At 54.9% G+C, this 57,671-nt stretch carries 48 protein-coding genes and 3 tRNA genes (2 of these 51 running past the window's edge); 28 read left to right on the top strand and 23 right to left on the bottom strand.

Annotated elements, in window-relative coordinates; genetic code table 11:
- From WBY09_RS12835 to WBY09_RS12825, 3 genes are all read right to left on the bottom strand, one after another.
- A protein-coding gene (locus WBY09_RS12835) for an alpha/beta hydrolase (protein ID WP_336232921.1) crosses the window boundary here: on the bottom strand, positions 1-423 show its beginning. It extends 519 nt beyond the left edge of the window; the window shows 423 of its 942 coding nt (coding positions 1-423); its start codon is at positions 421-423; its stop codon lies off the left edge, out of view.
- Positions 424-439: 16 nt separating this feature from the next.
- A complete protein-coding gene (locus WBY09_RS12830) occupies positions 440-1,735 on the bottom strand; it encodes an alpha/beta hydrolase (RefSeq protein WP_197147268.1) in 1,296 nt (431 codons plus the stop codon).
- A gap of 152 nt (positions 1,736-1,887) precedes the next feature.
- Complete coding sequence (locus tag WBY09_RS12825; protein WP_063088127.1) at positions 1,888-2,292, bottom strand: OsmC family protein; 405 nt, start codon at positions 2,290-2,292, stop codon at positions 1,888-1,890.
- 199 nt (positions 2,293-2,491) lie between these two features.
- Between WBY09_RS12825 and WBY09_RS12820 the strand changes: the two genes are divergently transcribed.
- Entirely contained in the window at positions 2,492-2,824 is a 333-nt protein-coding gene (locus WBY09_RS12820) for a hypothetical protein (protein ID WP_008890686.1), read from the top strand.
- 181 nt (positions 2,825-3,005) lie between these two features.
- Positions 3,006-4,661 carry a diguanylate cyclase domain-containing protein gene (locus WBY09_RS12815; RefSeq protein ID WP_252724100.1) on the top strand — a complete coding sequence of 552 codons (1,656 nt, stop codon included), beginning with the start codon at positions 3,006-3,008 and terminating at the stop codon, positions 4,659-4,661.
- Positions 4,662-4,703: 42 nt separating this feature from the next.
- Here WBY09_RS12815 and WBY09_RS12810 read toward each other — a convergent pair whose 3' ends face one another.
- The 3 genes from WBY09_RS12810 to WBY09_RS12800 form a co-directional block, all read right to left on the bottom strand.
- Positions 4,704-6,467, bottom strand: coding sequence for a tetratricopeptide repeat-containing sulfotransferase family protein (locus WBY09_RS12810; protein ID WP_286792314.1), 1,764 nt, complete (start codon positions 6,465-6,467; stop codon positions 4,704-4,706).
- A 145-nt stretch (positions 6,468-6,612) separates the two neighbouring features.
- The gene (glnA, locus tag WBY09_RS12805; RefSeq protein ID WP_008890688.1) at positions 6,613-8,022 is read right to left on the bottom strand and encodes a type I glutamate--ammonia ligase; all 1,410 of its coding nucleotides are present in this window, start codon (positions 8,020-8,022) and stop codon (positions 6,613-6,615) included.
- A 62-nt stretch (positions 8,023-8,084) separates the two neighbouring features.
- A complete protein-coding gene (locus WBY09_RS12800) occupies positions 8,085-8,423 on the bottom strand; it encodes a P-II family nitrogen regulator (protein ID WP_007091888.1) in 339 nt (112 codons plus the stop codon).
- Positions 8,424-8,827: 404 nt separating this feature from the next.
- On the opposite strand from WBY09_RS12800, the gene WBY09_RS12795 reads away from it, so the two are divergent.
- Positions 8,828-10,000: an aminotransferase gene (locus WBY09_RS12795; protein WP_063088117.1), complete on the top strand. Its 1,173-nt coding sequence runs from the start codon at positions 8,828-8,830 to the stop codon at positions 9,998-10,000.
- Positions 10,001-10,086: 86 nt separating this feature from the next.
- On the opposite strand, the gene WBY09_RS12790 is transcribed toward WBY09_RS12795, so the two are convergent.
- Complete coding sequence (locus WBY09_RS12790) at positions 10,087-10,437, bottom strand: rhodanese-like domain-containing protein (RefSeq protein ID WP_197147271.1); 351 nt, start codon at positions 10,435-10,437, stop codon at positions 10,087-10,089.
- Positions 10,438-10,573: 136 nt separating this feature from the next.
- Here WBY09_RS12790 and WBY09_RS12785 point away from each other — a divergent pair, with 136 nt between their 5' ends.
- The gene (locus WBY09_RS12785; RefSeq protein ID WP_197147272.1) at positions 10,574-11,443 is read left to right on the top strand and encodes a LysR family transcriptional regulator; all 870 of its coding nucleotides are present in this window, start codon (positions 10,574-10,576) and stop codon (positions 11,441-11,443) included.
- A 63-nt stretch (positions 11,444-11,506) separates the two neighbouring features.
- Here WBY09_RS12785 and WBY09_RS12780 read toward each other — a convergent pair whose 3' ends face one another.
- A complete protein-coding gene (locus WBY09_RS12780; protein WP_197147273.1) occupies positions 11,507-12,508 on the bottom strand; it encodes a Gfo/Idh/MocA family protein in 1,002 nt (333 codons plus the stop codon).
- Positions 12,509-13,102: 594 nt separating this feature from the next.
- Here WBY09_RS12780 and WBY09_RS12775 point away from each other — a divergent pair.
- The 3 genes from WBY09_RS12775 (at position 13,103) to WBY09_RS12765 (ending at position 16,671) form a co-directional block, all read left to right on the top strand.
- Positions 13,103-13,179 (top strand) — tRNA-His (locus WBY09_RS12775).
- A gap of 134 nt (positions 13,180-13,313) precedes the next feature.
- On the top strand, positions 13,314-15,494 hold the full coding sequence (locus WBY09_RS12770; RefSeq protein WP_336232913.1) for an O-linked N-acetylglucosamine transferase family protein: 2,181 nt from the start codon (positions 13,314-13,316) through the stop codon (positions 15,492-15,494).
- A gap of 97 nt (positions 15,495-15,591) precedes the next feature.
- Positions 15,592-16,671, top strand: a complete 1,080-nt coding sequence (locus tag WBY09_RS12765; RefSeq protein ID WP_336232911.1) for a serine hydrolase domain-containing protein — start codon at positions 15,592-15,594, stop codon at positions 16,669-16,671.
- Positions 16,672-16,911: 240 nt separating this feature from the next.
- Here the strand turns inward: WBY09_RS12765 and WBY09_RS12760 are convergent, their stop codons facing one another.
- Entirely contained in the window at positions 16,912-17,634 is a 723-nt protein-coding gene (locus WBY09_RS12760; RefSeq protein ID WP_336232909.1) for a hypothetical protein, read from the bottom strand.
- 279 nt (positions 17,635-17,913) lie between these two features.
- On the opposite strand from WBY09_RS12760, the gene pyrC reads away from it, so the two are divergent.
- Entirely contained in the window at positions 17,914-18,957 is a 1,044-nt protein-coding gene (pyrC, locus tag WBY09_RS12755) for a dihydroorotase (RefSeq protein WP_336232908.1), read from the top strand.
- Between the two features lie 181 nt (positions 18,958-19,138).
- On the opposite strand, the gene WBY09_RS12750 is transcribed toward pyrC, so the two are convergent.
- Positions 19,139-20,026 carry a putative metalloprotease CJM1_0395 family protein gene (locus WBY09_RS12750; RefSeq protein ID WP_336232907.1) on the bottom strand — a complete coding sequence of 296 codons (888 nt, stop codon included), beginning with the start codon at positions 20,024-20,026 and terminating at the stop codon, positions 19,139-19,141.
- 133 nt (positions 20,027-20,159) lie between these two features.
- On the opposite strand from WBY09_RS12750, the gene WBY09_RS12745 reads away from it, so the two are divergent.
- Positions 20,160-21,038: a DUF547 domain-containing protein gene (locus WBY09_RS12745; RefSeq protein ID WP_286792330.1), complete on the top strand. Its 879-nt coding sequence runs from the start codon at positions 20,160-20,162 to the stop codon at positions 21,036-21,038.
- 24 nt (positions 21,039-21,062) lie between these two features.
- On the opposite strand, the gene WBY09_RS12740 is transcribed toward WBY09_RS12745, so the two are convergent.
- Positions 21,063-21,281, bottom strand: coding sequence for a hypothetical protein (locus tag WBY09_RS12740; protein WP_336232905.1), 219 nt, complete (start codon positions 21,279-21,281; stop codon positions 21,063-21,065).
- A gap of 308 nt (positions 21,282-21,589) precedes the next feature.
- Here WBY09_RS12740 and WBY09_RS12735 point away from each other — a divergent pair, with 308 nt between their 5' ends.
- From WBY09_RS12735 to WBY09_RS12690, 10 genes are all read left to right on the top strand, one after another.
- Positions 21,590-22,561 carry a DMT family transporter gene (locus WBY09_RS12735; protein WP_286792332.1) on the top strand — a complete coding sequence of 324 codons (972 nt, stop codon included), beginning with the start codon at positions 21,590-21,592 and terminating at the stop codon, positions 22,559-22,561.
- 203 nt (positions 22,562-22,764) lie between these two features.
- Entirely contained in the window at positions 22,765-25,575 is a 2,811-nt protein-coding gene (gyrA, locus tag WBY09_RS12730; RefSeq protein WP_063088089.1) for a DNA gyrase subunit A, read from the top strand.
- Positions 25,576-25,586: 11 nt separating this feature from the next.
- Positions 25,587-26,114, top strand: coding sequence for a pantetheine-phosphate adenylyltransferase (gene coaD / locus WBY09_RS12725; RefSeq protein ID WP_008890703.1), 528 nt, complete (start codon positions 25,587-25,589; stop codon positions 26,112-26,114).
- A gap of 62 nt (positions 26,115-26,176) precedes the next feature.
- A complete protein-coding gene (locus WBY09_RS12720) occupies positions 26,177-26,680 on the top strand; it encodes a peptidylprolyl isomerase (protein ID WP_063088087.1) in 504 nt (167 codons plus the stop codon).
- A gap of 152 nt (positions 26,681-26,832) precedes the next feature.
- Positions 26,833-26,908 (top strand) — tRNA-Lys (locus WBY09_RS12715).
- A gap of 257 nt (positions 26,909-27,165) precedes the next feature.
- A tRNA-Lys gene (locus tag WBY09_RS12710) sits at positions 27,166-27,241 on the top strand.
- A gap of 270 nt (positions 27,242-27,511) precedes the next feature.
- Complete coding sequence (locus WBY09_RS12705) at positions 27,512-28,393, top strand: MotA/TolQ/ExbB proton channel family protein (protein WP_197147279.1); 882 nt, start codon at positions 27,512-27,514, stop codon at positions 28,391-28,393.
- Positions 28,394-28,416: 23 nt separating this feature from the next.
- Positions 28,417-28,806, top strand: a complete 390-nt coding sequence (locus WBY09_RS12700) for an ExbD/TolR family protein (protein ID WP_008892303.1) — start codon at positions 28,417-28,419, stop codon at positions 28,804-28,806.
- The gene (locus WBY09_RS12695) at positions 28,803-29,210 is read left to right on the top strand and encodes an ExbD/TolR family protein (RefSeq protein ID WP_008892304.1); all 408 of its coding nucleotides are present in this window, start codon (positions 28,803-28,805) and stop codon (positions 29,208-29,210) included. Before WBY09_RS12700 ends, WBY09_RS12695 begins: the two co-directional genes overlap by 4 nt.
- Position 29,211: 1 nt before the next feature.
- The gene (locus tag WBY09_RS12690) at positions 29,212-30,174 is read left to right on the top strand and encodes an energy transducer TonB (RefSeq protein ID WP_197147281.1); all 963 of its coding nucleotides are present in this window, start codon (positions 29,212-29,214) and stop codon (positions 30,172-30,174) included.
- A 53-nt stretch (positions 30,175-30,227) separates the two neighbouring features.
- Here the strand turns inward: WBY09_RS12690 and WBY09_RS12685 are convergent, their stop codons facing one another.
- From WBY09_RS12685 to WBY09_RS12675, 3 genes are all read right to left on the bottom strand, one after another.
- The gene (locus tag WBY09_RS12685) at positions 30,228-30,530 is read right to left on the bottom strand and encodes a DUF2218 domain-containing protein (RefSeq protein ID WP_064790820.1); all 303 of its coding nucleotides are present in this window, start codon (positions 30,528-30,530) and stop codon (positions 30,228-30,230) included.
- Positions 30,531-30,570: 40 nt separating this feature from the next.
- Positions 30,571-31,716 (bottom strand): ABC transporter substrate-binding protein, encoded by a 1,146-nt coding sequence (locus WBY09_RS12680; RefSeq protein WP_336232897.1) that lies wholly within the window; start codon positions 31,714-31,716, stop codon positions 30,571-30,573.
- 103 nt (positions 31,717-31,819) lie between these two features.
- Entirely contained in the window at positions 31,820-33,832 is a 2,013-nt protein-coding gene (locus WBY09_RS12675; RefSeq protein ID WP_336232896.1) for a TonB-dependent receptor domain-containing protein, read from the bottom strand.
- A gap of 340 nt (positions 33,833-34,172) precedes the next feature.
- Between WBY09_RS12675 and WBY09_RS12670 the strand changes: the two genes are divergently transcribed.
- A complete protein-coding gene (locus WBY09_RS12670) occupies positions 34,173-35,042 on the top strand; it encodes a helix-turn-helix transcriptional regulator (protein ID WP_336232894.1) in 870 nt (289 codons plus the stop codon).
- Between the two features lie 47 nt (positions 35,043-35,089).
- Here WBY09_RS12670 and WBY09_RS12665 read toward each other — a convergent pair whose 3' ends face one another.
- Positions 35,090-36,412, bottom strand: coding sequence for a globin-coupled sensor protein (locus WBY09_RS12665; protein ID WP_336232892.1), 1,323 nt, complete (start codon positions 36,410-36,412; stop codon positions 35,090-35,092).
- A 241-nt stretch (positions 36,413-36,653) separates the two neighbouring features.
- Between WBY09_RS12665 and WBY09_RS12660 the strand changes: the two genes are divergently transcribed.
- The 3 genes from WBY09_RS12660 (at position 36,654) to WBY09_RS12650 (ending at position 40,038) form a co-directional block, all read left to right on the top strand.
- Complete coding sequence (locus tag WBY09_RS12660) at positions 36,654-37,154, top strand: hypothetical protein (protein WP_120226305.1); 501 nt, start codon at positions 36,654-36,656, stop codon at positions 37,152-37,154.
- Between the two features lie 167 nt (positions 37,155-37,321).
- The gene (locus tag WBY09_RS12655) at positions 37,322-38,413 is read left to right on the top strand and encodes a TRAP transporter substrate-binding protein (RefSeq protein WP_336232889.1); all 1,092 of its coding nucleotides are present in this window, start codon (positions 37,322-37,324) and stop codon (positions 38,411-38,413) included.
- A gap of 524 nt (positions 38,414-38,937) precedes the next feature.
- Positions 38,938-40,038 carry a TRAP transporter substrate-binding protein gene (locus WBY09_RS12650; protein WP_336232888.1) on the top strand — a complete coding sequence of 367 codons (1,101 nt, stop codon included), beginning with the start codon at positions 38,938-38,940 and terminating at the stop codon, positions 40,036-40,038.
- Between the two features lie 84 nt (positions 40,039-40,122).
- Here the strand turns inward: WBY09_RS12650 and WBY09_RS12645 are convergent, their stop codons facing one another.
- On the bottom strand, positions 40,123-40,515 hold the full coding sequence (locus WBY09_RS12645; protein ID WP_336232887.1) for a hypothetical protein: 393 nt from the start codon (positions 40,513-40,515) through the stop codon (positions 40,123-40,125).
- Between the two features lie 138 nt (positions 40,516-40,653).
- Between WBY09_RS12645 and WBY09_RS12640 the strand changes: the two genes are divergently transcribed.
- Complete coding sequence (locus WBY09_RS12640; RefSeq protein WP_336232885.1) at positions 40,654-44,598, top strand: hybrid sensor histidine kinase/response regulator; 3,945 nt, start codon at positions 40,654-40,656, stop codon at positions 44,596-44,598.
- 9 nt (positions 44,599-44,607) lie between these two features.
- On the opposite strand, the gene WBY09_RS12635 is transcribed toward WBY09_RS12640, so the two are convergent.
- The 5 genes from WBY09_RS12635 to WBY09_RS12615 form a co-directional block, all read right to left on the bottom strand.
- Positions 44,608-45,222, bottom strand: a complete 615-nt coding sequence (locus WBY09_RS12635; RefSeq protein ID WP_336232883.1) for a LysE family translocator — start codon at positions 45,220-45,222, stop codon at positions 44,608-44,610.
- Between the two features lie 90 nt (positions 45,223-45,312).
- A complete protein-coding gene (locus tag WBY09_RS12630) occupies positions 45,313-46,146 on the bottom strand; it encodes an AraC family transcriptional regulator (RefSeq protein ID WP_336232881.1) in 834 nt (277 codons plus the stop codon).
- A 56-nt stretch (positions 46,147-46,202) separates the two neighbouring features.
- Complete coding sequence (locus tag WBY09_RS12625) at positions 46,203-46,982, bottom strand: outer membrane protein (protein ID WP_336232879.1); 780 nt, start codon at positions 46,980-46,982, stop codon at positions 46,203-46,205.
- A 159-nt stretch (positions 46,983-47,141) separates the two neighbouring features.
- The gene (locus WBY09_RS12620; RefSeq protein ID WP_336232877.1) at positions 47,142-48,281 is read right to left on the bottom strand and encodes an AI-2E family transporter; all 1,140 of its coding nucleotides are present in this window, start codon (positions 48,279-48,281) and stop codon (positions 47,142-47,144) included.
- Between the two features lie 156 nt (positions 48,282-48,437).
- Entirely contained in the window at positions 48,438-49,172 is a 735-nt protein-coding gene (locus tag WBY09_RS12615; protein WP_443082661.1) for a YdhR family protein, read from the bottom strand.
- On the opposite strand from WBY09_RS12615, the gene WBY09_RS12610 reads away from it, so the two are divergent.
- Positions 49,072-49,299: a hypothetical protein gene (locus WBY09_RS12610; RefSeq protein ID WP_336232874.1), complete on the top strand. Its 228-nt coding sequence runs from the start codon at positions 49,072-49,074 to the stop codon at positions 49,297-49,299. The two genes, WBY09_RS12615 and WBY09_RS12610, sit on opposite strands and share 101 nt — an antisense overlap.
- 66 nt (positions 49,300-49,365) lie before the next feature.
- The gene (locus tag WBY09_RS12605) at positions 49,366-49,950 is read left to right on the top strand and encodes a TetR/AcrR family transcriptional regulator (RefSeq protein ID WP_336232872.1); all 585 of its coding nucleotides are present in this window, start codon (positions 49,366-49,368) and stop codon (positions 49,948-49,950) included.
- 44 nt (positions 49,951-49,994) lie between these two features.
- Here WBY09_RS12605 and WBY09_RS12600 read toward each other — a convergent pair whose 3' ends face one another.
- Positions 49,995-50,666, bottom strand: coding sequence for a response regulator (locus tag WBY09_RS12600; protein ID WP_064782527.1), 672 nt, complete (start codon positions 50,664-50,666; stop codon positions 49,995-49,997).
- A gap of 432 nt (positions 50,667-51,098) precedes the next feature.
- Here WBY09_RS12600 and pepN point away from each other — a divergent pair, with 432 nt between their 5' ends.
- Positions 51,099-53,738: an aminopeptidase N gene (gene pepN / locus WBY09_RS12595; protein WP_336232870.1), complete on the top strand. Its 2,640-nt coding sequence runs from the start codon at positions 51,099-51,101 to the stop codon at positions 53,736-53,738.
- A gap of 83 nt (positions 53,739-53,821) precedes the next feature.
- Here pepN and WBY09_RS12590 read toward each other — a convergent pair whose 3' ends face one another.
- Entirely contained in the window at positions 53,822-56,023 is a 2,202-nt protein-coding gene (locus WBY09_RS12590) for a methyl-accepting chemotaxis protein (RefSeq protein ID WP_336232868.1), read from the bottom strand.
- A 752-nt stretch (positions 56,024-56,775) separates the two neighbouring features.
- Here WBY09_RS12590 and WBY09_RS12585 point away from each other — a divergent pair.
- Positions 56,776-57,671: the 5' portion of an SPOR domain-containing protein gene (locus tag WBY09_RS12585; RefSeq protein ID WP_336232867.1), read on the top strand. The gene runs 157 nt beyond the window's last position; 896 of the gene's 1,053 nt are visible here — the first part of the coding sequence; the start codon lies at positions 56,776-56,778; the stop codon falls past the right edge of the window.

The raw sequence follows: 57,671 nt of genomic DNA, 5'->3' as shown, positions 1-57,671 counted from the left end.
CAGTCCAAAAAATGGCGCGACCATCACCACGCTTTCCCACAGATCCGGTTGATCGAGCATCATCGCCATCGCAACCAGCCCGCCGGTCGAGTGCGTTATCAGAAGCGGGCAGGAAATCCCGTAGACGTTTTTGACATGGTCAATAACATGGCGTGTATCGGCGATATATTGCGCAACATCATGGACATACCCCATGACCGGATCATTCGTTGCGCGGGACGAGCCACCGTGGCCGCGAAAATCAAAAGTTACACAGCCAAAACCACGTTCGGCAAGCTCGTCCGCCGTTTCCTGATAGCGTTCAATATACTCCCCGCGCCCCTGCAGGATCAGGACATGCTGGCGCGCGTTTTCGGGCGTCTGAACACCAAAGCGCAGATGTATCCCGTCCGGTGTTTGGAAAATGTCGGTCGCAAAAGTCATGGGGCGGCTTCAGTTCCTAGTCCTGTTCGGTGATTGCCTTTGCGATAAAGGCGGCCATTTTGTCCATCATACCCGGGAAATCGGGATTGAATGTGCCACGGCGCATTGTGCCGGGGGGCGCGTCGTCAAAAAGATTGCGTTCACCATACAGAACATCGGTGCCGGACTGGCAGTTTGAGCGGGCAGTTTCGACATCATAATGCCCGCAATCGGGGACCGCGCCATCAAGGCCATAAATGGGGTCCTTGGGGCTCATGGTAATTGCGGTGTGGGCATGGTTGAGTGTGCGCATCTCGTCGTCTTCCGAGCGGACAATTTCAATGTCGTCACAATTTGCGCTGCTAGTCGGCGGGTCAATTTTGCCTTGATACCAGATCAGGTGTTTTTGCGGGCTTTTAACCTTGTTGCAGAAGAAGTCACGCATCAGGTCGGGGTTGATGGTCTGATCGTCCGAACTGACAACGCCGAAAACCGGCACATCGAAATCGGCCAACTTTCCATGGCCAAAGGGCTTGGTCAGCAAATAAAACTCCGCTGCTGCGTTCATGGCCATCGAACCATATTTGCCCGGATCATTATTCCCGCCCTGACCGACCCAGTCTTTGACATATCGGACATAGGGGGTAAGCCAGGCCTGTTCGCTTTTGGCGGCAAGACCGGGCGACAGCATAATAAGCGCACTGACCAAATCACTGTTTGCCTGTTGTTCGCTATAGACTCGCCCAATCAAGGCGGCCCCGGTCGAAAAGCCCATCGGGATGATGTGATCGATCTCATCCCCAAAGCTGTTCATGCCGAAACGAACGGTTTCAAGCCAGTCTTCATATTCGACATCAAGCAAGTCACCCGGCACCGTGCCATGCCCCGGAAGAAGAACACCGTGAAACGTTGCACAGGGAAAACGTTGGCGCAGATTATCACGGATGTCACTTAACCAATAAGGGCTGTCGGTCAGGCCATGTACCATCAGGAAGCCAACACCATTTCCCTGCGTCCGGTCGGTTTCGTCGGTGGTGCAGGTGTTGCTCACCGGTCCAAGTGCGAAAGGTGCACGCATATCGACAACCTGATCAAGGGTATGAATGCCAAACGGTTTTTCTTCATGCGCAAATCGCGTCGCGGCAAGGACGTCGCGGAGTTGCTGGCGTGTGGAGCGGACATAATCTTCAAACGGCAGTCCTTCAGCGGGCGGAGCAATTGCGGCACCGGATGGTGAAAGCGGGTCGGCTGACTTTGCGCAGGCACCTGTCGTCAAAAGTCCCAGCAGGGCAAGGGATGCCAAACCAGTCTGAAATATGCGGGACGTACCCATGATGATTGCTCCGTTCGGTTCCCGGGATTGGACGTGGTTTTTCTATTTTTGTCAGAAGATGTTAACGCGGGAAGTCGCATGGTGCGAGAAACAAAAAAGCGATCTGGGAACAGATCGCTTTTTCATCAATATCGCCGCTATGAGTAACCGGATTATTCCACCAGTTCCCAGCTGTGGGTGACCTCTGCGGCCTTTGACAGCATGATCGATGCCGAGCAGTATTTTTCTGCCGAAAGTTCGACGGCGCGGCCGACCTTTGTTTCATTAAGGTTTTCACCCTTTACCTTGAAGTGCAGGTGGATTTTGGTGAAGACTTTCGGGTCGGTTTCTGCGCGTTCGGCCTTAACGTCTGTTTCAACATCAAGGACGTTTTCACGACCCTTTTTGAGGATATGAACAACGTCAATCGACGAACAGCCACCGATACCAAGCAGAAGCATCTCCATCGGGCTCGGGCCAAATCCGTTATCCCTGTCGCCATCCATGACGACACCATGTCCGGTACCACTCATTCCGGTGAAGGTCAGGTTTTCAAGCCACTTTACACGCGCTTCCATCTTCGCATTCCCATATGTGAACAATTGTTATCTTAACCTCTAGCCCGCCTTGCGCTTACCTGCAAGGTGCGATCATGGAAAGTCTGCCGGGCTGTGGTCGGAAATGCGACCATGAGTGGTAAGTTGTTATAGGAGTTTTTACTTTCCGGATGGATACTGGTGTAATTATTCAGATCCCTATGGTGCAGGAGTATCAGTCATGACAGAGGATCCGACGCGCAGCAAAAGCCGTTTCATGATGGGCATGGAGCATGTCCTGCGTGAGATCAATCACGAAATCATCAGCCCGGCCATTCCGGATATGTCGGTTGAAAATGCCGTGCCGCTGATGATCACCGTTGCACGGCTTCGGGCGGATTATCTGAAATTTGCCTTTCATCTTTGCGATGATCGCGCAGAGGAACACCCGACGGTGGACGAGTTGGCAAAGCTCAAGCATCTGAGAGAGAGCTTTCAGGAAATGCTGGCCGTCGCCAAGGAACTCGAACACTGCATTGATCGCGGTTACATCGATCTTCCGGCGAAAAAATAACGATATTCTGACCTGCACCCGTGTTTGATGTCCTGCTATTCAAAAAAATAATGACTTATTCTCCAGTATATGCAATGGGTTGCGCATATAAATACACAAGGCCGTCTTAAAAGGTCTGATCTGGGACATCACATAAAACACGAATAAAGGGAGAGCGCTGTTTTGCAGCGCGCCGGGTGTCTTGTCAGTCAGTGCGGATGTTGTGGCAACTGCGGCGTTGTCACGCGACAGTCTTATTTTTCTGGATCCGGACGGCCTTACCGTCGTCTATGTCAACGCGGCTGCGGAAAAGCAGCTTGGCGATGCAAAATCTGTTTTGCGTAAAGGCACAGAGGTCAAACAGCTTCTGGCCTATCTTGCCAAAAACGGTGAATTTACCGATGGCGACGCGGTAGCAGCAGTTCGCAACGCCCTTGCATCGATTTCGTCGGGCAAACATGCCGAACTTCCGGCCTTTCGTCTGGGCAAAACGCCGTTTAACTGGCATTGCGATGTCGGACCGTCCGGAACATTCGCGCTGGTGTTACGTGATGCCGGGCGGGCCCAGGAACTTGCCAAGGCACTGTCAGAACACAAGACGTTCATTCAGCACCTGATCGATGTTTTGCCAACCCCGGTTTATCTCAAAAACCGCGAAGGGGTTCTGACTCGTTGCAACGGCGCCTTTGCCGAACTGTTTGGTACGGATGTCGAAACGGCAATTGGCAAGAGAATGGCGGATTTCGCGCCCAAATCACTTGCCAAAACCGTCGGTGAACTCGAAGCCCCATTACGCGATGCCGAGGGGCAGGTACGTGACGAGATTACCTTTGCGATTGATGACAAGGAATGCACGGCCCTGTTTGCCGCCGCCACCCTCAGGGGCCCAAGTGGCGCGATTGCGGGCACCATCGGGTCATTGATTGACGTGACCAGCCTTAAGAAGGCGCAGGCCGAGGTCGCCGAGGCATCCCAGCGTCTGACCGGGCTGCTTGAAAGTGCACCGATCGGGGTCGGGATTTCCAACCGGGAAAGCGGCGTTTTCAAATTCTTCAACAGCACATTTTCCAAAATGCTCGGAATTGAAGACGAAAGCAAAGCAACGGATTCCATTCTTCTTTCCGAACGTTATCGCGAGAAGTCGCTTGAGGATATGGATGCGCTGGGCGAACTTCAGGACGTCGAGATCCGGTTGCGCCGATCTGATATGCCCGAGGCACGCTGGCTTAAAACATCGATCGAACCGCTTTCGTTCCAGGGGGAGGAAAGCGTGCTTTGGTGGACCAGCGACATCACCAAGCAAAAGCATGCCGCGCGCGAATTGCAGAACAAGGCCAATAATGATGAGCTGACCGGGTTGGCTAACCGTGCGCGCTTCATGCAGAAACTTGATCAGTGTGAAACCGTATTGCGCGGAACCGATACGCCCGCCGCGATCTTTATCCTTGATCTTGATGGTTTCAAACAGCTGAACGACACACAAGGTCATGCCGCCGGGGACTGGGTACTTGTTGAAACCGGCAAACGCCTGAAACGTGCAGCCCGCCGTGCAGAGGAGGTGGCACGCCTTGGTGGGGACGAGTTTACCTTGCTGTTCTTGAACAAGGGCGCTGAGAAGGAAATGGCGGAGGCCGCCGAAGCCATTCTTGCCGAAATGAGCCGTCCATTTGTCTGGGAAGGACATGATTGCGATATTTCCGCCTCGATCGGCTTGGCTGTGTTCGATGGCGGCAATTGCGATATGAGCGAGCAACTCCGCCGGGCCGACAAGGCAATGTATGAAGCCAAGGCGGCAGGCAAAGCGCAGTATCGCCTCTATACCCCGGATATGGAACCCGATCTGCATACTGACGACTGAGCCGACGGGAATTCTTTTCCACGAAGTATCAGCGCGCTTGGTTCAATCGGGTTTAATGCCCAGGGCTTTCAAGAGCGGTTTGATATAGGGTGCATACGGTTTCCAGCGTTCAACACTGGTCTGATAAAGGCCCTGTCGGACCTGTGCCGCACTCGCAGTCCGGACCGAGCGCTCTGTCTTGTGGAAATCCAGCATCGCGTCATCCCAAGGCAGGCCGAGAAAGTCGATCAGCCTGCGGGCTTCGGGTTCGATATTGGTGACCAGATCTTCGTAATTGATCTCGATAAATCGATCCTTTGGCAGGACGGCGCGCCAATGCGCCATCAGGTCCTCATAGGCGCGATAAAACTCGCCAAGTTCTGTCTGGTTGCAGGTATAGACCTGCAAATTGGCAAACCGCTTGGAATAGCAAGACAGACACGTATCGACCGGATTGCGGCGACAATGAATGATCTTGGCACCCGGCACGGAAGCCAGTATCAACCCAACCCAGGAAAAGTTCCCCAGCATCTTGTCGATGATCAGCTTTGTCGCCGGGGTCGGCGGATACATCGCGTTGACTTCTTCGCGATAGGATTTCGCGAGTTCCGCGAGCAGCGCAGAATTGCCGATTTTGTCATGGTCTTCCGGCTGACTGGGGAAAAGCGTGCCAAACAGGCGATCCTTGAATTTCGGGAATGTCCGCAACTCACCCGTCGCCAATGTTTCTGGATGACTGCCAAGAATTTGTTCGGTCAGCGTGCTGCCACAGCGCGGCATACCAACGATAAAGGTATGAGCTGGACCGTTGTCGTCGTGTTGCGGCAGGTCTTTGAATAACTCAGCCGGAAAATAATCGGCAATCGCGCGCACCCGCCCGCAGGCAATTTTTGAATCATAGGCCTTTTGCGTCGGTGTATTTTCGGCGAAGTCCTGACGGCGCAGCGCATTGGCGGCATCAAGATGGTGGATAGCCTGCTTTGGGTCTTTGCTGTCGATATAGGCCTTGCCAAGTGCAAAGCCGATCATCTCCCGATCAACCTTTTGCAGCACGAAGTCAGCATCGTTGAGGATATCGACCATCATCTTGATTTCGGGACTGTCGGGCTCGAACTTCATGACATCGGCCAGATCATGCCAAGCACGCCCTGATTTAGGGTTTTGGGCGATGACTTTCCGGAAGCATTCCTGCGCACCTTCCAGATCGCCCATGTGACGTTTTGCTTCACCAAGTTGTAGCAGATTGCTCGTTCGGCGTTCCGGATCATCCGGGCCGATCTCTTCTGCGCGGGCAAGGTATTCAAGTGCTTCTTTTTCGCGCCCGACCTTAAGCAGTGCTGCCCCAAGATTGTTCAATGCCTGCCAGTTATCGGGGCTGAAGCTGACGGCCTTTTCAAGGATTGTGATGCCTTGGGTGATGTGTTCGCTCTGAATAAGGTAAACGCCAAGGTCGCTGTAGGTCTGCCCATGTGTCGGGAATTTCCGGATCGCGGCAAACAGGATTTGCTGAACGAGATCATACCGGCCTGCACTGGCAAAAATGCCGGCAAGTTCACGGAAATAGTCAATTTTACTGTCAGGCAGATTGCAGGCGGATTGCAGTAACTGTGCGGCTTCGTTCAGATTGCCCGTTGCGCGATGGATCTGAGCCATCATCATCAAGGCGGGACCGTAGCCTGGCGCGGTTGACATCGCCTGCTGCGCGCGTGCCTTGGCATCTGCGGCGTTGCCTGATGCAAGGGCGCTTTGCGCGGCTTGGATCAGTTTGTCAGCCTTTTGACGGTTGCGCTTTTCGGCGAAACTCGATGGTGATGCTGGCTTGGTCATGAAGCTGATTTAATCCCGATGCGAAAGGTGAGGTCAAGCTTAGCGGCAAAGGGGTAAGCAAACTGTTAGGGCTGGACGGTGAAACGAAAAACGCCCGGCCGATTGGCCGGGCGTTTCGCGTAAGCATTGTCTTCCGGATGGAAGATTAACCGCTGTAGTACATGTCGAATTCGACCGGGTGCGGAGCCTGTTCGAAGCGAACGACTTCTTCCATTTTCAGGGCGATGTATGCGTCGATCAGGTCGTCGGTCATCACATCGCCTTTTTTCAGGAATTCGCGGTCTGCGTCGAGGCTGTCGAGAGCTTCGTGCAGCGAACGGCAAACGGTCGGAACTTCTTTGAGCTCTTCCGGCGGAAGGTCATAGAGGTTTTTGTCCATTGCTTCGCCTGGGTGGATCTTGTTCTCGATACCGTCAAGGCCAGCCATCAGCATTGCAGAGAATGCGAGATACGGGTTGGCAAGGGCATCCGGGAAGCGGATCTCAACGCGTTTGCCTTTCGGAGACGCGGTGTACGGGATACGGCAGGAAGCAGAACGGTTACGGGCAGAATATGCCAGCAGAACCGGTGCTTCGAAGCCCGGGACCAGACGCTTGTAAGAGTTGGTCGTCGGGTTGGTGAAAGCGTTCAGAGCTTTGGCGTGCTTGATGATACCGCCGATGTAGTACAGAGCGGTTTCAGAAAGGTCAGCATAGCCATTGCCAGCAAACAGCGGCTTGCCTTCGTGCCAGATCGACTGGTGGGTGTGCATGCCCGAACCGTTGTCACCGAAGATCGGTTTCGGCATGAAGGTTGCGGTTTTGCCATACTGGTGTGCAACCATGTGGATGCAGTATTTGTAAACCTGAACCGCGTCAGCATGTTCGATCAGGGTGCCGAATGCGATACCCAGTTCGTGCTGCGACGGAGCAACTTCGTGGTGGTGCTTTTCGCAACGCACGCCCATTTCGTTGATGTAGTTGACCATTTCGGCACGGATGTCGTTTGCCGAGTCAACCGGCGGTACCGGGAAGTAACCACCCTTCGGACCCGGACGGTGGCCGCGGTTGCCGCCTTCGAATTCGGTGCCGGTGTTGTACGGACCTTCTTCGGAGTCAAGCGCATAGGCCATGCTCTCCTGCGAGGTGCTCCAACGAACGTCGTCGAACATGAAGAATTCCGGCTCTGCGCCGAAATATGCGGTGTCGCCGATACCAGCGGATTTCATGTATGCCAGTGCGCGTTTCGCGGTCGAACGCGGGCAACGCTCGTAACCCTGGCCGGTGGCCGGTTCGATAACGTCACAAACAAGGATCAGGGTCGGCTGCGCGGTGAACGGATCAACAACGGCGGTCGACGGATCCGGCATCAGGATCATGTCGGATTCGTTGATTTCTTTCCAACCGGAAATCGAGGAACCGTCGAACATGATGCCGTCAACAAAGACGTCTTCGTCGATGGTGCAGATATCCTGTGCGGTGTGCTGCCATTTACCTTTGGTGTCGGTAAAGCGCAGATCGACAAACTGGATGCCTTTTTCTTTGATCAGATTAAGTACAGAAGCAGCGTCAGACATGATGCAACCCTTTAAAACTCATAAACAGTTACCGTATGGTGTTCAACGAAAGGCGTGACCGATCAGATCGCGTCGTTACCCCGTTCACCAGTACGAATACGGATCGCGTCCTCAAGTGAGGAAACGAAAATTTTACCGTCGCCGATACGCCCGGTATGAGCGGCTTGCTGGATTGCCTCAATCGCACGCTCTACCAGCGTGTCCTCGACGACGATTTCCAGCTTTACCTTCGGCAGAAAGTCCACAACGTACTCGGCGCCGCGATACAGCTCCGTATGACCTTTCTGACGTCCGAAACCTTTGGCTTCGGTGACGGTAATCCCTTTGAGACCAATCTCTTGAAGGGCCTCTTTTACCTCGTCAAGCTTGAACGGCTTGATGATGGCTTCAATTTTTTTCATTAGCGCCCTCTGCTTTTTGGCGAGAGTTGCGTTGAACTCTGTAAAGCGTAATGCTTCGCCCGCTGACTATTGCACGGACCATGCCAGTTTTCACCGGCAACGGCATTCTAAGGATTCTCTGTGCGAAAACCCAGCAAAACCCATGAAATTTTTAAGATTTTCTGGTTTGCTGGTGACTGTGTTTTAGGCAAGATGTTCAAAAAATATGCAAACACCCTGTTTGAAGGGCAGGCAGGCCGCATCAAACCTCTCCGGGCTTGCCATTCCGGGGCCATCATGCGACAGGATTTGCTATGCAAGGGTGTGGTCGGGCACAAAAATTATACCTGATGATCGGGACTCGACTGACCATGATACGCCGGGGGCCACCATCCGGTGAACGACCATAATATAAAGGACGCCTCATGACCGAATTCGTCGGCAATCCGCTTTTCGCTTCGGGCGGGATCACGATCTTCGAAGTGATGAACGAACTGGCCCAGAAACATAAGGCCATTAATCTGGGGCAAGGCGCGCCAGATGAAGACGGCCCGGCCGATATTCGCGAAGCCGCCGCCAAAGCAACGATGGAGCTGTCCAACCAGTATCCGCCGCTGGCAGGTGTGCCCGAACTGCTTCAGGCCGTTGCCGATCACAATAAACGGTTTTATGGCATCGAGGTTGATCCGAAAAAAGAAGTGCTGGTGTCGGTTGGTGCGACCGAGGGGTTGGCCGACGTGATCCTTGGCCTGGTCGCGCCCGGCGATGAAGTCATCCTGATCGAACCACTTTATGACAGCTACCTTCCGATGGTGAAGCTGGCGGGCGGCATTCCCAAACTGGTGCGCGTCACCCCGCCGCACTGGGAATTGCCACGCGAAGAACTGGCGGCGGCCTTTTCGGAAAAAACCAAGCTGATCCTGCTGAATTCGCCGCAGAACCCGTGCTCGAAGGTTTATGGCGATGACGAGCTGCAATTCATTGCCGATCTGTGCATCAAGCATGATGTGATTGCACTCTGTGACGAGGTTTATGAGCATCTGGTCTTTGACGGGCGCAAGCACAAACCGTTGATGACGTTCCCGGGTATGCATGAGCGCACCGTGCGGATCGGATCGGCTGGCAAGACCTTCTCGCTGACCGGCTGGAAGATTGGCTATATCACGGCTTGTGCAAAGCTGATGGAGCCGATCAAGAAGGCGCATCAGTTCCTTGTCTTTACCGTCGCACCCGATCTGCAACATGGTGTCGCCTATGGGCTTAACAAGGATGATGCCTATTTCGAAAACTTCACCGCCGAAATGCAGGCCAAGCGCGACTATCTGATGAAGGGACTTAAGGAGGTCGGATTTGACGTCCTTGATTCGCAAGGCACTTATTTCATCACCTGCGATTTCCGTCCTCTTGGCTATGATTGCGATGATGTCGAGTTCTGCCAGATCATGATCAAGGAAGCCGGCGTGGTCGCCATCCCGGTATCGGCCTTCTATCAGGGCGAAGACGGTGGCGTGCGCAACTTTGTGCGGTTCTGCTTCTGCAAGGACGAAGCCAAAATGGCCGAGGCGATTGCGCGGATGAAAAAGGCGTTTGCCAAGTAAGCCGTGGGCGCAAAACAAGGCATTTGAAAGAGCATCGGGCCGACATGTAAATGTCGGCCCGTTTTGGTTGCGCGAGGGCGATAGTGTCAGGCTGTTTGTTCAAGTGTGCCCTGTCCCTGGAGCGGCAGGCCCGCCTCGCGCCAGTCATTCTTGCCTTCGTGATAATCGCGCACATTGTTGTAGCCAAGCTTGGTCAGCGCCATCTGGGCAATGCCGGAATTCTTGCACGGGCCGCTGGCGCAATAGACAACAATCGGTGCATCCAGATCGGGCAGGATCTGTTTGATGCCCTCATCGATGGCATCATGGGGAATGTTGATCGCACCGGGCAGGTGGGCATCAACATAATACCGCGCCGGAAGTGCTTCGATCAGGGTCGGGGCATTGGCGGTGCCAAGGGCCGCTTTCAGCTCGTCACGGGTAATGGTTCTGGTCATTTTCCAATCTCCATCAGAAATATCGTTGGTTGATGGGATCAGTATCGATGTGCATCCGTGCGAAGTAAATTTGCGATATATCGAATAGTATGTGCAATAATGCGAATGAGCAGAAGGCGCGTTCGGAGGATTGCACATGCTGGAATGGGATGATTTGAAACTGGTGCTGGCGGTGGGGCGGGCGCGCAGCATCACGCAGGCGGCCAGACAGACCAGCATTCACCATTCCACGCTGTTTCGCCGCATGGCAGATATTGAAAGTCGTATCGGTGCCAAGCTGTTTGAGCGACAGCAGGGTGATTATCAACCAACGCCAGCGGGATTGGCGGCCATCGAAACCGCCGAGAAGCTTGAAGCCGAAATGGCCGTGCTTGCCCGAACGCTGGCCGGACAGGATATCCGGCCAACCGGCACGCTACGCCTGACCACGACCGACACATTGCTTCATGCCGTGCTGGCAGATGATCTTGCGGCGTTTGCGCAGGCCTATCCGGAAATCACCGTGCAGGTCGTGACCGATAACCGGTTTTATGATCTCAACCGTCACGATGCAGACATCGCCATCCGGCCCAGCAATGCGCCGAATGAAAATCTGGTCGGACGGCAGATTGCCCCGATCCGATCGGTGGTTTGTGCCGCAAAGGGCATGGGTGATCCCAAGGATGGCGATGGGCCATGGATCACCTGTGATGAAAGCCTTGCCCATATCAAGGCCGCCCAGTGGCGCGACAAACATTTTCACGATCAGCATGTCGCGATGCGCAGCAATTCACTTTTGAATGTGGCGCGGTTGGTCAATGCCGGGGCGGGTTATGCGGTCCTCCCGATGTTTCTTGCCGGGGCATTTGACAATATCGCGGTCCTTGGTAATGCGATTGACGGGCTTGATAATGATCTTTGGATGCTGATGCACCGCGATCTTAAAGCTGTGCCGCGCGTTCGGGCCTTCAATGACTTTATTTTCCCGCGGCTCAAGGCTAAATCCGCCCTGTTTGCCGGCGCGTGATTGGCCAAAGAAAAAGCCGGGTTTCCCCGGCTTTTGTGCAGTTGAGTATCGGCAATACGTTGATCAGGATTTGACCATTTCCCAGCTGCCGGTTTTGGCAGAGCGGGCAAATGCATCCAAAATCTGCATATTGGCAATTGCATCTTCAATCGGATAATCGACCGGGCTTTCACCGGCAAATATCGCTGTCGCGGCTTCACCCTGCAGGGTGTATTGGTTGCAGACCGGGAACTTGATTTCGCGCGCGTCGTCAAAGCCCGGCTGTTTCTGACCGGCAACGCGAATGATCGCTTCGTTTTCCGGCACGGGATTGAACGGCATCAGGATTTCAATCCGGCCCTCGGTGCCCAGAATATGCACACGCTGTACCGCGGCGGATTGTGTGCCGCACACAAAGCTTGCCTGCAGGCCCGAACCGAAATCAAGCATGCCAGATACCAAACGGTCGGTTCCGAATTTCGGGTCCTTGTCCATCAGCGACACCACGCGGACGGGTTCCTTGCCGGTGATAAAGCGCGGTCCGACAATGCAATAGCACCCGATATCAAGCAATCCGCCGCCGCCAATGTCCTTTTTATTGCGGACATTATTCGGATCGGCATTGAAATAGGTAAAGATGCTTTGCACCGTGGTGAGCGTGCCGATCTGACCACTTTCGACGATTTTGCGGGCTTCCAGCCATTGCGGATGATGGCGGACCATAAAGGCCTCAAGCACCTGCTTGCCGCTTTTGTCGCGGGCGCTGATTAGGCGTTTGGCATCTTCGGTATCAAGGCCGATCGGCTTTTCACACAGCACATGCTTTCCGGCCTCAAGCGCCTTGATCGTCCATTCGACATGCAAATGGTTGGGCAGGGGATTGTAGATCGCCTCGATTGACGGATCCGCCAGCAGTTCTTCATACGAACCATAGGCGCGCGGAATGCGCATGTTTTCAGCGACCTCACGGGTCTTTTCAAGATCACGACCGGCAATCGCCAGGATTTCAAGCTGTTCGCTTTCCTGCATGGCCGGGATGACCTTTTCCGTGCCGATCTTGGCGGTGCTAAGGATGCCCCACTTCATTCCGATACTCCGTCTGTTTTTCTATTATTCGGCCGTTTCCATGCCAAGACAGGCAAGCAACCCTTTATATATGGTGTCTTGGTAACCTGCATTTGTGGCAATAGCCTGTTATTGAACCAGATTAGGGTCTGAAATCTACTGAATGCTTGAAATGGTCGCGAGGCATTTGTGCGGATATCAGGAGCTTTACCGCAGAAAGGCTCACTGCCTTTCAAGGTGAAGCGACGCAATAGCCCGTGCAAATGCCTCCGATCCGAAGGACATCAGAACAATCTGCGACCTGCCTCGTCAATCACCTTGCTCGGGGATGGCCCCGCGCTTCGGCGATTTCCTTGCATTTCTTGATCGTTCTGATGCCATTACAAGCATTCAGTAAATTCAGACCCTAATTAAGCCATGTGAGCATGGATGCAAGATGTTCAGACGGGTGGGGTGCCCAATTTACGGATAGGAAAGGACAAAGAATCCCGATCAGGATTGCTCAAGCCCGCAAAAATCGGTGCTTTGAACAACTTGGCGGAAATCGGGCTAAAAAATTGAAAATATGCGCTTGACGTTGGGGGCCTCGGGCCATATAAACCGCGCCACACGATGGCGGGTGTAGCTCAGGTGGTTAGAGCACCAGTTTGTGGCACTGGGGGCCGTGGGTTCAAGTCCCATCACTCGCCCCATTTGTGAAAAGGTCAGGCAGAAATGCCTGGCCTTTTGTCTTTTGCGCGCCTTTTTGCCGCTGGCCCGGTTGCCTTTGACGGGTGATCGACTAGACTGCCCGAAAATATCAATGTTCGGGGCGATATGGGGCGGCATGGCGAAGCTCAAAGTTGATCAGGCAATGAAACGCGCAAAGGCGCATATGCGTAAAGGCGAAATGGCCGAGGCGCGCGCCCTTTATGAAGCCATCCTTGCCGATTACCCCAAAAACGAACGCGTCAAAACGGCCCTTGCCGAACTCAGCGGCCCGGTCAAGGTTGCGGCGCCTGCACAGGGGGCTGCGTCTGGTGCGACCGAGCCACCGGCTGAGGTGTTTGCCAAACTTTCGCAAGCCTATCAGGCCGGTCGTTTGCAAGATGTGCATGCCATGACAGGCCAACTTCTGGGCCAGTATGGCAATTCCGGCAAACTCTGGAACTTTCGTGCCGCAGTCAGCAGCAATCTGAACCTGCTTTCCGATGCCGAGCAGGCCTTGCGAAACGTTGTCCGCTTGCAGCCAGATATGGTGGCGGCCAAAAGCAACCTTGGTGTCATTCTGGAACGTCTGGGCAAGCTCGATGAGGCAGAGGAATGCTATCGCGCGGTGATCGCGCGCACCCCCGAATTTGCCGAGGCGCATAACAATCTTGGCAATATCCTTAAAAGTGCCGGCAAGCTTGCAGAGGCGCAAGCCTGTTACCTGAACGCGATTGCGCGCAAACCCGATTATGTCGACGCGCACTATAACCTTGCCAATACACTGCGCGAACGCGACCTGCTTGAAGACGCCAAGCAGCAATATTTCAAGGCGCTCAAGCTGCAACCGAAATTGGCCGAGGCCTGGTACGGGCTTGGTCAAACCATGGCAGCCCTTAAATCCCTGCCAGAGGCGGTAGAGGCCTATCAACGCGCACTGGCGGTCAAGCCCGGCTATGTCCCGGCCATGGTCGAAAAATTGCGCGAACAAAGCCATTTGTGTGACTGGCGGGCGTGCGATTTGTTTGCGCAACATGCCGCTCAGCTTGGCATCACGGGTGATGCGGCCCTGCCATTCCCGCTTCTGCCGTTTGAAGATAATCCGGCGCATCAGCTTGCCCGGTCGCGCAACTTTGCCAAAAGCCTGTTGCCGCCAGCAGCGCCGGTTTCAACGATCAAGCCAACTTCGCCGGAGGGCCGCAAAATCCGGCTTGGCTATTTCTCGGCCGATTTTCATGATCATGCGACCATGTTCCTGATGGCGGGCATTTTGCGCCATCATGACAGATCAAAGTTCGAAATATTCGTGTTCAGCTATGGCAAGAACAAGGATGGTGCACAGCGTGATCAGGTGCTTGATAACGTTGATCAGTTCTTTGATGTGCGCGATATGTCCGATGGCGATCTGATTACGCTTGCACGGGCGCAAAACCTTGATATCGCCATTGATCTTAAGGGTTATACCCGCGATAGCCGGCTGGAGCCGTTTGCCGCTCGTCTCGCACCGCTGCAGATCAGTTATCTTGGCTATCCCGGCACGCTTGGAACGGACTTTATCGACTATATCGTTGCCGACCCGGTGGTCATTCCGCCCGAACAGCGCAGCGGTTATCACGAGAAGATCATTTATCTTCCCGACTGTTATCAGCCCAATGACAATACCCGCGAAATTTCGACAAAGGCGATGACACGGGCCGAGCTTGGCCTGCCCGAGGATGGCTTTGTGTTTTGTTGTCTCAACAACAATTACAAAATCATGCCAACCGAATTTGCCATCTGGATGCGCGTGATGAAGAAGGTGGAGGGCAGCGTGCTCTGGCTTTGGTGCAATAATGATGTCGCCAAGGCCAATTTGCGCGCTGCGGCGGAAAAGCAGGGTATCTCCGGCGATCGCTTGATCTTTGCCCGCTATATGCCGCAATCCGAACATCTCGCACGCCTGCGTCACGCCGATCTGTTTATTGATACCTTCCATGTCAACGCCCATACGACCGCCAGCGACGCCCTTTGGGCCGGGTTGCCGGTGGTGACACTGGCTGGGAAACAGTTTGCCGCCCGTGTTGCCGCCAGCCTGCTTTCGGCTGTCGGCCTGCCGGAACTGATCACGGATACACCCCCGGCTTATGAGGAACTCATCCTCAAGCTCGCGCAAAATCCGGACATGCTGTCCGATATCCGCACCAAACTTGCCGCCAACCGCCAGACCAAACCACTGTTTGATACCGAGGGCTACACGCGCGGGTTTGAGCAGGGGCTGGAACGCGCCTTTGCGCAAAGACTGGCAGGCGAAGCATTTTCGGATATTGCCGTGAGTGTCTAGCTCATGACCTTGGCTCCTGACCCTGGCTCCTGACCGGGGGCTAGTCCGATTGTGATCCGATGTCACATTCCTGACGAATTAATTCCAGATAAGGAATATGTCTTCTGGCTTGCTTGGCTGGAAGGTTGAGTGCGCATGTGATCCCGACCGCCAAGGACTGATGGATATGCCGAGCGACAGACCCCACCCGATGCTGACCCGCCGTGCCTTCTCAGTGACCCTTCTGGGTGCTATGGCCGTTCCCTTTGTGGCCAGGGCCTTCGCACAAACGCCGTCCGACATCCGTTCGCGAATTGCGAACATGTCCCAGCTTCATGCGATCATGGTGCAACGCGGGGAAGATATCATTGTTGCCGAAGCACCGCGCGGGCCGGGCCTGGATCGGGTTGCGAACATCAAGTCGTGCTCGAAAAGCATCATCGGTCTTCTGACGGGCAATGCGATTGCACAGGGGGCAATCCCGTCGGTAGATGCCACCATCGGCGAAATCGCGCCGTCTATCATTCCAGCCGACGCCACCCCCGGTGTGGAAGACCTGACCATCGAAGATCTGGTGACGCTGCGGGCCGGGCTTGAGGGCACATCAGGGCGTAATTACGGCGCGTGGGTCAATTCCGATAACTGGGTTTCCTTTGCGCTGCGCCGCCCGATGGTCGCCACACCCGGCGGGCGGATGATCTATTCCACCGGCACCACGCATATCCTTGGTGCGGTGCTTGCGGTTGCGACAGGAAAAAGCCTGCTTGCGCAGGCGCGGGATGTCCTTGGCCAGCCGCTCGGCATTGAAATTCCAGCTTGGACACAGGATCCGCAAGGCTATTATTTCGGCGGGAACCAGATGGCGATGACACCGCGTGGAATGTTGCGCATTGCGACCCTGATACGCGATCAAGGCCGGTTTGATGGCGACCAGATCATTCCGGCCGACTGGATAGACCAGTCAACCCAAGCCCACACACGATCACCTTATTCGGGGCTTGCGTATGGCTATGGCTGGTTCCTGAGCCGTAGCGGCTTTATTATCGCACGCGGCTATGGCGGCCAGATCATCGCGGCACATCCGGAAAAGAACCTGGCGGTGGCGATTACCTCTGATCCGACCTCGCCCGCACGCTCCGGCGGTTATTTTGGCCAACTGATGGATCTGCTTGAGGGGCCGGTGCTTTCGCTGGCCTGATTGAAGCGAACAAGAGCATGTAAACAGGGTGGCTGGCGGGACGTGGTAGAAAATAGATCTGTCCCGTTTTTCCTGACCGAGCCACACAATGGCAGGTGTGGCGCAGTTGGTTGGAGCGGCAGTTTGTAGCATTGGGAACTGTGGGTGCAAACCCTATCATTCACCCCACGCGAAAAGGTCAGGCAGAAATGTCTAACCTTTTCGCGCTTGTTTTGTTGATTAGGTTGGAAGTTAATTCGCTTAATTTCGGCGATAGTCGCGTTCAATTGCTTGTTGTGTGATCCTTTTTGCTGTTGAGTTTGGCTTCTCAAAGGCAATGCTGTTTAGGGATTGGACTAGTGTTTTCTGGTCAATATTGATTTGAACATACGTGTTGTCAAAGTAATCGAACAAGCGTGATGCTAGGCACCGGATTTCAATCACCGTTCTTAGAAAACTTCCTAGGTTTGCCGTGTACTTATCTTTTCTGTGGAATAGTTTTAGGCGGGCTTCATGATACTGAATCTTGCGGGTAAGAGCTGCAATAATGTTCGCAATTTCCTCGTCTTTAGGAAATAGGCATGCCGGTTGAAGTTTCTCCAGCGCTGCAAGTGGTGGAGCTGGCAGTTTCAGAGGATCTACCCTGAAAGGTTGAATGCCGTCGGGTGATTCCTCCGCGAATTTCTCAAGGTAGTTCCAATGTTTGTCTGCGTAGTAAATAATTTCATTTAGAGCATGAGGAAGCGCGGTCATCGCCAGTCGATGATTTGCCTTTTTCTCCTCTTCCCACCGAGTTTCGGACCGGATCAGTTGCTTTCGTGCGTCCTCTGTTGAGGTTCTGGTCTGTTTTCCTATTGAATTGACTGTAAGTAGCGCAGCTATAATTGCTGCCAAGCCTGTTAACAAAGTCTGCCAGTCATACAGAATGCTATAGATTCTCTCGATCTTAGCCACCTCTGATAAGTTAGGATAGCCACCGAACAAAATGAATAATGTTGCTGCAGAAATGCCTCCAATGAATGAACATAAAAGGGCAGTTAGGGGGAAGGTTGCTTTGGAACCAAGTATTTTTCATTTCCACGAAAACCGTTTGAGATTTAGAAGTTGAGACGTCTTGCACACGTTAGTCTAGGTCGAATGTAGCGTCTGGCAACTGAGATCTGAGACCAATGTCGTGCTTTGATATTTCAAATTCCAAAGCAACCTGCTAGGTAACGCTCCATATTTCCCAAACGGGTTCATTGCTTGCCAGGAGATCGCCGCATGTCGACCAATCGCATTACCCTTCGCCGTCCCGATGACTGGCATTTGCATTTGCGCGATGGCGAGATGTTGAAAGGTGTGATTGGCGAGACGTCCGAGCATTTTGCCCGCGCGATCATCATGCCCAATCTGGTGCCGCCGGTGGTCAAGACCGCCGATGCCGTGGCCTATCGCGACCGGATTACGGCGGCCATCCCGTCGGGTCATGATTTTACGCCGCTGATGACGCTTTATCTGACCGAGGGCAGCAATCCCGATGATATCGAAGAGGGCTACAAGGCCGGGGTGATCACGGCACTCAAGCTTTATCCGGCAGGCGCCACCACGAACTCGGACAGTGGTGTGCGCAATTTCGATAATGCGATGCCAGCGCTGGAGCGGATGGCAGGGCTTGGCATTCCACTGTGTGTACACGGCGAAGTCACCGATCCGGAGATTGATATCTTTGACCGTGAAGCGGTGTTTATCGACCGGGTTCTCGATCCGCTGCGCAAGCGGTTACCGGAACTGCGCGTTGTGATGGAGCACATCACGACCGAAGACGGTGTCGAATATGTCAAAGCCAATGACAAGAATTTGGGCGCGACGATCACGACGCACCACTTGATCATTAACCGCAATGCCATTCTGGTCGGCGGCATTCATCCGCATATGTATTGCCTGCCAGTGGCCAAGCGTGAAAAGCACCGCTTGGCTCTGCGGGCAGCAGCCACATCGGGTGATGTGCGTTTCTTCCTTGGAACAGACTCAGCGCCGCATACCGACGAGCGCAAGGAAAGCCCGTGTGGCTGTGCCGGGATCTTTACCGCCAACAACACCGTGCAGCTTCTGGCCCATGTGTTTGACGAAGAAGGGGCGCTCGATAAGCTTGAAGGCTTTGCGTCGATCCACGGCCCGCAATATTACGGCCTGCCAATCAATGGTGATCAGATCACGCTTGAAAAACGCGCTGAACCGGCCAAGTTCGCCGAGAAGGTCGAAACCGGCGAAGGCCCGGTAACGGTGTTTAATCCGGGCTTTGATGTGTTCTGGCATTACGCCTAAGCGCAAGGGCATGACAAAACAAAAGCGGCTCCATCGGGGCCGCTTTTTTCGTTGGGTGTTCGTCATTCCGGACGGCGCGCAGCGACGGGCCGAGATCTTTATGTCGTGGCCGATAATGGATTCCCGTACCCGCCTTCGCGGGCACAGGCTCCGCACGGGAATGACGGGGGCTTGGATCCTACTAACCGCTGAGATCCACTTTGCCCGGCGCGGCATTGAGGCCAAGGGTCATGCGATAGCTTTCTGCCGCGGCACTGGCCTGTGAGGCGATCATTGCCGAGATGTTCTTTGATGCCCCCTTGGCGACATTGAAATCAGCCGCCGAACTTCCGGGTACCGATGCCGCACGCGAAATGGCGGCCTGATTGGCGATGGCTGCCACACCATCAAGCCCCTGAATCGGGCGGATGCTGACTTTGCCGCCGGTGGCATAAAGCCGCCCGTCGGGGCCTGCGGTATAGCTATAGCTGATCATGCCGGCATTGGCCCCGGCAAGAGTTTGGTGACTTTCTTCCTCTGTCCGGACAATCGCATCGCGGGCACTTAGTTCGCGCACAATCTCGCGCTCCGACGCGGTCAGAAGGGCAGGGTTTGAGGTGGGTTGGCGTGCATTTTCAGGGGTGGCTTCGCGTTCTTCCTGCTGGCGCTGTGTCGGGCTTTGTGTATTCGCATCGTCCGGTGCAGCACCATTGATATCGCGTGGATCAAGCTGTTGAATGATGGTCACCACCGAGGCCGCACTATTGACCGGTGCGGATTGCGCAGGCGCGGGCGCTGGTGAGGGTGGTGGTGCCGGTTGGCGATCGCCGGTGCTGGAGGATTGCGACGGGGTTGCTTGCTCTGTCCGTGCCGAAGGCCCGGTTGCCGGTGCTTGTGTGGCGGCGATGGTGCTCGACAGCGGGACAAGTGCAACGGCGGCCGGCAATGTTTGCGGCGCAGACGCAATCGTTCCGCCCGACCCGTTGGTCGGCGGGTGGCTCCCGGAGCCGAGCAGGGCGCGTGTGGCAATAATCTGACCAAGTTGCCCGCCACTGCCGGGGATAACCTGTATTGCACCTGCCTGTATCATGACGGCCAGTATAACCCAACTTGGGGTTAAATGTATATAAGCCGATCAAGGGGATGACCGGGCGTGATGATAGTGATCACGCCGGTTTGATGCGCCGGTTTTGCCCGCAGCGGGTAAGGTGGGATCAAATCTGTTGAAATCTGGTCTGGTGATCATGCGTGCGTTAAGTGTTGCCCTGTCCCTTTTGCTGATTGCTGTCGCGGTTGTTGCGCCTGTGCGCCCCGTGCACGCTGCGCCGGATGCCGATTTATGGCCGGATTGGCAGGCCCATGATCCAAGCAGTACGGTCGAGATTGACCATGGCGATTGGCAGACGGTGCTGGATCGATACGTGATCCAGCATGAGCCCGGTGTGACCAGCTTTGATTATGCAGCGGCCAGTCGTGATGGCGGGGCGGGGATGGTCGCGGGCTATGTCGATGCCATGACCAAGGTCAGCGTCGATGCGCTTAACCGCGATCAACAATTTGCCTATTGGGTGAACCTGTATAATGCGCTGACCGTCAAGGTGGTTCTCGATCATTATCCGGTCGATAGCATTCGCGATATCGATATCTCGCCTGGGTTATTTTCATCGTTGTTGTCTTCTGGCCCATGGGGCAAAAAGCTGATCACGGTCGAGGGCCGAACACTTAGCCTTGATGATATCGAACATCGCATCCTGCGACCGATCTGGCGCGATGCGCGCATTCATTATGTGGTCAATTGTGCGTCGATCGGTTGCCCGGCACTGGCACCGGAGGCCTTTGATGCGGATAAGCTTGAAGCGCAGCTGGATCAGGCGGCGCGCGATTTCATCAACCATCCGCGCGCGGTGCGCATCAATGCCGATGGCGGGTTTGTGCTTTCAAGCCTGTATGACTGGTATCGGGATGATTTCGGGAAAAGTGATGCGGAATTCATCGCGCATCTGAGAAAATTCGCCGGGCCGGAGCTGACGAAAGCACTGGGCGATATCACGGAACTTGATATCGCCGATTATGAATATGACTGGGCCCTGAACGCCCGATAGCACCTGCCAAGGTGGGCAGGTGCGTTACGCCGCCGTGTTGTGCAGCCCTGGTTTAACCGGATTGGTCGTTGCCCATGCGTCGGCATGTGCGCCATCCACCGGATTTTCCGGCCGATTCTGATTTACCTGCTCGATCGTGTGACGAACATCACTGGCAGAGACGCCGTCATAGCGCATTAATGTCTGAACGATCGGGTCGGCAAGCATGTCTTCGACCGTCAATTCCTGATCAACATAACTCATCATCTCATATCCCGATTTTTTTGTTATGCGTAATGTAATGCAATTGCAATTCATTCGCAATAACTATTCTGTGTCGATGGTGACTTTTTTTCATTTTTATCTCTGAAACGCTTTGATCTGCCTTAAGGCAGGGCATCTATGCGAGAATTTCGCAAACTGCATTCAGCGGCCTGCAGCGTGCTGTTATTGGGGCAAAATCTGTGAAAAGGTATTTCCTTGATTAAAAAGCGTATGGGTCTTAACGCTTGATCTGGTCTGTTCGTCATCGCGATAAGGCTCAATAAGTATGGCAAAAATGGGCTGATAAAATGAAACGTCCGGGAATTCGTGAATACGGCTTGCTGTTGCTGCTGGCATTGATGTGGGGAAGTTCGTTCACCTTCATCAAAATCGGCGTGCATGCCTATTCGCCGCTGGTGGTGGCCTGTGGTCGTCTGTCCTTTGCCGCCCTTGTTCTGTGGTGTTTCGCAGCTATTCGTAAATCCGAACTGCCCAAGGGGCGGGGTGCCTGGATTTCGACCTTTATGGTCGCCTTGATTGGCAATGCCATCCCGTTCTTTTTGATCAGTTTTGGCGAAACACAGGTCGATGCCGGTTTGGCCGCGATCCTGATGTCGACTGTGCCGCTGACCACGGTGGTTCTGGCGCATTTCTTTACCCATGATGAAAAGCTTTCGACCGGCAAGGTCGTCGGGGTGATTTTGGGAACGATTGGCGTGATTGTGCTGGTCGGGCCGGAAACACTTTCCGGGCTGGGGGGCGAGTTCCTGTTCCAGTTGGCCATTCTGGTTGCCGCAATCGGTTATGCGATCTCGTCGCTTGTGGCGCGCAATCTGCGTGATCAGCCGCGCATCGGATCGACGGCCGTGATCCTGACATTTGCCGCCTTAATGCTGATGCCCTTTACCCTGATTGTCGATCAGCCCTGGACAATGGACTGGGACCCTGAAGGCGCGTTTGCCATCATGTATCTCGGCATGTTTCCGACCGGCATTGCCATGTTCCTGATTTTACAACTGATCGCGGTGGCCGGGGCCAGCTTCCTTGTGTTTAACAATTATCTGGTGCCAGCCGTTGGGGTGGTGATCAGCTTTATCGTGCTGGGCGAAGTGCCCCAGCCCAATGCATTGATTGCCCTGGCGGTCATTCTGGGCGGGATTGCCGCATCACAGATGCGGTTTGGCCGCAAACCGAAGCATGTCGAGGCGACGGTTTTGAAGTCTGATCCGATGACACCGGTGATGGAAGTTCCCAAAGGCGACAAATCGGGCGGGAAGTGACGGTTTTATATACCGGAAAATCCGCGAATTTTCGCGAAATTTTGAACTTTATTGCCCAACCTTGCGCGATAGGATTTGTCAATATTGTTTGTGCGGGACAAACCTGATACTTTCCGCCTTTCTGGTCCGGCATGTGCCTTCAAATAGGTGTATGTCACGCCGATTGAATCATTTCTGATCAAGCGTTTAAGAGGTCACGGCCTTTGTCCACCAAAGAGACCAATCCCGAGAACCGCGATATCTTCCCGGTTTCCATCGAACAAGAAATGCGCCGCAGCTACCTCGATTACGCGATGAGCGTGATCGTCAGCCGCGCACTGCCTGACGTCCGAGACGGTTTGAAGCCGGTACATCGTCGTATTCTGTACGCCATGCACGAGAACGGGTTTGAATATAATAAGCCGTTCCGCAAATCGGCCCGTGTGGTCGGGGACGTGATGGGTAAATATCACCCGCACGGCGACAGCGCGATTTACGATGCCATGGTCCGTATGGCGCAGAATTTCTCCATGCGCCTGCAACTGATTGACGGGCAGGGCAACTTCGGGTCCATGGATGGCGACAAGGCCGCCGCCATGCGTTACACCGAGGCCCGCATGGCCAAGGCCGCACACTTCCTTCTGGATGATATCGACAAGGATACGATTGATTTCCGCGATAACTATGACGAAACCACCAAGGAACCGTCAGTTATCCCGGCCCGTTTCCCCAACATGCTGGTCAATGGTGCCGGTGGTATTGCGGTTGGTATGGCAACCAACATTCCGCCGCACAACCTTGGCGAAGTCATTGATGGCTGCATGGCCTATGTCGATGATCCCAACATTTCCGTCGAAGGTCTGATGGAATTTGTCCATGGTCCGGATTTCCCGACCGGTGGTCTTATTCTTGGCCGTTCGGGCATTCATTCGGCATTCAAGACCGGCCGTGGTTCCGTCGTCATGCGGGCACGTACCCATGTCGAGGAAATCCGTGCCAACCGCGAAGCCATCATCGTGACCGAAGTTCCCTATCAGGTGAACAAGGCCACCCTGATGGAAAAGATCGCCGAACTGGTCCGCGACAAGAAGCTTGAAGGTATTTCCGATCTGCGTGACGAGTCTGACCGTTCGGGCGTGCGCATGGTGATCGAGCTTAAGCGTGATGCCAATGCCGATGTTGTCTTAAACCAGCTGTTCCGCTTTACCGCGCTTCAGACATCGTTTGGTGTCAACATGCTGGCGCTGAACCGTGGCAAGCCGGAACTGATGAACCTGAAGGAAATCATTCAGGCCTTCGTCGAATTCCGCGAAGAAGTCATTACCCGCCGTACCATCCACCTTCTGAAAAAGGCGCGTGATCGTGCCCATGTTGTGGTTGGTCTGGGTATTGCGGTATCGAATATCGACGAAGTGATCAAACTGATCCGTAATGCAGCCGATCCGACTGTTGCGCGTGAACAGCTGATGGAACGTGATTGGGCGGCGGGCGATATTGTTCCGCTGATCGAACTGATTGCCGATCCGAACCAGGTTGGTTCAACCGATGGCATGTATCGCCTGTCCGAAGCACAGGCACGTGCAATCCTTGAGCTGCGTCTGCATCGCCTGACCGGTCTCGAACGCGACAAGATCGCGGGCGAATTGACCGAGTTGGGTGAAAAGATCAAGGACTTCCTTGATATCCTTGCCTCGCGTGAGCGCAAGCTGACGATCCTCAAGGATGAACTGACCGAAATGCGTAATGAATTCGCCGACCCGCGTCGCAGCGAAATTCAGGAAGCAGAATTCGAACATGACATCGAAGACCTGATTGCCCGTGAAGACATGGTCGTGACCGTGTCGCACAGCGGCTATATTCAGCGTGTTCCTCTGTCGACCTATCGCGCACAGCGTCGCGGTGGTAAAGGCCGTTCGGGCATGGCAACCCGCGAGGAAGATTTCGTTTCCAAGCTGTTTGTTGCCAACACCCACACCCCGGTTCTGTTCTTCAGCTCCGAGGGGATGGTCTACAAGATGAAGGTCTGGCGTCTGCCGATGGGTACGCCGCAATCACGCGGCAAGGCGCTTGTGAACCTGTTGCCGCTGTCAGAAGGCGAATATATCACCACGGTCCTGCCGCTTCCCGATGAGGAAGAATGGCCGAACCTGCATGTGATGTTTGCCACCTCGACCGGTAACGTCCGCCGTAACAGCCTTGCCGATTTCGTGAATGTGAAATCAAACGGCAAGATCGCCATGAAGCTTGAAGAAGAACGTGGTGACAAGCTGATTGCGGTTCAGACCTGTACCGATGATGACGACATCCTTCTGACTACCCGTCAGGGCAAGTGCATTCGTTTCCGTGTCGGTGACGTGCGCGTCTTTACCGGCCGAAATTCGGTTGGTGTGCGTGGTATCCGTCTGGCCGATCAGGACGAAGTCATCGCGATGTCGGTGCTGTTTGGCAACCATGTTTCGATGGAAGAGCGCGGTGAATACCTCTCTATCACCGGCAAGTTGCGTCGCGAGGAAATCACGGCCGATAACCTTCCGCTCGAACTGCTGTCCGAAGAACGCTATCAGGAAATTCTCGGTGGCGATCAGATGATCCTGTCGGTTACTGAAAACGGTTATGGCAAACGGACGTCTGCCTATGAATATCGTGTGACCGGCCGTGGTGGTCAGGGCTTTGCCAATATCGAGATGTCGGAACGTAACGGTAATGTCGCTGCGTCCTTCGTGATCGAAGAAGGTGACGAGCTGATGATGGTCACCAATGGTGGCAAGGTCATCCGTATGCCGACCCATGACATCCGTATTGCCGGGCGTAAGACCCAGGGTGTGACGCTGTTCCGTACTGCCGAAGACGAACAGGTCGTCGCAGTCGAACGTCTGTCAAACCTTGGTGATGAAGATGATGAGATCATCGATGGCGAGGAAGGTGTGATCGAGGGTGCCGAAGGTGCCGTTGAAACCGCCGACCAGGCCCCGGAAGCATCTGATGAAGATGCGGCTGAGGCACCGGCATCTGATGAAGCGGACCGCGACGAATAACGGGAAGTTCGATGACTGAAACGTCTTCTACCGTATCGCGTATCGGGATTTATCCGGGCACCTTTGACCCGGTAACCCAGGGGCATATGGATATCATTCGTCGTGCGACCCGGATCGTCGATCAACTGATTGTCGGCGTTGCGATCAACGCCGGCAAAGGTCCGATGTTCGGGGTCGATGAACGCTGTGCACTGGTTGAAGGTGCGCTCAAGGCTGCGGGCGGTGAAGTTGCCGCCCGTACCTCAGTTAAGCCATTTTCATCGCTTCTGATGCAGTTTGCCCAGGAAAACGGATCCAGCACGATTATCCGTGGTCTTCGGGCGGTATCGGACTTTGAGTATGAATTCCAGATGGCCGGGATGAACGCCCGGCTGTCGCCGGAAGTTGAAACCGTCTTTTTGATGGCATCAGACAAACAACAGTTTGTCTCTTCGCGTTTTGTGAAGGAAATCGCCCGTCTGGGCGGGAATGTCACTGAATTTGTGCCGGCAAACGTGCTGAAACGGCTGCACGAAAAGCTGGCAGAAGAAAAGGAATAACGCAGGCCATGCGTCTTTTTCGTCTATTTTCAATTATCGCTCTCGTACTAGGATTTATAACCATGTCCAATGGAAACGACGCAGTCGCTCAGGATCTGGAAAACACGCTTTATCTTGACCTGAAAGATGGCCGCGTTGTGATCCAGCTTCGCCCGGATCTGGCACCGAAACATGTTGCCCGGATCAAGGAACTTACCCGTGAAGGCTTTTACGATGGGCTGAAATTCCATCGTGTGATCGAAGGTTTCATGGCGCAGACCGGTGATCCCAAAGGCAACGGAACCGGTGGTTCCGGCCAGAAGCTTGATGCCGAGTTCTCGAATGAACGTCACGTTCGCGGCACCGTTTCCATGGCCCGTTCGGCCAACCCAAACAGTGCGGATTCCCAGTTCTTCATCGTCTTTGCAGATGCACCGCATCTTGATGGCCAGTACACCATCTGGGGCGAAGTGACTGAGGGCATGGAATATGTCGACATGATCAAAAAGGGTGCGCCCTGGGCCAATGGCAGTGTTGCCGACCCGGATCAGATCGTCAAAATGCAGGTTGCTGCCGACGCGCAATAATCGCGATATTCGAACTATTGCAACCGAAAGCCGTCCCTTCATGGGGCGGCTTTCGCGTTTTTGGGGCTGAATGCGCAAAAAGAGCCAAAATATGGAAAACAGGTGTTGACCGATGCCGCCTGTGCCATTAAAACGCGCTTCACCAACCTTGAGGGCCCGTAGCTCAGTTGGTAGAGCAACTGACTTTTAATCAGTTGGCCACAGGTTCGAATCCTGTCGGGCTCACCAATAAGCCCCTGAAACCCAACCGGTTTCGGGGGCTTTTTATTTGTCCGGATTCTCCCTGCAAATCGCGATCTTTTCTGACGCCAGAACCCGTCTTGCCATTGGCGATATTTCGCTGTCCGCAAAGGCACATTCAGGCATGCGATTGGCATGTATTTTTCACCATTTGACGTCTTTTCATGGCTGATGTGCATCTTCGCATAAAAAGGGGGGTTGACCGATCCCGTCTGGCCCATTAAAACGCCGCTCACCAACGTTGAGGGCCCGTAGCTCAGTTGGTAGAGCAACTGACTTTTAATCAGTTGGCCACAGGTTCGAATCCTGTCGGGCTCACCAATTCAAAACCCCCGGAACCCAGAAGTTCCGGGGGTTTTGCATATCTTGGTTTTGGCCCTAGCTTTTGCCATCGTATTTCCCAATCAATCACGCAAACCCTGTCCCGCCCTGAATGACCTGCTCGGTACAGGGGATCAGCATGAAAATGTATTTCGGCCTGTTGGTTGCGATTGCATCGCAATTCTATTTCCTGTAAAGAATGCAAATCAGTTTCAAACGCACCAGAGCAGGACGTCTGGTGGTGATCAATTTTGTGATCGGGAAAGTTACATGTCTGACCCTGTGAATTCATCAGCCGCATCTTCGGATGCGCAAACGCCGCTTTCTTCCGATGGCGCACTCGTCCCGGTGGGGGCTGACTCTGCGACCGGAAACCTTAATGCGGACGGTTCTGTCATGGTGGACCCCAATACCGGGCTTGCCATTGATGCGACGGCAACGACCCAGTCGAACGGTATGCTCGATGGCTTTGTTGGTCTTCCGGTGATTGAACAGGTCGACCGGGCTGGCGTGGTTGGCTGGGTGCTGGCCGCGATGGCCCTGATCGGGCTTATGGTGTTCTTCTATAAGCTGGTCGGTTTCCTGCGCCGTGGTGTTTTTGCCGATGGCTTTGTAAAGGATATCGAACGTCACCTGTCATCGGGTGACGAGCAGCAGGCGGCCGAAATTCTGGCACGCCGTCGCCATCCGGCCGCGCGTATTGCCCTGTCGGGCATGATGCTTCCGGTAAGTTCGTCTGAGGAACGTGAAGCAGCATCGGATCTGATTGCTTCGCGTGCGCGCAAGGAAATCGATGGTCTTAATGGTGGTCTGCGGATCATGTCGGCCATTGCCGTGCTAAGCCCGCTGTTGGGGCTGCTCGGCACCGTCATGGGCATGATCGAGGCCTTCCAGCGCATGGAAGGGGCTGGCAGCCGTATTGATCCGTCTGTGCTGTCTGGCGGTATCTGGCTGGCACTTCTGACAACTGCCATCGGCCTTGTGGTCGCGATCCCGGCAACCGCGTTTCATATGTGGATGCAGGGCGTGATTGGCCGTGCCGCCGCCACGATGGAAGATGTTTGTACCCTGGTGGTCAATCGCGGTGAACTGGCCCGCAAGACGCTTAGCCTTGCATCAAACATTTCCGAACTGCGCCACGCCGCCGAATAAAACCCGTTTCCGAAAGTCGCCCCATGCAGCTGCGCGAACGCAACAGCGGTTCTACACCGATGATCGGTCTGACCCCGCTGATTGATGTTGTCTTTATCCTGCTGATCTTCTTCATGCTGGCTTCAAGCTTCCTTGACTGGAAGGGCTTTGAGATGTCGGTCAGCATCACCGATGGTCGCGCCACCAGCCAAAGCGATACCCGACCGGTCACGGTCGAGGTCGATGTGAATGGCGGCCTGTCGATCAATGGCAATGCGATTGCGCTGTCCAATTTGGCGCCGACGCTTTTGCGTGATCATGACGGATCACCGGTACGCCTTCGGCCGATCAACGGTGCCAATCTGCAACGACTGGTCGAAGTGATGGATACGCTGGGGCGTGGTGGTGTCACGGATGTGGAGTTCATCGAATGAAACGCCGCATCCAGATCGCCGAGGACGGACCGGTTCAGGAACCGATGCTGCCTTTGATCAACATCGTCTTCCTGCTTTTGATCTTTTTCATGATTGCCGGAAGCCTGCAAAAACTCGGTCCCTTTGAAGTTGATCCGCCCGCCAGCCAAACGGCCGAAGGCCAGCCGGAAGACACCATTGTCCTGTGGTTTGGCAGCAATGGCGAAATCGGGATTGATGATCTGACGGGGGGACTTGACCGCCTGTCGTCGATGTTGCCAGCCGATTATATCGGCCGTCCGGTCGAAATCCGGGCCGACCGCGAAGTCGAAGGTGCCAAGGTTGTGACCCTTCTGGCGCGCCTTCAGGAACTTGGCATTGAGAAAGTCCAATTGATGACGGCCATGCAGCCGGGTCAGGAATAGCATGTCCAAACGCGTTGATCTTTTGATTGCGACGGGGCTGACCGGTCTTGTCCTGACCGGCGGGATCGTACTTGCCATGCCCGACCCGCAGCCATCGGGCTGGGGTGGGGCAGGGGCTGTGCAAAGTATCAGCATTTCGCTGGGCGCCGGGCAGGCCGAAACCGGCGAGGCCGAGACAGACACCCAAAGTGCCGACGCCGTCGACAGCATGGCCGCCGAAGTGCCCGAAGAAATCGTCGAACCGGATCCGGAACAGGAAACCCAGCCTGAACCGATCCCAGAGGAAGTGGTCGAGACGGAACCAGAGCCTGAGCCGGAAGTTCTCCCAGAACCAGAGCCGGAAGTCGTCGAGGAACAGCCAGAACCCATCCCGGAACCAGAACCGGTCATTGAACAAGTCGCCGAACCGGAGCCTGAACCTGTGCCCGAGCCGGTTGTCGAACAGCAGCTGGCAGAGGTCCTGCCGGTGCGCATGAAGCCCAAACCACCCCTAGAGCAGGCAGAGGCCCCAAAGCCGACCAAGGCGCCAGAGCCGGTCGCAAAAGCCGCCCAGCCAACGCCACAGCCCTCCGGGCTGACCAACTCTGTCAAGTCAGAGGGCACGACGGGTGAAACCACCCAAAGTCAGGCGGCCAGTTCATCGGCTGGTAGTGGTGGTGGTGCGGCAAGCCAGGCCAAGATGGTTGATTATCAGGCATCGGTTCTTCAAACACTTGCGCGTTACCGCGAATATCCCGAACGCGCCATGCGTCGACGGATCGAGGGCGAAAATCGTATTCGCCTTGTCATTGCGCGCGATGGCACGGTGCTTGAGGCCAGTATGGTCAGTTCAAGCGGATCAAGCATCCTTGATCGTGAAACCGAACGCCTGATCGAACGGGTGCGGAAATTCCCGCCATTCCCCGATGAGATGACCGAACAACAAGTCGTCTGGACCGTGCCGGTCGCCTATCAGCTTCACTAGAATGACAAACGCCAGCCCATGAAGGCTGGCGTTTTCGTTTGCGTAAGGCGCGTTTAGGCATCAGGCGTTTCGCCGTCCTCCCAGTGATAATCAAGTGGTGCCTCGCGCCAGGCGAATTTGTCGAGATGGACGATAATCACACCCTTCATGCTCTCGATACCCTCGGGCTTGTGTGACTGCCCGTCAAAGGTCAGTCGGTCCTCATGGGCGGTAATGACGCACGGCCCCATGGGAAATGCCACATTGCCGGTGGTTTCGCCCAGATCGACTTCGACCTTGTGGGCGAAATGCTTGCACAGCTGGACAAGATACTTGGCGGCCTTATCGGTTTTGACCGATCCCTTTGTGGTAAACATCTGGCGATCTCTCTGTTTGTGTTTGCGGGGCTGGGTCGGTTTATGGCGACGGCGCGTCGTTCAGGCCGATCCAGTACACGCCATTCAGATCAACCGCCTGAAAGTGCTCGAAAAATGTTGCCAGTTCGGCGTCGGGATCAAGGTCGGCATAGATGTCGGGATGGAGCCACTTTGCCATCGCCTGCAGGGCAAACACATTGATCGGATTGTTATAAATGTGATGCCAGACGGAATAGACCTTCCTGTTTTTGACAGCACTCAGAAGCGGCAGGCCGGTCCGTTCCATACTGCGTGCCAAGGACGCACGTGCCTGATCGGCATTTGTCTTTGCACCCAGAACAATGCGCCGCGCATTTGTTTCCGCATCCAGCCCGGACGATCCGATGGCCGTGGTGATATAGACGTCCGGGTCGGTGAAGATCACCTGTTCGACCGATATCTGGCTGATTACGCCGGGAACGGTATCGGCAAAGATGTTTTTACCACCAGCCAGGGTAACGAACTTGCCGATCATCTCGTTGCCCATGGCTTCGCAGCAGTTCTCGGCAAGGCCGACACGGCTTTCAAGGAAGACACTGGGTTTTTCGGTTGTCTCTGTGGCGCGTGAGGTCACCTTTCGAAGGTTCTCCTCATAGAATTTCACAAAGGCTTCTGCCTGTTCTTCCTTGCCCATCAGCTTGCCGAGAAGACGGATGCTTTTGGGGGTGTTTTCAAACGGCTTGGCCCGAAAATCGATCATCGCCACCGGGATATCTGCCGCCCCCATGACTGACAGAACTTCGTGGCTGGTGGAACCGGGCCCATGGCCGCCCGACATGCCGAAAATTGCCACGTCGGGTTCGACTGTCACAGCCTTTTCAACAGAAAACGTTTCCTCGTTCTGACGACCAACCAGCGGAATATCATCAATCTCGGGGAATTTTTCGCGATATTGCGCAAAGGATGCGGGATCAAGCGATTTGAAGTCGCCCATCATTCCAGCAATCCAGCGCACCGGATTTTCCGGATCGAGAATGCCGATCGAGGGCAGGAAACGCCCTTCGCCAAGGATCATGTGTTTGACCGGTACCTCGACGGTGACTTCACGTCCGGCAATATCAGTCAGTGTGACCGTTTCACCTGCGGATGCGTTTGCACCCCAGATCAGTGTCGCCGCAGCAAAGGCAAGAAGATTGCGAATTTTCATGTCAGGTCATCCTGAAGGTTTGTCTTGTCGTGTATTTCAAACGCCAAAACGGGCAGCACCTGATGTGCCGCCCATTTCGGTTTGAAGTGTGTTTCTTCGCGTCCTAGAAATCGACCTTCGCCGAAATCAGGAAAGTGCGTCCGGGTTCGTGGAACGGTTCGCTGATGCGCGTGCTGTCATAACCGGTTGTTGCGCGGTCGATGTAATCGCGATCAAGGATGTTCAGCGCATCCACACGCAGGGTAACTGCATCGTTCAACACTCCGGGGACCCATTCGGCATAGAGATTGGCAACGAAGTAGCTATCGAGTTTTTCGTTGCCACGTTCTTCGGGGCTGTCATCGGCAAGGGCGAATTCCGCATTGCCGCCAACGCGCAGCCCATAGCTATCAAAGCTATGACCGGCATCGAAGTTGAACATGTCACCCATAATGACGCCCTGATAGGAGGCCTCGGTGCTCAGCGGGACGCCGCCGTCGGTTTTAACGTTGGTGTGGGAATAGGTCAGGCGCGCAAACCCCGGACCATAGGAATACATGGCAGACAGATTGACACCACGGGTATCGAGATCGACGGTCGAGTTACGCGTTGCACTGGACAGATCGTGGGATTCATCGATCAGGTTGTAGAAAAGGTTTCCATCCAGCGTCCAGTCATCAAGCGCAAGGCGCGAACCGACCTTTGCGTTATAGGACCGCGAAGGGGCAAAACCGTCATAATTCCAGTTGCCACTGAATTCATAAATTGCTGACTCACCAAGTGGGAGGCCACCAAAGGTCGTACCGGCACCACCATAGACCATCAGCTGTTCGGTCAGGTCATATTCGGTGTTGGCATTGCCGCTCAGTCCGAATTCGGAAAAGTCTTCACCGGTCAGGCCTTCGAACCATTGCTGATCGGCACGGCCGCCGAACGACACACGCCACTGATCGGTCAGGGACAGGCGGGCTTGCGAGAATGCGCCAATATCGGTCGAGGTTTCCGAATAGCTACCGTTGCGCGGGGATCGATTGTGATATCCGGTTGCCTCATCGCGATAGAAATCAATCCCGGCGGTGATGACACCATTATCGACTTCAAAATTGTTGGCAGCCTTGCCGTTGATGGACTGGATATCGGATTTGACGTGATAGAAGTTTGCACCACCCTGAAGGGCCGGAATGTTCAGAACCGTACGGCTATAGGCTAGACTGAATTCCGGATCGAACTGGCCAGACGGCATTTCATCGACATAGCTCACCCCAACCGACGTATCGCGATAGGACAGCCATTGTGGCGCTGCGCCGTTGGCCAGAACCGCATAGTTCGGGCGGGACGGGCGGACACCTTCATCTTCAAGATGGCTGGCAAACGCTTCGAAACGGCCACCGTCATTGCCGGTAAAGGCAAACTTGCCCAGTCCGCTTTCGCTGCCATCGGCGGTGCCAATCGCCTCATCACCGTCGCCGTCTTTGTAATTGCCCTGATTGCTGTTTTTCAGATACGCCAGCGCTTCAAACCCGTCTGACTGTCCGGCAACGGTCAGCCATTCGGCAAAGCCCTTGGTGTTTGAGTTGTACTGCAACTTGCCCCAGCCACCGAACGTGTCACCGGCTTCAAGAACGTCCCGGGCATCACGGGTTTCATAAGACATCGATCCGCCCAAGGCATGTGGCCCGGCATCCGCCGGGGCGACACCGGATTCAACATTAACCGATTTCAGCATCGCCGGATCAATGATCGCTGTTCCGATATGGTGGAAGCTTGAATCTACCTGACGGGCGCCATCAACCTGAACGTTGAGCTTGGTATTCTCGATACCCTGCACATAGACCTTCTGAACGATGGCGGTCGGCCCGCCGACTTCAACCGACGCGTCCGATGAAAAGACATCCTTCATGGTCTGCGGGTTTTTGCGATCCAGTTCTTCCTGGCCAATCGAAACGCCACCCGGAAGGCCCAGTGCCGATTTGGCCGATGCTGTGACTTCGAGGGGCTTGGTCACGGTTTCATCATTGTTGGCCTGTTGGGCAAAGGTGATTGATGGCAAAACCGCAAGCGAAAAACCGGCAAGAACGGTCGTGCGCAAAAGGGCGCTGATCCGGGGCGACGAGGTTGGCGAGGGTGACTGTGGCATGTTCATTCCCTGAGAAATATAATTGCAAATGCGAATGATTGTGAATATTATTTTCGCAGGTGAGGATGCAACAGGAATGATGTTTGCCAAATCGCCGGACATGTTTGCGAAATCGTCAGCGTGTCTTTGCAAAGGCCATTCGATGCCGATTGCATGTTCAAAGATGCTTTGTGACTTCAAAATGATGCAGGAGAGGTTTGTGGGGGTAACAGCACACCGGCAGATAACGCGGCGTGACTCTATTACCAGGAGCCATCTGGAAAAACGCGGCACCCTTATCCAGGAAACAGGCGAGCTCGGCAACACCTTGGCAAGTCGCGGCGCGTTGATGAGCGGGCGCATGTCATTTAGCGATACGCAGTCGTTTCTTGATATTCACACCTCCGACACGATGGAGATGAAGGATGCCATTGCCGACTATGATGTCGGCGCAGCGGTAAAGGTTGCCATTATGCTGAAGGGACGGTTGCAGGCCGAGTTTGATGGTGTGCCGGTTGACCTTGATGCGCGCGATCACCCGGTTGGCTTTATCTGGGCGGTGCCGCAACCCTCTAAGGTCAGGCGTTATATCCACAAAGGCAGCGAAATCAGCAAGGTGATGATTTCGGCACAGTTTGACTGGGTCTTGCGCCAGCTTGGCAAGTCACCGGCCCGCTATCGCGAAATCGCCGATTTCTTCAACGCTGGCATTTCTGTGCGCAGTTGGCGGCCGTCACGCCGCGTGCTCGCACTTGCTGACCAGTTGATCTATCCGCATGCAACGGATCCGCTTATGCGCGAGCTTTATGAAGAAAGTCGCGGGTTGGAGATTTTTGCCGAGGCACTCACCGCCATTCAGAACAGTGCAGACCAAACGGCGACGCTTGGCAAAAATTCCGGCCCGGATGCGCTGGATCGTCATCATCGTGCACAGGAAATCCGTGATTTCATTCTGGCCAGTGACCCGGAACAACAAACCCTTCCGACCATTGCAGCCGCCATCGGGATCAGTGTCACCAGCATGCAGCGCATCTTCAAGGATGCCTATGGCATGACGGTAAAGGATTTCATCCGTGAAAGCCGCCTTGTTGCGGCCCGCGATGCCATGGAAAAGGATGGCCTGACGATTGCGCAGGCCGCCTGGGCGGCGGGCTATAAAAGCCCGGCCAATTTCGCAACCGCCTTCAAGCGCGTCTTTGGTATCACACCGTCCGAGGCACGCGACCGCTAGCAACGGGCTTAAGCAGCGCGGCCTCGGGGGTGAAGGCGGTGTTGGGCTTATGACGTCAGCTTCGTGATGAAGGCATCAACATCCGAGCGCAGTTTTTCGGAATTCTGTTTAAGCATGCGCGAGACGTCCGAGACGTTTTGCGCCACCGTGCTGGTGCGTTGTGCGGTGCCATTGACGGTTTCCAGGCTGCCGTTCACGTCACGATTGGCCGATGATACCGCGTTGATATTGCCACTGATTTCAGTGGTGGCGGCGGCCTGTTGTTCGACGGCTGCGGAGATCGCGGTAACGGAATCAACAATGTTGCTGATCTGGCCGGCGACACCGTGAATGGCATTCACCGCGGCAACCGTGCTTTGCTGCACATTGTTGATTTGTGCTGTGATATCGCCGGTGGCCTTGGCGGTCTGATTGGCAAGGTTTTTGACCTCGCTTGCGACCACGGCAAAGCCTTTGCCTGCTTCGCCGGCACGGGCAGCCTCGATCGTGGCATTCAGGGCCAGAAGGTTGGTTTGGCTTGCGATCTTGTCAATCAGGTCAACGACAGTGCCGATCTGCTCGGCGGCAGCATTGAGGGTTTCGATCGTATCTGACGTTTGTTGTACAGACACTTCCACTTCGTTGGAAATTGTCGAGGCCCGCGAAACCTGGCTTGAGATTTCGCGAATGGAACTATCAAGTTCTTCCGCCGCACCGGCAACCGTGGTCGCATTATCGGCAGACAGTTCAGCAGCGCCACGGGCCTTTTCAACTTCGCCCTGGGTTTCCTGCATGCTGGCCAACAGGGTTTCAGATGCCTGCGACATATCTTCGGCCGAACTTGAAACAGCGGAAACGACCGTTCCGATGGTTTTTTCAAACTCATCGGACATTTGCTGAAGTTTGTCGGCATAGGTCTTTTGCGTTTCTTCGTAATAGACCGTAATCGCCATTTCGACATCGATCAGCAACGCATTGGTCGAGCCGATGATCATCAACGGCAATTGTGAATCACGACTGAAGTTTTTGCACAGCACGGCGGTGATTTCGCCAAGCATGAAGTTATAGGCCGAAACATATGCTTCGGGCGTCAGTCCAATCCGTTCGTGGGCCTTACCGATCCGGCGCACGTCGTCGTAAAAGGATTGATCGAATGCGCCGTCAAAAAGTTTGGCCCAGTGTTTGGCCTGGGCTTTCTTCAGGCGATCAATGTTTGACGGATCACCAACAATTTTTGCCAGAGCCGCGTTGTTCATCACCTTATGGTAAAACTGATCAAGCATGCCCGGCAGGTTTTTTTCAATCACGGGCCATGCACGTTTGAGCTGTTTTATTTTAGGTTCGTCCAGTCCGATGAAGTCGAGACGGCTTTTAAGTTCAGGATGTACCACGTTTGATCCCCCGAGAAACAACAAGCAATGTGAACACTTAAAAGATGCTGTTTCTTTAGGTTGGACCTGAATGGTCTAGTTTAACTATCCAAAAGGTTAGAATGGTGTAATTTTATGTAATTAAAATACTGTTTCCATGTGTTAAATTGCGCGGATAAAGAGAAAAAACAGAAAAGATTTCTCATTTACCGATCTGCTGCGTCATAGGGGTCCTTATACCATTGGTCGAATGGAGGCTCCTATGCCAATCAATGCCACGCAGCTTCGCACCCTTGTCGTCAAACCGGTTCTGGCAGCCCTTGGATTGCCTGCATCAGATGTCGCGGAAAACCTGATCATGGGCACAGCGGCCCATGAAAGTCATTTGGGCGATTATATTGAACAGGTCGGCGGTGGTCCGGCGCTGGGAATTTTCCAGATGGAACCCGCAACCCTGCATGATTGTTACCAGAACTTTCTCGATTACCGTTCCGATCTCAAGGCCAAGGTAGACGGGTTTCTTGCCCCGCAGCCAGCACAAGCAGACGGCACGCCCGACAAGGATGCACAACTGGCGACCAATCTGGCCTATGCCACGGCGCTTTGTCGTATTCGCTACTACCGGGCACCAGCCGCGATGCCGACCGATCCCAACGACGTCAACGGGCTGGCAGCCTATTGGAAGCAATATTACAACACGCCACTTGGGGCGGGCACGGTTGAACAGTTCGTCGCCGATTACAATCGCTACCTTGGGTCGTAAGACACTGTTGCTGGACTGAAGGCCAGCATTCCGTAGCGGCAAGAAAAAATATTTCCTGATTTCGGCAAAAATAGTGGAAAAGGACAGTCGTTTTCGACAAAATTCCCCTCCGCAAGTTGGTGGTTGCGCAAAAAACCACCAAAACACAAGAATTTAAGGGGATCGGAATGAAACGTCGTCAGTTTCTAAAAGGGGCCGGACTGGGTGCGGGTGCGGTTGCTGCGTCGGTTGCAGCGCCGGCTGTTGTATCCGCACAGGAAACGCTGAATTGGCGCATGGTGATGCCATGGCCAAAAGGAACCCCCGGACTTGGCACCAATGCCGAAAAGTTCGCCGCCATGGTCAAGGAGATGTCGGCTGGTCGCCTGAACATCACCATCTATGGTGCGGGTGAACTGGTGCCGCCGTTCGAATGCATGGATGCGGTCGAACAGGGGGTGGCTGAAATGGCGCACGGGACCCCGTATTACTGGCAGGGCAAAAACCCGGCCCTTAACTTCTTCTCGACCATCCCGTTCGGTCTGACCGCGTGGGAGCTTTCAAGCTGGATCCGCTTTGGCGATGGTCAGAAGCTTTGGGAAGAAGCCTACGAAGAATTCAACGTTGTGCCGTTCTATGCCGGTAACTCTGGCATGCAGGCCGGTGGCTGGTTCAACAAGGAAATCAATTCGCTTGATGACCTGCAGGGCCTTAAAATGCGCTATGCCGGTCTTGGCGGCGAAGCCATGCGCCGTGCCGGTGCCAACGCCACCATGATCCCGCCGGGTGAAATCCTGCCGGCGATGCAGTCGGGCGCAATTGACGCGGCCGAATGGGTTGGTCCGTGGAATGATATGGCGTTTGGTCTGTATCAGGTTGCCAAATACTACTACACCCCGGCCTTCCACGAACCCGGCCCGGGTCTTGAGATCTTTGTTGGCAAGGACAAGTTCAACGCACTGACACCGGATCTGCAGGCGATCATTCGCTTTGCCGCACAGGCGATTGCCGAAAACACGTTTGCCGACTTCACCTTTAACAACATCCAGTCCTATCAGCCGCTGATCGACAAGGGTGTCGAGGTGCGTCAGTTCCCCGATGAAGTCATCATGGCGCTGGCCGAACATTCCAAGGCCGCTGTTGATGAAATTGCTGGCCAGAACGACCTCGCTGGCCGGATTGCTGCAAGCTACCTTGACCTTGTCAAGAAAGCTGCACGTTACGGCAAGGAATTCGAGGCAACCGGTCTGATGCACCGTGCAAAGGTCTGGGGCTACTAAGACCCGGCTAGAGCACGTCGCGTTTAATCTGCACCATTTTGCCGGAGACAGTCTTCTGTCGCACTAGGAAAGATCCGCAAAGCGTAGCGGGGCTACGGTCAAGGATCCTGACGCAGTGGGGCGGAAGACTGTCCCGGCCCGAAGGGTTTGATTTTGGCGACGTTTCGCGGCGTTGCACCGCTTGACCGATGCGCCGCATCGCTCTGCACGCTGTGCCTTGCCAAACAGTTCGCCAAAAACAAACAAAATGATACAGATTAGACGCGACGTGCTCTAATATCTTTATCGGACCTTCGGTTCGATCCCCGCTCAGGGACTGCCACTCTGGCAGTCCCTTTTTGTTTGGCTTTATGGTTGAAAATTTATCGACGAAATGTCGATGTCATGCGCTCAGTGCGATGCTGCATCCCGCAATCGTTAATTGTTGCCTGCGCCAAAAACCGTAACTTTGGACCCAAACAAGGTTACGAAATTATCTTCGTGACCTTTTTACGCAAAATTTTACCAATATTGGGAGCCCCACAATGAAACGTCGCGCGTTTCTGGGCGGTGCAGGCGTTGCCGCAGGCGCATTTGCCGCTACTGCCGCTGCACCATCAATCGTCAAAGCAAATGAAACCATCAACTGGCGCATGGTCATGCCCTGGCCGAAAGGAACACCTGGTCTTGGTGCGAACGGCGAACTGTTTGCCGAACGTGTGAACAAGATGTCGGGCGGTCGCCTGAAAATCACCGTTTACGGTGCAGGTGAACTGGTCCCGGCGCTGGAATGCATGGATGCGGTCGAACAGGGTGTTGCCGATCTTGCGCACTCCACCCCGTATTACTGGTTTGGCAAGGACCCGGCTGTTTCGTTCTTCACCACTATTCCGTTCGGTTTGATGGGCTGGGAACTTTCGGGCTGGCTGCGCTTTGGCGGTGGTCAGGCGCTCTGGGACGAGCTTTATGCCCAGTTCAACGTCAAACCGTTCCTGGCCGGCAACACAGGCCTTCAGGCCGGTGGCTGGTTCAACAAGGAAATCAACTCGGTTGACGATCTTAAGGGTCTTAAGGTCCGTTATGCTGGTATCGGTGGCGAAGCCATGCGCCGTCTGGGTGCAACCCCGTCGCTTCTGCCGGCCGCAGACATCCTGCCAAGCTTGCAGTCAGGTGCGATTGACGCCGCCGAATGGGTTGGTCCGTGGAACGATTATGCCTTTGGCCTCGCATCGGTTGCCAAATATTACTACACCCCGGCATTCGCCGAACCGGGTTCGGGCATCGAAGTCTTTATCAACAAGGACAAGTTTGCCGAACTACCCGAAGACCTTCAGGAAATCGTCGCGGTTGCCGCACAGGCCAATGCCGAACAGACCCTGTCGGATTTCGCGTTCAACAATATTCAGTCCTATCAGGCGATCCTTGAAAAAGGCACCGAGATCCGTCACTTCAATGACGATCTGATCAATGCCTTTGCCAAGGCCTCCAAAGAAGCACTTGAAGAAATTGCTGCGAAGAATGAACTCACCGGTCGTATTTATGCATCCGTGATGGATTTCGCCAAGAAAGCCGCACCGTACGGTAAGGAATTCGAAGCAACCGCGCTTAACCAGCGCGCCAATGTTTTTGCCAACGGCACGTATTAGGCCATCAGGCAACTGAAATGAAAAAGGCCGGCACTTTAGGGTGTCGGCCTTTTTCGTTGTCTGCTGTTTGCCGCCATAAAGGGTTTAGTGCACGGTCGGTGCGTTCGGGGCGGCGGGCAAATCGAACGTGAACCTGTCTTGATCGTTGAGCTCTTCATTTGCCGCACGTTTGACCAGCTCGGCGGCGAGGACCAGCGACGTTTCAATCGCCCATTTAAGCTGTTCGACCGCGCCCTCGTTCCCGGCATTTAGTGCCTCTGGCAGGATGCGTTCCTGAAGGAACTTGGCGACACCGGCAAAGGCGCGTGCTGCACTTTCGCAATTGTTGCGTTCGACCATGAAGCGACCGCTTTGTTCAATCGCATCGGCAATCCCGGCCAGATGGCCCATCATGATGCGAATTTCGGCGTCATCGGTTTCGGTCTTTTTTGCGACGAACCGCAGGATACCGGCGTAAAAGCCATAATCAGAAGCCATCTGAACCACGCTTTCCTTGATCTTTGGTCTCAAAACGATTTGCGCCGTTTTAGACAATTCACCCGCCGTGGTATAGTCCCCGATAACAGATAATTGTGACCGCCTGGACAGGCGGCGATAACAAGGGCGTTTGCGTCGATGCTTCAGGGCGGACTGATCTTTATTGTTGCCATGACCTATATCGGGTTGTTGTTTGCCATTGCCCATTATGGCGACAAATATGCCGACAAGTGGCGCGCATCCAGATTAAAGCCGACGATCTATGCCCTGTCGATGGCGGTCTATTGCACAAGCTGGACCTTCTTTGGCTCGGTGGGCTCGGCGGCCACCGGGGGCTGGGCGTTCCTGCCGATTTATATCGGGCCGATTTTGGTGATGATTTTCGGTTTTGGCATCATGACCAAAATCGCCCGGGTCTGTCACAAGCAAAATATCACCTCGATTGCCGATTTCCTGGGTTCGCGCTATGGCAAAAGCCAAAGCTTGGCTGCCCTTGTTGCACTGATCGCAGTGGTTGGCGTGCTGGCCTATATATCGCTTCAGCTCAAAGCGGTGTCGATGTCGTTTGATGTGCTGATTGGCGATCTCGGCCAACAGGTTGTTCGCCATTCCGAGGGCCATTTTTCCAAGGATACGGCGTTTTATGTCACCATCCTGATGGCGGTGTTCGCGATCCTGTTTGGTGTTCGCTATATCCACGCATCCGAACATCATGACGGCCTGATCCTGGCCGTGGCGTTTGAAAGCCTGATCAAGCTTGCAGCCCTTCTGATGGTCGGCTTTTTCGTCGTTTACGGGATGTTTGACGGCTTTGTCGATATCAATCAACGCGCCCTGTCTGATCCGACCGTGCGGCAGATGTTTATTCCCGATACCTGGCTGACATCAAACTTCTTTATCGCCACCATGCTGGCGGGGTTTGCCATTTTCTGCCTGCCGCGGCAGTTCCATGTCACCTTTGTTGAAAATGATGACAGCCGCAACCTGACAAGTGCGCGCTGGCTGTTTCCGGCCTATTTGGTTGCGATCAACATCTTTGTCGTGCCGATCGCGATCGCCGGTCTGTTCATGTTTGGCCATAACCCGGCGGTCAATCCCGATACCTTTGTTCTGACCTTGCCGTTACTCGGCGGGCAGAACTGGCTGGCGGTATTTGCCTTTATCGGTGGTTTGTCGGCCAGTACCGGGATGGTGATTGTGTCCTGTGTCGCGGTTTCGACCATGGTCTGTAATGATCTGGTCATGCCGCTTTTGCTGCGTTCAGAACGGCTCCAGAAACGCATGTCTGGCGATGTCAGTCAGGTGTTGCTGAAAATCCGCCGGGCCGCCATCATTGCCATCCTGTTTCTGGCGGAAAACTATGCGCTGGCCGATATCGGGATGCTGTCCTTTGCCGCCATGGCGCAGTTCGGCCCGGCGGTTCTCGCCGCAATCTACCTTAAAAACATCAACCGGACGGGTGTGCGGCTTGGCCTGACATCGGGCTTTGTGCTTTGGGCCTATACGCTTTTGATGCCGGCCTTTGTGCAGGGCGGGTTGTTGCCATCCTCGCTCCTGACCGACGGGCCGTTTGGCATTGGCATTCTGAACCCGCAGGCACTTCTGGGGGTCGGGATTGAAGATCATCTGACCCACGGGGTTGTCTGGTCGCTTGGTGTGAACTTTGTTTTGATGTTTGTCGGCTCGGCCGTTGGGGTGCAGGGTGTCACCCAGCGCCGTCAGGCGCAGGTCTTTGTCGATGTCTGGCGCAAGGATACCAAGGCGCGCAACGATACCTGGCCGGGCCGGGTGACCCTGGGTGACCTTGAAGATCTGGCGGCACGGTTCCTTGGCAAGCATTGGGCACAGCGCGCCTTTCGCAATTATCTGCAATCGCGCGATGGCGAAACCAAGCGATCCGATCTTGCCGATGTTGATGCCGCGAACTTTACCGAGCATCTGCTGTCTGGCGCCGTCGGGGCGGCATCCTCGCGCGTTGTCATGGCATTGTTGCTGCCCGACAAGGCCGTATCACGCCGCGATGCGATGGAATTGCTCGATGAAGCGTCCGAGGCCATCAAGTTCAACCGCGACCTTTTGCTCAACACGCTTGAAAACATCTCGCAAGGGGTCGGGGTGTTTGACCAGAACCTGCGTCTGGCGACATGGAACCACCGTTTCATTGATCTGCTTGGTATTTCGACCAGCGACATTCAGGTCACATTGCCGCTGTCGGAACTTGTCCATATTTGCCGCGATAACGGCAACCGGGCGGTCGATATTGATATTCTGCTGGGCCGCAATGCCGCACCCCAGATGCGCCGTTTGCCGCATACCTATGAGCGCAAGCGTGCCGATGGCATGGTGCTCGAAGTTCGCACCAACCCGATGCCCGATGGCGGGTTTGTAGCTACCATCGCCGACATCACGGCCCGTGTGCGAACCGAAGAAGCCCTGCGTGATAGCGAACGCAACATCCGGATCTATACCGACAACATTCCGGTGATGATTGCGTATGCCGATAAAAATCAGCGCCTGCGCTTTACCAACCGCCCGTATGAGCGGATGTTTGGCCTCCGTCGGGTTGAGGCCCACGGCATGTCGGTCCGCGAAGCAGTGGGCGAGGAACGCTATGTCCATCTCGCCCCGATGATCGATCTTGTTTTGCAGGGCTATCGCCAAAGTTTCGAGATCGAATTCCCCGCCATCACGCGCAACCGAAATGATGAACGCGCCACCCTTGGCGTGCGCGAAGGCCGCTATGCCGAAGGCACCTATATCCCGCACTTTGACGAAACCGGCGAAGTGCTGGGCTATTTCTGCATCTATCACGACATCACCGAACGCAAGACCGCCGAACAGGCGCTGAAAGAAGCCAACGAAGGCCTCGAAGCCCGCGTGACCGAACGAACGCACGCGCTCGAGGTGCTGAACTCCGAGCTTTCGGACGCCAAGGAACAGGCCGAAACGGCGAATGATACCAAGACCCGCTTCTTTGCCGCCGCCAGCCACGACCTGCTTCAGCCACTAAATGCCGCGCGCCTGTTTACGGTGGCGCTGGGCGGCAAGCAGGGGCTGGCGGATGACATCCTTGATTTGGTCGGCAAGGTTGATCTGTCGCTCAAGGGGGTTGAAGAACTCCTCAACGAGCTTCTTGATATCTGCAAGCTGGACGCTGGCGCGATGCAACCGACCATTCGTGACTTTGCAATCAATGATGTGCTGGGTGCGCTTGAAACCGAATTCGGCCCGATTGCCGAAAATGCAGGGCTCAGCTTCAAGGTCCATAAACGCGATCTGTGGGTGCGCAGTGACAGTCGTCTGCTTAGGCGTATCCTGCAAAACTTCATTTCCAACGCCATGCGCTATACTCGCACCGGCGGGGCGGTGGTCGGCTGTCGCGTGCGTGGGGACGCGCTGAAACTCGAAGTCTGGGATAGCGGGCCCGGCATCCCGGAAGACAAACTGAAAATCATCTTCCGCGAATTCCATCGTCTCGAAGGCCCGGAAACCACCGATGTGAAGGGGCTTGGTCTTGGCCTTGCTATTGTGGATCGCCTTGGCAAATCGCTCGGTCACCCGGTTTCCGTGCGTTCGCGCCCCGGTCGCGGCACGGTCTTCTCTGTCGAAGTGCCGCTGGGTGTTGCCGATACAGCCGCCACACCCAAACCCAAACGCCGCATGGCGGGCGAATTGGGCGGCCTTCGCGTGCTGTGCCTTGATAATGAACCGGCGATCCTTGATGGTATGCGCGCCATGCTTGAAAACTGGGATTGCGTCGTGGTGACGGCCCAATCCGGCACGGCTGCCGAAAACCTGCTGACCCAGGAAATTGACGGCAAAAAGCCGTTCTCCCCGGATATCATCCTAGCCGATTACCACCTTGATTCCGGCCAGACCGGCCTTGATGTCTTAATAAGGCTTCGTGATGTTCACGGCGTTAACGTGCCCGGCGTCATCATCACCGCCGACCGCGCGTCCGAGACCGCCGACCTGATCGCCGCCCAAGGCTACTCGCTACTCAACAAACCGCTGCGCCCGGCCAAGCTACGCGCGCTGATGACCCGCGCACTTAACCGGTTGGGGAGTGATGCGGCGGAGTAATGTTCTTCTCTAGCGTTCCGTAAGCAGCAGCTTAGCTCCCATCAGAACAAAGGCCCCTGCAAAGCTTTTACCAATCAGGCTCATAACCTTTGGGCGTTCGATGATATGGCTGCGCAATGCGCCAGCAAAGCAGCCATAAACCGCAAACACACCAAACGTCATCGCCATGAAAATCAGGCCGAGCAGGGTCATCTCGAGCGTTGTATTGGGCGTGTTAGCGCTAACAAATTGCGGCAGGAAGGCGAGGAAGAAGACTGACAGTTTGGGGTTGAGCAGGTTAAGCAATATGCCGTCGCGGATGATTTTAAGCACGCCCGCAGCACTTTCATTGGCGGTGACTTTCATGGCACCCGTGCCGTGCCACATGCCCCAGGCCATATAAAGCAACCACGCCACACCCAGATAACGCACGATTTCAAAGGCGACTGCGCTGGCATGGAGCAGGGCAGCGAGGCCAAGGATGCTGGCGGTCATATGCGGGACGATACCCAGCGTGCAGCCAAAGGCCGCCCAGATGCTGGCCTTCATGCCGCGACCCAATCCAAGTGCCAGGGTATAGATCACACCCGTGCCGGGTAGGATAACGATGATAAGCGAGGTTATCAGGAAATCGAGGCTGATCATTTTGCATCCGTTCGTTTGATTGCGTTGCTCCCGAATTTAGGAGGTCATGGCAGGGCATTCTTGAACGGAATTGCAGGATATGAGGATTGCTCAGTTTCCGCGAAAGGCGCGGGCATAGCGGCCCGGTGTCAGGCCAAAGGCACGGACAAAGTGGCGGTTCAGATGGCTTTGATCGGCAAAGCCCGCGGCACTTGCGATATCGGCAAGGGTATCGCCGGATTTGATCATGGCACGCGCCAGATCAATGCGCCGCTGGATCAGATAGGCGTGCGGCGTGAGGCCCGTCACACGTGTAAAATCGCGAAGCGTCTGAAACTTGCTTAAGCCCGTTGCGTCGGCAAGGTCATCAAGGCTGTGGCTGTGTGTCGGGCTGTCATCAAGCAACGCCTTGGCGCGCTTGATCCGGGCATGGGCAACGGCGGTGCGGGCGTTTGATTTCGGGGTGGGTTCACCGGGGCCGATCATGGCGTGATGGAGCATCATTAGCAGCATTTCTTCACGCCGGAGCCGTGCGCTTTCTTCCGATCCGTTGGTGATGGCATCGAATAATGCGCCAAAGCAGTGGCGGGCGGTGGGGCTTTCCAGCACGGGGCGGGTGAATTCATACTGATCGGTTGCGGTTTCGGAAAGGTCACTTGCCGCATGTGCGATCAGGTCCGGGGCGAAATAGAGCATGTTCCAGCCGCGCGGAGCATCGCCAATCGGATGGCCATCATGCACTTCGCGGGGATTGACCGTGATAATGTTGCCAGCCCCGGCCTCGACCATGCCGCGCCCGGAGGCGGATTTTTGCGCACCGGAATACATGAAGCCGATGCCAAACGCCTCATGCGTGTGTTTGGCAAAGGAATGGCGTGTTTCGGCCATGACGGCTTCAACACCCAGACAATCATGGGAAAGAATGCGAACGTGATCCTGCGACATGGTTGAAGGGTGTCAGAATCCCTTTAAGAAAACAATGACACAGTCCGTCGGTTGGATCAGAAACGCTTGATCAGTGCGATGCGCAGGTTGTGAGACTGGAAATCAACCTGATGATCGATGGAGGCATTGAAATCTGAGGTGCCGTTATTTCGAACAAAGTTTTGGCGTTCATCAATAACCTCTGGATAGTAGTTCAGCACGTAATCACCGCGCAAAGACCACCCATCATTCAGATTGTAGGATGCACCAACGGAGGAAGAAATCCCTAATGCCAGCGTGCTTTTGTTGAAATCGCTGTTTGTGCTGCTGTCATTGGTATCATTGTAACGGAATTCATAATTGAAATAGCCGATCGATGGTCCTGCGGCGGCGTGCAGCGTCCAATTGTCAAAGGTGTAACCGATTTTGGGTCGTATGCTGAACGCGAAGTTGGTTTCGACAGTTGTGCGGACATTGAAGTCGACCGCCGCTGTGTTGAAGCGGACTGGTCCGGCTGCAGATGTTTCGGAATAATCCATTGCCGATATATCGGTTTCAATCCCGTAGACCATCCGACCACGCGTGCGCTCGTATCCTGCCAAAACGGATCCGGTAAGAGCGGAGCCACTGATGTTTTTTTGCAGGGATGGTTTCATTACTTCGTGGTCGTCACCGGTGAAATAGGGGCCGAGTTCAGTAACGGTATCGGGGTTTGATTGCCCATAGGCGCCACCGAGCGCAAGGCCACCATAAAATCCTGACCAGTTTTCCTCTGCTGCGGATGCGATGCCCGCTAACTGAATGCCCCCGGCGATTGCCGCGCAAATGATCGACCTCAACTTTGGTAAGGTGTCCACCCCGTTTCCCCCGCGTAAGAGTAGCTATACCACGGATATTTCTAGCTGATTTACGCGCCTCGGGCAATGTTCAACTTTTGGTAGGCATGAGGGGCGCTTTTTTTGGGCTGACAGACTTGGAAGGCATTTTGCGCGTGTCAGAAGAATGTTCGCTACCCTTCACGGTGCTTTTACATGCGGGCCCAGCAGTTCGCGAAGCCCGCCCAGGCCTTCGACGTGATTGGAAATGACGCTGGCAACGATCAGAAGCGGGACGGCAACCAGAATGCCGACAAAGCCCCACAGCCAGCCCCACAGTGCAATGGCAAGCACAATCGCGACCGAGTTGATTTTAAGCCGGTTGCCAATAAGCATTGGCGTGATCAATTGGCCTTCAATCACCGTGCAGGCCAGGTAAAGTGCCGGCGCAATCAGGGCCTGTCCGGTGGTTTGCATCGACACAAGCGACACCACGCCAACAATCACCACACCGGTCATCGCCCCAAGGATTGGCACATAATTCAGCACCGCCGCCGCGATCCCCCAAAGAACAGGGTTGGGCAGGCCGATAATCGCCATCAGGGTCCCGATCACGATGCCAAGCAAGATGTTGATTGCGGTAATCGTCGCAAGATAGCGCGAAACTTCACGTTCCACGTCATGGGCAATACGTAATCCCTTGCGCCGGTCGCCAAAGGTCGGAAGCGAGCGGATCAGTTTCTGATAAATGCGATCACCGCCTGACAGGATAAACAGCAACAAAACAAGCATCAGCGCAATGCCCGCCAGAATATCAGGTGCGCCTTGGGCGGCCTGGCTGATCAGGTTGGGTTCGGCAACAACGACCCTTTGAACGTCTTCATCGCCATTATTCTGATCGGTGGCCTCGGAGACCTGCTTTTGGGCTTCGCGGAGTTTATCAAGCGGTTCGCTAAGATCGGCAAGGCGCAGGCGCAATTGGCGTTCGATGTTGGGCGCTTCATCAATCCAGCCCGATACCGGGCCGCTCAGGCCATAAATCCCGGCAATCACAGTCGCGCTGAGTGTCAGAACAATGGCAAAGGCCGTAACGGCATTGGGGATGTAGAATTTCGCAAAGGTGCGGACAACGGGCGAAAACACAAGCGACAGCAAAAACGCCAGAACAACCGGCAGCAAAAGACTTTGCGCGACGTAAAGACAGCCCAACGCCAAAACCACAAATGTGCCGATCACTGAAATCGTGCGTGCCCGGCGGTACACCCGCGCACGCGCATTGGCGGCTTGGCCTGCCTTGGCGTTAGGGGCGTTCGCACTTTCCGTCGCAACGGGGTCGTTCATGCATCTTCTCCGGCTATGGTCTGCCGGGCAGGGTGCATGCGGCAGGAGCTGATGTGATAACGCCCTGGCTGGCTTGGTTGTTCCAGACGTAGCATGAGCGGATTGGCGCACCAGCCAAGGGATGATGCGCCAAAGTTTTCAAGGATGAAAGGGAACTTATGCGTAGAATGGCGATGCCATGTCGATACTGGCTGTCTTTGTCGCATCGGCATCAAACACGCGGGTGTAAAACGCCGCATTCAAGGCCTTGGTCTCGGTCGGGAAGTAATCGATGGCAAAGCGTTTGGCATTCTCAATTGTGTCAAACGCATAGAAGCCACCGACCGTTCCTGTGTGAAGGCCGCTCAACCAGGTTTTGGAAAGAAGACCCGGTTGTTGTTTCAGGATCGGGTTGAAATCGCGCCACGGGCCATTGTCGAATGGCAAAACATGCAGTTGCACCTCGGTATAGACAAATGCGCCCGGGATCTGGTCAAACTTGGCGCCATAATGGGCCGAATTCATATCAAGGCTGGCCTCACGGGTGGCAACCGCATCAAACACGCGTGTCGTTTGCGCAACGCCAAAACCTCTGGCCTCTTCCGGAAAATAACCGGTCACAAATTTCTGCGCATTCACAACGCTGTCAAAGGCATAGATGCCACCGGCCGACAGGTTGCCAACGCCGGAAAGCCACGTTTTGTTGATAAAGCCGGGCTGAGCCTTGATCGCATTATTGATGCGCTGCCATGGCACCTGATCAAACGGAGCAGAGATTTGCAGTTCGGTATAGACGAAGGCGTTCTGTGACATGGGTTCACTTTCTGTTTGGGCGGCAAGGGAATGGCGCAAGATGGATGGTGCGACAAGGGTTGTTCCCGCAACAGCAAGGGTTGCGGTGGCATTTTTCAAGAAACTGCGACGATCCGTAAAATCCCGTGCCGAGGCAGGTGGGCTTTTCGTCAGATCTGCAAGTAGTTTTGCGTCATCTGTCATGATGGTTGATCCAAGTGGTAAAAATATAACGATCGTTATTTAAATAGGTGATCGACAATTGCAGCGTTGTCAATTAAAAATATAACGACCGATATATTTTGAGGGTGAGATGGTCAAAAACCAGACGCGCAAGGAAGAAACCCGTCGCAACATTCTCGACGCTGCAAGTCGCGCCTTTCGGGAGTTTGGCTTTTCCGGGGTCGGGGTTGATGGTATTGCCAAATCGGCCAATGCCACTTCGGGTGCGTTTTATGCCCATTTCGGCTCAAAGGATGGTGCATTTCGCGCCGCCCTTGATCTTGGCCTCGACGAAGTGATTGACGGCGTGCCACGCTTCCAGCGTGAGTTCGGCGATGGCTGGACCGACGCGTTTATTGACTATTACCTTGGCCGCCCTCATCGCGAAGATCTTGCATGCGGTTGCGCAATGACCAGTCTGTCGCCGGAAATGACCCGTGCGGACGGTGAAACCCGCGCACTCTATGATCGCAAGATGCAGACGATTGCCGGGCTGGTGGCAAAGGGATTACCGCAGTTTCCCGATGATCAGCGTTTGGCAAAGGCGTGGTCGTTTTTGGGAATATTGATCGGTGGGCTGACAATTGCGCGCGGCTTGCAAGATAAAGCTGCCATTGACGCTGTGGCAAGTTCGATCAAATCCACAGCGGCAAGTATCCTGAAACCGATGGGATAAAGACCTGATTTCGCTTGAAAGGGAATGTGCGGGGAAGGCGTGACCTACGCCTCGATTGCCGGTTCCTGCAACTGCAATTCGCGCGCGATTATCACGGCCTGTGTACGGCTATGGACCGAAAGCTTGCGCAGGATAGCCGATACATGGGCCTTGACCGTCGCCTCGGTGACATCAAGCTCATAGGCGATCTGCTTGTTGAGCTTGCCTTCGGTCAGCATGTTGAGAACACGCAATTGTTGCGGGGTAAGCTGGCCGATTTTTTCGGCCAAACCGGTGGCTTCGTCATCGGCCGGGCCGTTTTCCATGGCCTCGCGCGCCCAGTCGGGCATCCACATGCCACCATCGAGCACGGTCTTGACCGCAAGGCCGATCTGATCGACCGGGGCTGATTTCGGGACAAAGGCCGATGCGCCATATTCGATGGAACGGCGCACAACAGGCAGTTCCTGACTGGCTGAAACGATGGAAACCGGAATGTCGGGATAGGATGCCCGCAGGGTAAACAGGCCGGTAAAGCCGTTCATGCCGGGCATATGAAGATCAAGCAGGACAAGATCGATATCGCCCTTGTGGGCTTCGATCTGATCAATGGCTTCATACAGGCTGCCGGCTTCAAGGACCGATACGTTTTCCAGTTCCGAGCTTAACGCCTGTTTGAGGGCTCCGCGCACTAGCGGATGGTCATCGGCGATCAGAACCTGGAACGTTTCGGACATTGGCGATTTTTCCCCTGAAAGTTATCATTCCCCGACAGGTCGCAATTATTCTATCCCGTTCAAGCGGAACTCACAAATTATTAGGTGAGAAAAGGATGGGATATTTTTGATTTTGGTAGGGTGCGACCCGGTGGACGCCGATCTGCATCAGAAGATGTTTTGTCTGGAAAACTGGCAGAAAGGTTGAGGGAAACCAAAGATCACTCTCGCCCCACGAAATGTGAAACTTTGGCCCCCCTCGCGCCACCGTTTGAGAGTATGCCCATTAAAATCGGCGCCGTAAACTCCGCATTTGAGGAAAAATGAAATTTATCCTATCAGTGTTATCGCTGACCGAAATTCAGTTCTGAAACACCACACTGTATTGCGAAATTGGCGATTTTATACAATCCGTTCCAAAACCGCGCAGCCCAAGGAAAAAAGGACCCTTAAATGTCTGAACAGCCGCAAGAGATTCGTCGCGAAGACTATAAGGAACCTGACTTTATTGTCGAAAAGGTCGAACTGGTTTTTGATCTTGATCGTGACGTGACAAATGTCAAATCGCGCCTGTTTATGGCTGCGAATCCTGTGCGCGGTACCGGAAAGGGGGACGAGGTTTTCCTCCATGGCGAGGATATGAAGCTTCTTTCCGTCACCCTCAATGAAACCCGCCTGGCGTCCAGCGATTTCACGGTTGATCAGGAAGGGCTGCGCTTTAAGGCGCCGGGGCAAAACTTCATTGCCGAACTTGAAACCCAGATTTCGCCAGCCAACAACACCCGGCTTGAAGGCCTTTATGTTTCGCAAAGTGCGTTTTGCACCCAGTGCGAGGCCGAAGGGTTCCGACGCATTACCTATTTCCCGGATCGCCCGGACGTCATGGCGACCTATCGCGTCACCATCAATGCGAATAAGGAAAGCTGCCCGGTTCTGCTTTCAAATGGCAACCTGATCGACAGTGGTGATCTTGACGGCGGCCGTCATTTTGCCGTGTGGGAAGATCCGTTCCCGAAGCCATCCTACCTGTTTGCGCTTGTCGCCGGCGATCTGGCCTGTGTCGAAGACAGTTTCAAAACCATGTCGGGCCGTGATGTGGCGCTGCGCATCTTTGTCGAACATGGCAATGAGGATCGCTGCGATTACGCGATGGACAGCCTGAAACGGTCGATGAAGTGGGACGAGGAGGTCTATGGCCTCGAATACGATCTCGATCTGTTCAACATCGTTGCGGTTTCCGACTTCAATATGGGGGCGATGGAAAACAAAAGCCTGAATGTGTTCAACGCCAAATTCGTTCTGGCCCGCCCGGATACCGCGACCGATGGCGATTATGAACGTATCGAATCCATTGTTGCACACGAATATTTCCATAACTGGTCAGGCAACCGTGTCACCTGTCGCGATTGGTTCCAGCTGTCGCTCAAGGAAGGTCTGACCGTGTTCCGTGATCAGGAATTCTCGGCCGATCAGCGTTCCCGTCCGGTACAGCGCATCAAGGATGTCAACGCGCTCCGCGCCGCCCAGTTCCCGGAAGACGCCGGCCCGCTGGCCCATCCGGTACGCCCGGACAGCTATATGGAAATCAACAATTTCTATACCGCCACGGTCTATGAAAAGGGTGCTGAACTGATCCGCATGATGCATACGTTGCTGGGCCCGGACGGCTATCGCAAGGGCATCGACCTTTACTTTGACCGCCATGATGGGCAGGCGGTGACCTGTGATGATTTTGCCAAGGCGATGGAAGACGCCAACGGTATCGATTTCAGCCAGCTCAAACTCTGGTATTCGCAGGCCGGCACGCCGAAACTCAGCTGGCAGGGCGACTATGACGCAGACGCCAAACAATACCGTCTGACCATATCGCAGAAAACCGACCCGACCCCGGGACAGCCCGACAAGAAACCGCTGCATATGCCGATCTCCATCGGGCTTCTGGGCGCGAATGGTTCTGATCTGGTCGCCAAAACGGTGGAACTGACGGAAGCCAGCCAGGAATTCGTCTTTGATGGTGTGACTGAGGCGCCGGTGTTGTCCTTTAACAGGGGATTCTCCGCACCGGTTAACATCACCACCGATCAGCCCGATGACGAACTTGTCTTCCTGATGGGCAATGACAGCGATGCGTTCAATCGCTGGGAAGCTGGGCAGAAATACGCAACCCGTTTGATGTTGTCTGCCATTGCCGCCTATGAGGCGAATGGTGGCGATGTCGATGCCGCCTTTGCCGATGAACAGGCCCGCGTTGATGCCTTTATTGCGGCAATGCGCGCAACACTTACCAATGAAGACCTTGATAAGGCGTTCCGTGCCGATGCGCTTGTCCTGCCGGGGGAGGCGTTCCTGTCCGAACAACGCAAGCCCGCCAATCCCGAGGCGATCTATCAGGTGCGCACCGCCTTGCGCAAACGCATCGGCCAAGCCCTTTCGGATGATTTCGCCAACACCTATCACCAGAATGCCTCAAACGCGGCCTTTACCCCGGATGCGACGTCGGCGGGGCAGCGTGCCTTGCGGGCAACCGCTTTGGCCTATCTGGTGGCAAGCGGGGCGGGTGAATTTTCCGATGTGGCAGTCGCGCAGTATGGCACGGCTGATAACATGACCGATCAGATGGCCGCCCTGTCGGTGCTCAATAACCTTGATCATCCGGGCCGCGAAACCGCATTGGCCGATTTCGAGGAACGCTTTGCCAATGATGCTGTTGTTCTCGATAAATGGTTCTCGTTGCAGGCGATGTCATCGCGCGATGATACCCTGGCCCGGATCAACGATCTGATGAGCCACCCGGCCTTTACCATGCGCAATCCCAACAAGGTACGTGCGCTGATCGGAGCATTTGCCATGGGCAATCCGCGTCATTTCCATGCCAAGGATGGTTCGGGTTACGCCTTCTATGCCGATCGCCTGATCGAGCTTGATGACATCAACCCCCAGGTTGCCGCACGTCTTTGCGCGCCGCTTGGCAAATGGGCAAAATACGATGCGGATCGCGCGGACAAGATGAAGGCCGAACTCAACCGTATCCTCGCCAAGCCGGAAATCTCGCGCGATTTGTATGAAATCGCCTCGAAATCCGTGGCAAGCTGATCACGCGATCATATCTGGTGAAATGACAAAGGGCGGCACCTTAAGGATGCCGCCCTTTGCTTTGGAAAATATCACAAAGCCGATCAGGTCAGCTTCATCCGCTCGCTAAATTCGCGCATTTTCTCTGACAGGTTGCGCGCCACTTCCGAAAGGTTGTGGCTGGCGGTGTTCAGATCATGTGCGCTGCGACCGGTACTTTGTGCGCCGTCATTCACAAAGGTGATCATTTCGTCCATCGATCCCGCACCGGCGGCGATGCGTTGAACGTTTTCGGAAATCTCACCGGTGGCACGGCGTTGTTCATCAACCGATTGGGTGATGGTCGACTGGATATCGTTGACCTGATGAATAACTTCGCCAACCGTGCTGATCGAATGGGCTGCCTTTTGCACTTCTTCCTGAATGGCAGCCGTCAGGTCACCAATCTGGCCAGTTGCACTTGCTGTCTGATCGGCAAGCGATTTGACCTCGTTGGCAACCACGGCAAAGCCCTTGCCAAGTTCACCGGCACGTTCGGCTTCAATCGTCGCGTTAAGCGACAGAAGCTTGGTGCGATGGGCAATGTCGTTGATCAGATCAATGATCGATCCGATCTCGGAGCTGGCCTTTTCAAGCGATCCGATATTGCGCTGGCTTTCTTCGGCTTCTTCTCGTGCCCGTCCGGTCACGGTGGAAGCCTCGGTCGCCTGTCGGTTGATCTCGGCGATCGAGGATGAAAGTTCCTCAACTGCGGTGGCGACATTGCGGGTATTTGATGCCGCCTCGCGCGAGACATCCAATGCACCACCCGATTGCTGGACCGTGTTTTCCGACTGGTTTGTCAGTTCACTGGCAAGGCTCAGCAATCCTTCGGATTGTTCGGTCACGGATTGGGCGACACGGGCAACCTCGGCCATCAGTTCAGTGACCGCGATCTTGCTTTCCTCACGCTCTGACACGTCGTTCCAGGCCAGCATGGTGCCCAAAAGGACATTGTCCTTGTCGCGGACCGGGGCGGCAAGGATATCAAGATAACCGCGATCAGTCTGGATGATCTCGGTGAAGGGCAGATTGTTCGGATTGGCAAGCTTGGCCTGGAAGTCTGATCCAAGATTAAGGAAATCACCCGAAATCGTTGCCGTTGTCCCGCCAAGATATTCTTGCGCACTGGCGTTAAGGTAGCTCAGCTTGCCATCAGGCAGGATCATCGCGGTCATGGTCGGGGTATTCTCAACCATGTTTTGCAGGATCAAGGCCTGACGCACCGATTCACGCAAGGCAATCAATGCCTTTTTCATCTCGCCGATTTCGTCATTGCCGACATTGGGCAGATTGACGTTGGTGTCGCCGTTTGAAATTGACGTCATCGCACCGGCAAAGGCGCGCAGATTGCGCAGAACCGTGGTGCGCAATAGGATCCAGCCAACAATCCAGGCCGCCAGAAGCACGCCGACAAGGATCTCGATCGACAGCAGGCGAAGACTATCTGTCTGGGCATAGAAATCAGACACGTCGCGATCAAACCGCGCCTCGGCCCAGACACCGCCACGACCATCACTGATCATAACCTCTACTGCCGCGCGGTGCGTGTCACCTGCCTTGGAGGTTTCGGGCTCCGGCGCATCATTGCTGGCTTCTGGTGCTGCATCTCCGCCATTTTCGGTGGCGGCATCTCCCTCTGCTGCCGGGGTAGCTTCTGCTTCTGCCTCAGCCGGGGCTTCCAAGCTTTCAAACAGCACGTTGCCGGAATTATCAAGAATCTGGAAGTTGCCGCCAAGAACCTTGCCAATGCCCGCAAGCTGGGGCAGGGGATCGGTGATGACTTCAAGGAAGCCAACAGCACGGAACCCGCCAACCGGCAGGATCAGGCTAAAGACTGGCCGTCCGTCCGGGGTTGCCCACATAAAGCTTGCCGGTTTGCGGGCTTCGGCCTTGTCGCGACCGATCAAATAGGCTTTGACGTCCGCGTCATCAGTGACGCTGGCGCCCAGATTGGCTTCGGACGTCGCCAGTTGATTGAATTCCTGATCGTAGGAAATTGCCGCAATCAGGTTCACATCGCCCTGAACCACTTCACGTGCGTTCGAAAGGATGTTGAGTTCGGCTTGCATGCGCGTCTGGTCATTTTCCTGATAACTTTTGACCAGGCTGCCAAGCCGCGACCATTCATTGGCAATCGGGGTAATTTTGTCGGCATAGTCGGTGGCAATACGCGACCCGACAAAGAAATTGACTGTACCACTGACCGAGTTGTTCAGTGTTTCAATCGCAAAGTTGCGATAGGTATCACCGGTCCAAAGAAGCATCCATGTCACTGCACCTGAAACCAGTAATCCTGTTACGAGCAAAATCCGTCGTAACGTCAGAAGGCTGGTAGCACCTCCTGCAATAGCCGTCTTCGCGGCCTTGTCTCCCGTCATTTTTGTCACTCCAGAGCAAACCAAGTTTATTTTTTGTCTTTGGTCATATTGGCTCGCGTCTTTCCCGCTCACACCTCTACTTCTCAAGAGTAGTTGTTCTGATCCAAGCAGAGCTTGGTTTGGAACACAATCCCTTATTTATCGATTTCCATAGGATTGCTGCGGCACACAGCCGGTTTGAAGCGGTCCGAAATCTGGAAATTCTCGTTTTGGTTGGGGGGCTTAGCCCCGATTTACGAGCGCGATTTCGACGCATTGAAATTTTTTCTGCGAATGTGTGTGATAATCGTTTGCAATTGCAAAAACGATGCTCTATGACTGTGTTTGTCAAATGCAGACGACAACGTCGTTTGTGACCGGCCATCAGGCCTACATGGCGTGCCTGATGGCTTCTATCTTCGGGACTCTCTCTCCCCGAAGGTCGATCTCTCTCACTCGAGGGGGCTGGTATCCGGATCATTGTGCGGGACAATGCCGGAATTCATACCAGTCCCCCTTTTTTTATCCAAAACACATTGACCCATATCGATCTTTGGCACGCTGCCTGGTTGCATCTGTGCACGGCTTTAGCGTTTTATAAAGGTGCTGTTGGTTACAAAAGCAGGGTAACTTTGATGTCGTGAAGGATGGCCAAGTCCATGGCTGGCGAAGACAACACCAACAAACCCGATTTGCGCGCAACCCCGGAACCGCAGACTGATCCGGATGCCGGGCAAAAGGATGCACCGCTTCCGGCCTTTATATATGGCAGGGACGGGCATGGTGATGGCAGCGCACGTGGGGCAGAACGCTCCGGTGATCGGCAAAACCTTAATGCACGGATAGCGGATATGGATCGCAAAACCCTTCTTGGCCTGGTCACAGGCGCAGGCATGCTCGGCCTTGTCTTGTTCTTTGCCGGAATGCTGGTCGGCGCAGGCTTGTTCATGGATTCTGAAGACGGTGCGCGCACCACCCAGACAGAGCAGCCGCAGGTCGAAATGCTGGCCTCCGCCCCGGAAGAACCAACCGAAATTCCGGATGCCACGCCTGAGGCAACCGAGCCGGCAGCAACTACACCTGCACCGGAAATCAGCGCCGATAGCGAAGACCCGGTCGGCGATCTGATCGCGCAGCGTACCGAGGCACTTTCGGATGACGCATCCGCTGGCAGCGAAGCCGCATCGGATGTGGCTGAAACCGAAGAAACCGCAGAAGCCGCAGGTTCGGAAGAACAGGCGATTGCGGCCCCTGAAATTCGCGACGTAACTGGCGACACCGATGCACCAGCCGCACCGGAAGCCCCGGCAATTGACGGCGCGCAAGACAGTGCTGCGACCGAGGCTGCGCCAACCGCTGAACAGGCACCCGCGCCAGAGGCATCCGAACTGGCCGCCGAAACCGCTGAAACCACGCCGGAACCAGCGCCAGCAGCCCCGGCATCAGATGCCAGCAAGCCATTTTCGGTTCAGGTTGGTGCCTTCAAGGTGCATGAAAATGCCAGCCAGCGTGCCGAGGAACTGCGTGGCAAGGGACTTGAAGTCGCCGTTGTCGT

The sequence above is a fragment of the Thalassospira sp. CH_XMU1458 genome, assembly GCF_037027205.1.
GTDB classification, from domain to species: domain Bacteria; phylum Pseudomonadota; class Alphaproteobacteria; order Rhodospirillales; family Thalassospiraceae; genus Thalassospira; species Thalassospira tepidiphila.
Note: the sequence above shows the minus strand (reverse complement) of the source record. Positions and strands in the feature narration are given on the sequence as shown.

Excerpts from the sequence above, each read along its gene's own strand:
- WBY09_RS12670 (WP_336232894.1), top strand. The coding sequence starts at position 34,173 with ATGTCATTTAGCGATACGCAGTCGTTTCTTGATATTCACACCTCCGAC.
- WBY09_RS12780 (WP_197147273.1), bottom strand. The coding sequence starts at position 12,508 with ATGAAGTGGGGCATCCTTAGCACCGCCAAGATCGGCACGGAAAAGGTC.
- WBY09_RS12630 (WP_336232881.1), bottom strand. The coding sequence starts at position 46,146 with ATGTCGCAGGATCACGTTCGCATTCTTTCCCATGATTGTCTGGGTGTT.
- WBY09_RS12590 (WP_336232868.1), bottom strand. The coding sequence starts at position 56,023 with ATGCTTCTTTGGACCGGTGATACCTATCGCAACTTTGCGATTGAAACA.
- WBY09_RS12695 (WP_008892304.1), top strand. The coding sequence starts at position 28,803 with ATGAAACGCCGCATCCAGATCGCCGAGGACGGACCGGTTCAGGAACCG.
- WBY09_RS12825 (WP_063088127.1), bottom strand. The coding sequence starts at position 2,292 with ATGGAAGCGCGTGTAAAGTGGCTTGAAAACCTGACCTTCACCGGAATG.
- WBY09_RS12820 (WP_008890686.1), top strand. The coding sequence starts at position 2,492 with ATGACAGAGGATCCGACGCGCAGCAAAAGCCGTTTCATGATGGGCATG.
- WBY09_RS12610 (WP_336232874.1), top strand. The coding sequence starts at position 49,072 with ATGGGTTCACTTTCTGTTTGGGCGGCAAGGGAATGGCGCAAGATGGAT.
- WBY09_RS12770 (WP_336232913.1), top strand. The coding sequence starts at position 13,314 with ATGGCGAAGCTCAAAGTTGATCAGGCAATGAAACGCGCAAAGGCGCAT.
- WBY09_RS12720 (WP_063088087.1), top strand. The coding sequence starts at position 26,177 with ATGTCCAATGGAAACGACGCAGTCGCTCAGGATCTGGAAAACACGCTT.
- WBY09_RS12600 (WP_064782527.1), bottom strand. The coding sequence starts at position 50,666 with ATGTCCGAAACGTTCCAGGTTCTGATCGCCGATGACCATCCGCTAGTG.
- coaD (WP_008890703.1), top strand. The coding sequence starts at position 25,587 with ATGACTGAAACGTCTTCTACCGTATCGCGTATCGGGATTTATCCGGGC.
- WBY09_RS12790 (WP_197147271.1), bottom strand. The coding sequence starts at position 10,437 with ATGACCAGAACCATTACCCGTGACGAGCTGAAAGCGGCCCTTGGCACC.
- WBY09_RS12765 (WP_336232911.1), top strand. The coding sequence starts at position 15,592 with ATGTCTTCTGGCTTGCTTGGCTGGAAGGTTGAGTGCGCATGTGATCCC.
- WBY09_RS12800 (WP_007091888.1), bottom strand. The coding sequence starts at position 8,423 with ATGAAAAAAATTGAAGCCATCATCAAGCCGTTCAAGCTTGACGAGGTA.
- WBY09_RS12830 (WP_197147268.1), bottom strand. The coding sequence starts at position 1,735 with ATGGGTACGTCCCGCATATTTCAGACTGGTTTGGCATCCCTTGCCCTG.
- pepN (WP_336232870.1), top strand. The coding sequence starts at position 51,099 with ATGTCTGAACAGCCGCAAGAGATTCGTCGCGAAGACTATAAGGAACCT.
- WBY09_RS12685 (WP_064790820.1), bottom strand. The coding sequence starts at position 30,530 with ATGTTTACCACAAAGGGATCGGTCAAAACCGATAAGGCCGCCAAGTAT.
- WBY09_RS12690 (WP_197147281.1), top strand. The coding sequence starts at position 29,212 with ATGTCCAAACGCGTTGATCTTTTGATTGCGACGGGGCTGACCGGTCTT.
- WBY09_RS12785 (WP_197147272.1), top strand. The coding sequence starts at position 10,574 with ATGCTGGAATGGGATGATTTGAAACTGGTGCTGGCGGTGGGGCGGGCG.
- WBY09_RS12750 (WP_336232907.1), bottom strand. The coding sequence starts at position 20,026 with ATGATACAGGCAGGTGCAATACAGGTTATCCCCGGCAGTGGCGGGCAA.
- WBY09_RS12645 (WP_336232887.1), bottom strand. The coding sequence starts at position 40,515 with ATGGCTTCTGATTATGGCTTTTACGCCGGTATCCTGCGGTTCGTCGCA.
- WBY09_RS12640 (WP_336232885.1), top strand. The coding sequence starts at position 40,654 with ATGCTTCAGGGCGGACTGATCTTTATTGTTGCCATGACCTATATCGGG.
- WBY09_RS12675 (WP_336232896.1), bottom strand. The coding sequence starts at position 33,832 with ATGCCACAGTCACCCTCGCCAACCTCGTCGCCCCGGATCAGCGCCCTT.
- WBY09_RS12635 (WP_336232883.1), bottom strand. The coding sequence starts at position 45,222 with ATGATCAGCCTCGATTTCCTGATAACCTCGCTTATCATCGTTATCCTA.
- WBY09_RS12605 (WP_336232872.1), top strand. The coding sequence starts at position 49,366 with ATGGTCAAAAACCAGACGCGCAAGGAAGAAACCCGTCGCAACATTCTC.
- WBY09_RS12810 (WP_286792314.1), bottom strand. The coding sequence starts at position 6,467 with ATGACCAAGCCAGCATCACCATCGAGTTTCGCCGAAAAGCGCAACCGT.
- pyrC (WP_336232908.1), top strand. The coding sequence starts at position 17,914 with ATGTCGACCAATCGCATTACCCTTCGCCGTCCCGATGACTGGCATTTG.
- WBY09_RS12735 (WP_286792332.1), top strand. The coding sequence starts at position 21,590 with ATGAAACGTCCGGGAATTCGTGAATACGGCTTGCTGTTGCTGCTGGCA.
- glnA (WP_008890688.1), bottom strand. The coding sequence starts at position 8,022 with ATGTCTGACGCTGCTTCTGTACTTAATCTGATCAAAGAAAAAGGCATC.
- WBY09_RS12705 (WP_197147279.1), top strand. The coding sequence starts at position 27,512 with ATGTCTGACCCTGTGAATTCATCAGCCGCATCTTCGGATGCGCAAACG.
- WBY09_RS12795 (WP_063088117.1), top strand. The coding sequence starts at position 8,828 with ATGACCGAATTCGTCGGCAATCCGCTTTTCGCTTCGGGCGGGATCACG.
- WBY09_RS12700 (WP_008892303.1), top strand. The coding sequence starts at position 28,417 with ATGCAGCTGCGCGAACGCAACAGCGGTTCTACACCGATGATCGGTCTG.
- WBY09_RS12680 (WP_336232897.1), bottom strand. The coding sequence starts at position 31,716 with ATGAAAATTCGCAATCTTCTTGCCTTTGCTGCGGCGACACTGATCTGG.
- WBY09_RS12650 (WP_336232888.1), top strand. The coding sequence starts at position 38,938 with ATGAAACGTCGCGCGTTTCTGGGCGGTGCAGGCGTTGCCGCAGGCGCA.
- WBY09_RS12655 (WP_336232889.1), top strand. The coding sequence starts at position 37,322 with ATGAAACGTCGTCAGTTTCTAAAAGGGGCCGGACTGGGTGCGGGTGCG.
- WBY09_RS12620 (WP_336232877.1), bottom strand. The coding sequence starts at position 48,281 with ATGAACGACCCCGTTGCGACGGAAAGTGCGAACGCCCCTAACGCCAAG.
- WBY09_RS12740 (WP_336232905.1), bottom strand. The coding sequence starts at position 21,281 with ATGAGTTATGTTGATCAGGAATTGACGGTCGAAGACATGCTTGCCGAC.
- WBY09_RS12660 (WP_120226305.1), top strand. The coding sequence starts at position 36,654 with ATGCCAATCAATGCCACGCAGCTTCGCACCCTTGTCGTCAAACCGGTT.